The following is a 54,323-nucleotide window of genomic DNA, read 5'->3' on the forward strand; positions in this document are numbered from 1 at the left end:
GCTTCGTCCAGGTCCGAGGCGAACTGCGCGAACGCAGCCAGCTCGCGGTACTGGGCCAGCGAGATACGGATGCCGCCGGACAGCTTCTTGATGATCTTGGTCTGCGCCGAACCACCGACGCGCGACACCGAGATACCGGCGTTCACGGCCGGGCGGATGCCGGCGTTGAACAGATCGGTTTCCAGGAAGATCTGGCCGTCGGTGATCGAGATCACGTTGGTCGGAACGAACGCGGAAACGTCGCCGGCCTGGGTCTCAATGATCGGCAGCGCGGTCAGCGAACCGGTCTTGCCGGTCACCGCACCGTTGGTGAACTTCTCGACGTACTCTTCGGACACGCGGGCAGCGCGCTCGAGCAGACGGGAGTGCAGGTAGAACACGTCACCCGGGTAGGCTTCACGGCCCGGCGGGCGCTTCAGCAGCAGCGAGATCTGGCGGTAGGCCACGGCCTGCTTGGACAGATCGTCGTACACGATCAGCGCGTCTTCGCCGCGGTCCATGAAGTACTCGCCCATGGTGCAGCCCGAGTAGGCGCTGATGTACTGCATCGCGGCCGATTCGGATGCGGTGGCAGCCACCACGATGGTGTGCGCCAGGGCGCCGTTCTCTTCCAGCTTGCGCACGATGTTGGCAACGGTCGAAGCCTTCTGGCCGATCGCTACGTACACGCACTTGATGCCGGTGCCCTTCTGGTTGATCACCGCATCGATGGCCAGTGCGGTCTTGCCGGTCTGGCGGTCACCGATGACCAGCTCGCGCTGGCCACGGCCGATCGGGATCATCGAGTCGACCGACTTGTAACCGGTCTGCACCGGCTGGTCGACCGACTTGCGCCAGATCACGCCCGGAGCAACGCGCTCCACCGGAGCGGTCAGCTGGGTGGCCAGCGGGCCCTTGCCGTCGATCGGCTCGCCGAGCGCGTTGACGACGCGGCCCAGCAGTTCCGGACCGACCGGCACTTCCAGGATGCGGCCGGTGGTCTTGGCGACGTCACCTTCGCGCACGTTCTCGTAGCCACCCAGGACCACGGCGCCGACCGAGTCGCGCTCCAGGTTCAGGGCCAGGGCAAAGGTGTTGTTCGGCAGTTCGATCATTTCGCCCTGCATCACGTCGGCCAGACCGAAGATGCGCACGATGCCGTCGGACACGCTGGTCACGGTGCCTTCGTTGCGCGATTCCGCGGCCAGCTTGACCTTCTCGATGCGGTTCTTGATCAGTTCGCTGATTTCGGAGGGGTTGAGCGTGGTTGCCATCGTCAAGTCCTAGTGCCGGCAGCGGGGCCGGACGTTAAATGAATTCAGTTAGCGAGCGCGGTCTGCAGACGGGCCAGCTTGCCCTTCAGCGAACCATCGATGACCACGTCGCCGGCGTCGATCACAGCGCCGCCGATCAGCGAGGCGTCGACCGCGGTGGCCACTTCGACCTCGCGGTTGAAGCGCTTGCGCAGCGCGGCCTTGATCGCGTCCAGCTCGGCAACCGACAGCTCGGCCGCGGAGGTCACCGTGGCCTTGACCACGTGCTCGGCCTCGGCGCGCAGGGCGTCGAACATGCCGGCGATCTCCGGCAGCAGCGGCAGACGATGCGACTCGGCAAGCACAGCCAGGAAGCGCGAGTAGGTCTCGCCGCGGGACTCCGGCGCCAGCAGGGCGATGGCGTCATCGCGACCCAGCTCCGGGTTGGCGAGCAGGGCCGCCACGCGCGGGTCGGCGGCGACGTGGGCGGAGAACGCCAAAGCGTCCGACCACGGCGCGAACGCGCCTTCGTCACGCGCGGTCGCGAAGGCGGCGCGGGCGTACGGGCGGGCAAGCGTGAGGGCCTGGCTCATCCTTAAATCTCCGAGGCCAGCTCGTCGAGCAGCGCCTTGTGGGCGTTGGCGTCGATTTCGCGCTTGAGCAGCTTTTCGGCACCGGTCACGGCCAGCGCGGACACCTGCTTGCGCAGATCTTCACGGGCACGGTTGGCGGCGGCGTCGATTTCGGCCTGGGCCAGGTCCTTCTGACGGGTGGCTTCGGCAACAGCTTCGTTGCGGGCCGCGTCGACGATCTGGTTGGCACGCGCGTGGGCCTGGTCGATGATCTCGTTGGCCTTGGTGCGGGCTTCCTTCAGCGCTTCATTGACCTTGTCCTGCGCCTGGGCCAGATCTTTCTGGCTGCGGTCGGCAGCAGCGAGGCCTTCAGCGATCTTCTGCTGGCGCTCTTCGATCGCGTTCATCAGCGGCGGCCAGATCTTGGTCGCGATGAGCCAGATCAGGGCGGCAAAGGCCAGGGCCTGGGCGATGAGGGTAAAACCGATATCCATGGGGTTCGCTCAGTCGGTTGTGACGGGATGGATGCGCCGCCACACGGGCGGCGCCTCCGAACCTTCATCCGCGACCAGGCGCCTGCGGCGCCCGGTCGTTTCACTTTCGCTGGATCAGCCAGCGATTGCCGGCAGGCGCGAGACGAACTCGCCGACCAGCGGGTTGGCGAAGGCGAACAGCAGGCCCACGGCGACCGAGATGATGAAGGCGGCGTCGATCAGGCCGGCGGTGATGAACATGCGGACCTGCAGGACCGGGATCAGTTCCGGCTGGCGCGCGGCCGACTCCAGGAACTTACCGGCCATGATGGCCAGACCCAGACCGGCGCCCAGCGCGGCCAGGCCGATCATGATGCCGACGGCGAGGACGGTGGAGCTCTGAACTTGGGCGAGATTGGTCAGGACGGCGAAGTACATGGTTTTCTCCAGGAACTTGATTGCTAAGGGTTTAGAAACAAACGGATGAAGGGTGAAGCGAAACTCAGTGAGCGTCTTCCGACAGGCTCAGGTACACGATGGACAGCATCATGAAGATGAAGGCCTGCAGCGGGATCACCAGCAGGTGGAACAGCATCCAGCCGAAGCCGGCGAACGCGCCTGCAAACATGCCGGCGATACCTGCACCGCCCAGCACCCAGATCAGCAGGAACACGATTTCACCGCCGAACATGTTGCCGAACAGTCGCATCGCCAGCGAAATCGGCTTGCTCAGCCACTCGACGATGTTCAGGATCAGGTTGAACGGCATCATCCACTTGCCGAACGGTGCGGTCAGGAATTCCTTGGTGAAACCACCAATACCCTTGGCGCGCAACGCGAAGAACAGCATCAGGAAGAACACGCTGATCGACATGCCCAGGGTGGCATTGACGTCGGCGGTGGGGACCGGCTTCCAGTACGGCACGCCCATCAGTTCAAGCGGCTTGGCGATGAAGTCGGCCGGGATCATCTTGATGAGGTTCATCAGGAGGATCCAGAAGAAGATCGTGATCGCGATCGGGGTCACCAGCTTGCTGGTGCCGTGATAGGTGTCCTTGGCCTGGCGGTCAACGAACTCCAGGCAGATCTCGACGAATGCCTGCCACTTGCCCGGCACGCCGGAGGTGGCCTTGCGGGTCGCCATCCAGAAGGCGACGACCATCACCAGGCCCATCAGCAGCGAGGTTACCAGCGTGTCCACGTGGATCGCCCACGGGGTGCCATGACCTGCAGTCAGATTGTGCAGGTGATGCTGGATGTAGGAGGTGGGTGTAAGCGCCTCGCCTGCCATGTGTCCGGAACCTTAAGTTAAATGAATTCGATTAGCGCCTGGCCATGGCCAGGACCTGGAACATCAGCCCGACGGCGATACCGGCCAACAGCGCCAGTGCAGGCAGCTTGAAGACCAGGAACCCCACCATCAGGACACCAAAAACGAGCGCCCACTTGGCCACGATCGCAACGATCAGGCGTGCCATGGCCGAACCGGCCCCCAGCGCACCACCACCCAGCGCCATCCGTGCCGCCACCCAACCACCGGCCGAAACCGCCACACCGGATGCCAGGGCACCAAGGGCATACTTCGGCCCCACCAGCAGGAAGGCCAGAGCCAGGACAGCCACCGCGGCCAGCGGGTAGACCGCGGCGCGCAGCATCAGTCGCCGACCCGTTTCTACGGAGTTCAGCACAGGACGTCCCGCGTGGTTACAAGTGGATGGCTGAGGCGACTACAGCAGGGGGGCCTCATCGAGCCGCCAAATTATAGCAATGGGACAATTTGCGAGACAACCGCTGCCTGTTCATATCGGAACAGCGCAAGTTGCGGTAAGGGCTGCGGTTTTGCAGCCCACCACGGGGACAATGCCATCTGCGCGATGTTGCGGTGCAACGCATTGAACTTTGGTCGCAGGCGGCGGAACTTTCCGCCGACGGCCGTGGTCCCATCTTCCGACCTGCCTGCAGCTACCTCGTCGACGCTTCGCCTGCAGGTCCCCATGATGGCCCCGAAGCGCCGCTCCGGGGCCATCTTTTCGCAGGGCGCTGACAGCGCTGAACCGTCCACATCGCGTGGACCATACCTTCACGAATGGTGGACAGCGACGTCCGGCAAAGTGGCCTTCATTCCGATGAACCACTGCAAGGACTCTTTCGATGCGCTCCGTCCCCACCCTGCTCGCCCTCTCGCTTCTCGCCGCCGGCGCGTCGTTCGCCTCCTCCGCCCATGCCGCCGAAGGCGATGACCGCTTCGCCCTTCGCCTGGGTGCGATGAACATCGACTCGGACAACACCCTGCGCGGCAACACCAATGTCGCCGGCCAGGACATCGGCTTCTCCGAGGACTTCAAGCTGGGCGGCAAGGAATGGGAGCCGCGCATCGACGGCATGTTCCGCATCAGCAACCGCCAGCGCCTGCTGTTCAACTACTTCAAGTACGACAAGGACCGCCGCGAGACGCTTGGCCAGGACATTTCCTTCGGCAACGTCAACGTGCCGGCCGACAGCTTCGTCAAGGCGGAGCTGAAGTACCAGGTGGCCAGCCTGGTGTATGACTACTCGGTGGTGGACACCGAGAAGTTCGACCTCGGCCTGCAGCTGGGTGCCGAATACGCCAAGGTCAGCACCAAGGGCTACGCCGACCTGGGCACGGTGTATGAAGGCCAGTTCCTGGACGAGAAGACCGACGGTGTGGCGCCGGTGGTCGGTGCACGCCTGAGCTTCACCCCGTCCGAAAAGTGGATGATCACCCTGCAGGGCCAGTACCTCAACACGCGCTGGGGCAGCTTCGACGACTACAAGGGTGACCTCAGCCGCGCCAACGCGATCGTCGATTACCGCTTCACCCAGAACTTCGGCGTATTCGCCGGCTACGACTGGTTCAAGCTGGATGCGGACAAGAAGGGCAGCGACGGCACCATCGGCCTGAAGCAGGAATTCAAGGGCCCGGTGGCGGGTATCAGCGTCACCTTCTAAGCCCTGCTCCCCTTCCACAGCACTCTCTCTCCTGGCGCGGCCTCCGGAACATCGGGGGCCGCGTTTTTTTGTGGCTTCCTGGCAGAAGAGCAGAAGCGGGTTGGTCGAGCGCTGGAGGGAGAGGGGGCTGGGTGCGAATGTCCCCCGGCGCCGGCCTGCGGCCGTCACCTCCTCCTTTACTTCGCACCCAGCCCCCTCTCCCTCCGCGTGTCAGGCATCCAGGCAGCCGCTGCGGTGGGAGTGGTTGTGGCTTCCGCCTTCCGCAAGCCGAGCCGCTGCGCGGGCGGCAGGCGTTTCGACAAAGTAAAGGAGGAGGCGACCGCCGAAGGCGGGCGACGGGGGACATTTGTCGAAATGCCTGCCGCCCGCGCAGCGGCCCTACAGCTCGCAAAAATCCGGAACGGAGAAACAAAAAAACCCCGGCAATGCCGGGGCTTTTTGTTCGGGAAGGCGCGGGCGCCTTATTTCTTCTTCGGCATGTACAGATCGGTGATCGTGCCGTCGTAGATTTCCGAGGCCATCGCCACCGATTCGCTCAGTGTCGGGTGCGCATGGATGGTGTGGCCGATATCCTCGGCCTCGGCACCCATCTCGATCGCCAGGCCGATCTCGGCCAGCAGGTCACCGGCGTGCACGCCGACGATCGCACCGCCGATGATGCGGTGGCTGTCCTCGTCGAAGATCAGCTTGGTGAAGCCCTCGGTGCGACCGATGCCGATCGCGCGGCCGCTGGCGGCCCACGGGAACTTGGCCACGCCAACCTTCAGGCCCTTGGCCTTGGCTTCGGTCTCGGTGACGCCAACCCAGGCGATTTCCGGGTTGGTGTAGGCCACCGACGGAATCACCCGCGCGACCCACTCCTTCTTGTGCCCGGCAGCCACTTCGGCCGCCAGCTTGCCCTCGTGCGTGGCCTTGTGGGCCAGCATCGGGTTGCCGACGATGTCGCCGATGGCAAAGATGTGCGGCACGTTGGTGCGCATCTGCCGGTCGACCGGAATGAAGCCACGATCGGTCACCTGCACGCCGGCCTTTTCAGCATCGATCTTCTTGCCGTTCGGCGAACGACCCACGGCCACCAGCACGCGGTCGAAGGTGCCCTGCGCCAATGCCGGCGTCTGGCCTTCCTCGGCGGCTTCGAAGGTCACGGTGATGCCCTTGGCATCGGCGGTCACGCCGGAGGCCTTGGTCTTCAGGTGCACGTCAATGCCCTGCTTCTTCAGGCGGTCGGCCAGCGGCTTGACCAGGTCCTTGTCGGCGCCCGGCATCAGCTGGTCCATGAACTCGACCACGGTGACCTTGCTGCCCAGCGCGCCATACACGGTGGCCATTTCCAGGCCGATGATGCCACCACCGACGACCAGCAGCGAACCCGGCACTTCGGCCAGTTCCAGTGCGTCGGTGGAGTCCATCACGCGCTTGTCGTCCCACGGGAAGTTCGGCAGCTTCACCGCCTGCGAACCGGCGGCGATGATGCACTTCTGGAAGCGCAGCAACTGGGTGCTGCCGTCTTCAGCGGTGATCAGCAGCTCGTTGGCCGACACGAACGTACCAACGCCCTGCACATTGCGGACCTTGCGCTGCTTGGCCATGCCGGCCAGGCCCTTGGTCAGCTGGTTGACGACCTTTTCCTTGTACTGGCGCAGCTTGTCCAGGGTGATGGTCGGCTTGCCGAACTCGACGCCGAAATCACCGGCATGGGCGACTTCGTCGATCACCGCAGCGGCGTGCAGCAGTGCCTTGGACGGAATGCAGCCCACGTTGAGGCAGACGCCGCCGAGGCTGGCGTAGCGTTCGACCAGCACCGTATCCAGGCCGACGTCGGCGGCGCGGAAGGCGGCGGTGTAGCCGCCCGGGCCCGAGCCCAGCACGACCATTTCGCATTCGATGTCGGCGGCCTTGCCACTGGCCAGCGCCGGCTTCGGTGCTGCAGGCTCGGCGGGGGCGCGGTGCGACGGCGTCACCGGCGGCTTGCTGGCCGGGGCGGCGGCCGCTGGGGCCGGCGCAGCGGCCTTGGCCGGCGCTTCAGCAGCGCCTTCGGACTCCAGCAGCACGACAACGGCACCCTCGGACAGGGTGTCGCCCAGCTTGACCTTGATTTCCTTGACCACGCCGGCTGCCGAGGACGGCACTTCCAGGGTCGCCTTGTCCGACTCCAGGGTCACCAGACCCTGGTCTTTCTTCACCGTATCGCCAACGGCGACCAGCACTTCGATCACCGGCACATCGCTGTAATCGCCGATGTCGGGAACCTTGATTTCAATCGTGGCCATGGTGGGTTTTCCTCGTGCCCGACCGGCGTGGCCGGCGGGCTGTCACTGCGTTTCGACAGGCGGCCGCGCCAGGGGCAGCGGCCGCACGGTGGGGGCGAAGCGGTGCCTTACAGCAGCACGCGGCGCATGTCGGCCAGCACCTGCGAGAGGTACGTGGTGAAGCGTGCGGCCAGGGCGCCATCGATGACGCGGTGGTCGTAGCTCAGCGACAGCGGCAGCATCAGCTTCGGTGCGAACTCCTTGCCATTCCAGACCGGCTGGATGGACGACTTGGAGACGCCGAGGATGGCCACTTCCGGCGCATTGACGATCGGGGTGAACGCGGTGCCGCCGATGCCGCCCAGCGAGCTGATCGAGAAGCAACCGCCGCTCATGTCGGCCGGGCCCAGCTTGCCGTCACGCGCCTTCTTGGCCAGCTCGCCGGTTTCCTGCGCGATCTGCACCACGCCCTTCTTGTCGACATCGCGGATGACCGGAACGACCAGGCCGTTCGGGGTATCGGCAGCGAAACCGATGTTGAAGTACTTCTTCAGGGTCAGGTTCTCGCCGCTGGCATCGAGCGAGGCGTTGAACTCCGGGAACTTCTTCAGCGCCGCAGCGCTGGCCTTGATCAGGAAGGCGAGCATGGTCAGCTTGATGCCGGCCTTCTCGTTCTCCTTGTTCAGCGCCACGCGCAGGCCTTCCAGGTCGGTGATGTCGGCCTGCTCGAACTGGGTGACGTGCGGGATCATCGCCCAGTTGCGGGCCAGGTTCGCACCGGAGATCTTCTTGATGCGCGACAGCGGCTGCACTTCAACGTCGCCGAACTTGCTGAAATCAACCTTCGGCCACGGCAGCAGGTTGAGGCCACCGCCGGCAGCCACGGTGCCACCGGCAGCTGCCGGAGCGCCGCCGCTGAGCGCGGCCTTGACGAACTTCTGCACGTCGGCCTTGGTGATGCGGCCGCCCTTCTCGCTGCCACTGACCTGCAGCAGGTCGACACCGAGCTCACGGGCGAACACGCGCACCACCGGCGATGCGTAGGGCACCTTGGCCGGCAGCACGCCATCGGCGTTGAACTGTACCGGCGGGCTGGTCGGCGCGCCGGCCGAGGGGGCGCTGGCGATCTCGCGGGCGGCCAGCTTGTCCGGCTGGGCCGGCACGGCGACCGGCTCGACCTTGGTAGCGGTCTCGGCGGCGGCCGGGGCAGCAGCGGCGGCAGCCTTGCCCGGGGCCGGGGCGGCAGCGCCTTCGGCTTCGATGATGGCGACCACGTTGCCCTGCGACAGGTTGTCGCCGACCTTGACCTTGATCTCCTTGACCACGCCGGCGACCGACGACGGCACTTCCATGGTGGCCTTGTCGCTTTCCAGCGTGACCAGGCCCTGGTCCTTCTTCACCGTATCGCCCACGGCGACCAGCACTTCGATGACCGGAATGCCGCTGTAATCGCCGATATCCGGCACCAGGGCTTCCACCGCGCCGCCGCTGGCAGCGGGGGCGGCAGCAGCGGCCGGAGCGGGAGCGGCCTGGGTGGCAGCGGCCGGAGCAGCGGCCTTGGCCGGTGCGGGTGCAGCGGCGGGTGCAGCGGCAGCGGCCGGCTGGGCAGCCTCGCCGTCGGCCACTTCGATCAGTGCCACGACCTTGCCTTCGGACAGGCTGTCGCCCAGCTTGACCTTGATTTCCTTGACCACGCCGGCCACCGAGGACGGCACCTCCATGGTCGCTTTATCGCTTTCCAGCGTGACCAGGCCCTGGTCCTTCTTCACCGTATCGCCGACGGCAACAAGCACCTCGATTACCGGGATATCGCTGTAGTCACCGATATCGGGGACACGTGCTTCCTTGATTTCGGCCATGGGGAGAACTCCGGCAATCTGGTGTAGGGAAACGTCTATTGTGCGGCCAGCGGGAGCCAGCGCCAACCGTTACAGGTGTTTTCAGTACGCACGCAGCCGGGACACGCTGTTGCTCATGGCCCGCCGGCGCTTCCAGTCGGTAGCGTATTGTCCTGCCGATGTCCGCTTGATGTCGCCAGTGCGACGGCCACCGGCTGCCAGGCCTGGCGCAGGCGCGGCAAGGACCACGCTGCGTTGGCCGGACTGGTGGACGGCAGCGCCAGCACCTTGGCCGACGTGGCCAGCTGCGGCTGCACCCAGCGCTGGAAGGCCTGCATGGCCGCGCCACCGTTGCAGCCGATCAGCTGCAGGTCAGGCAGTGCGGCGATCAGTGCGGGAAGTGCATTGGCCACTTCCGTGCCACGCACGATGTCCGCATCCAGGCTTCCGCGTCGTTCGCAGCGGCCGATCACATCCCAGAGGCCGACACCATTGGCTGCCAGCGCCTGCAGTCGCTGCGCGTACGGCATTGCCGGGTCGAAGCCGCACAGATCGCCGAGCAAGGGCCAGAAACGATTGCGCGGGTGCGCGTAGTAATGCTGTGCCTGCAACGAAGCGATACCGGGCATTGAACCCAGCAGCAACACCCGGCAATCAGCGTTCACCTGCGCAGGCAGGCCGATGCACAACGTTGCAGCGCTCACATCTTCTCCAACTGCATGAATATTCCAGGAAGGCAGAAACCGCATGGAAACAGGGATTTCGCGCTGTTCGCTGAACAGTGCGAACTAATTTTTAACGCGCGTCGGATTCGATTCATGTTGGGGCGACTACGGTGTGCTCGCCCCGCAACCGGGGGCCCAAAACAAGAAACATTAGGAGATTCCCCCATGCGCTCCATCCGTATCCTGAGCCTCGCCCTGCTGACCTCCGCCGCGTTTGCACCGGCTGCCTTCGCGCAGGACAGCAGCACCACCGATACCGCCTCGGGCAAGCATTTTGCCGTGGTTGGCGGCGTCTCGCTGCTGCAGCCGAAGAATGACCCGATCGACGGCATCAAGAAGGTCGATGGCGGCCCGGCACCGACCGTCAGCTTCAGCTACTACATCAACGACAACTGGGCCGTTGAACTGTGGGGCGCTGCAGACAAGTTCGACCACAAGGTGAAGGGCCCGGGCAATGCCCGCCTCGGCAACGTCGAGCAGCAGCCGGTCGCGCTGAGCGGCCAGTACCACTTCGGCCAGGCTGACAACGTGTTCCGTCCGTTCGTGGGCGTGGGCTACTTCCAGTCGGCCTTCAGCAATGAAACCCTGGCCGACGGCAGCGACTCCGACATCCGCCTGAAGGACGCCAAGGGCGTGATCGGCACCGTCGGTGTGGACATGAACATCAACTCGACCTGGTTCGCCCGTGCCGACGCCCGCTACATGCGTTCGCGTCCGGACGTGAAGGTCGGCGGCGAGAAGATCGGCGAAGCGAAGATGGATCCGTGGACCGTCGGTTTCGGCATCGGCGCCCGCTTCTAAGCGCTTCTGCGTCTTTGTTGTACCGCGACGGGCCCTTCGGGGCCCGTCGTCGTTTCCGTCACCCGGGTTCTGTAGAGTCGACTGACAGTCGGATCTACACAGACGGGATGCGGAGGCGCGATGCACGAGGTCGACCTGCTGGTGATCGGCGGTGGCATCAACGGCGCCGGTATCGCCCGTGATGCCAGCGGCCGCGGCCTGAAGGTGCTGCTGTGCGAACAGCACGACCTGGCAGCACACACCTCCAGCGCCAGCAGCAAGCTGATCCATGGCGGCCTGCGCTATCTGGAACAGGGCGAGTTCGGCCTGGTGCGCAAGGCGCTGCGCGAGCGCGAAGTGGTGCGTCGGCAGGCGCCGTTCCTGGTGCGGCCGCTGTGCTTCGTGCTTCCGTGGCAGCCGCACCTGCGCCCGCGCTGGATGCTGCGGCTCGGGCTCTGGCTGTACGACCATCTGGGCCGGCGCAGTCCCGCCTTCCCCGCGTCGCGCGCCGTGGACCTGCACGCCGATCCACTCGGCGCGTTGCTGTCGCCACAGCTGCAGAACGCCTTCAGCTACGCCGATGCGCAGGTGGATGATGCGCGGCTGGTCATCCTCAACGCGCTCGATGCTGCGCAGCGGGGTGCATGCATCCTGACCGGCACGCGCTGCGTGGACCTGCAACGCGGGCACGGACGCTGGCACGCCGTACTGGAGAACGCCGCAGGCCATCAGCAGACCGTGCAGGCACAGGCGGTGGTCAACGCCGCAGGCCCCTGGGCCGGCGGTCTGCTGGAGCGCATGCACGCCCGCAGCGGCGGACCTGCGCTGCGCCTGGTCCAGGGCAGCCACATCGTGCTGCGCCGCGCCTGGCCGAACGACCGCGCCTGCCTGCTGCAGCAGCCCGACGGCCGTGTGGTGTTCCTGCTGCCCTTCCACGACCATCTGCTCATCGGCACCACCGACACCGACTATCGCGGCGACCCCGCACGCTGCAGTGTGCTGCCCGCGGAAGTGGACTACCTGTGCAGCGCTGCCAACGGCTACCTGCGCGATCCGGTCGCACCTGCCGAGGTGGTCTGGCAGTTTGCCGGCGTGCGCCCGTTGCTGGCCGACCCGGACCCGCGCGCGGCCAAACTGAGCCGTGACTATCGCCTGCAACTGGACGCCGACGGTGCGCCTGCGCTGCACGTGCTGGGCGGCAAGCTGACCACGTACCGGGTACTGGCCGAGGAGGCACTGGACCTGCTGCGCCCCTATCTGCCGCACGCCCGCCCCGCCTGGACGGCGGCAGGCGAGCCACTGCCCGGCAGCGACTGGGGCGATGCCGGGCAGGCACGGGAACAGCTTCGGCACCAGGCCCCCTGGCTGCCGGAGGCCACGCTGCGGCGCTGGGCCAGCGCCTATGGCAGTCGCAGCATCGATCTGCTGCACGGCGCACGCAGCCTGTTCGATCTGGGCGAATACTTTGGCGCGGACCTGCACGCACGCGAGGTGGCGTTCCTGTGCGACCACGAGTGGGCCCGCAGCGCCGAGGATGTACTGTGGCGGCGAAGCAAGCTGGGGCTGCAGATGGACGCCGCGCAGGCGGCACGGCTGCAGGCCTGGATGGATTCACGTCGCCGGTAATGCCGCGCGCGGCCCGGCGCCACCGATGCATTACGATCCCAACATCGCCACCGGAGACGCTGCATGACGCCCCGCTACGTGCTGGCCATCGACCAGGGAACCACCAGTTCGCGCGCGATCCTGTTCGATCGCGCCGGCGACATCGTCGGCAGCGCGCAGCGCGAGTTTGCCCAGTTGTTTCCACAGCCGGGGTGGGTCGAGCATGACCCGCGCGAGATCCTGACAAGCGTCTATGCCACGATCACCGAACTGCTCAGCCGCGAACAGATCGATCCCCGCCACATCGCCGCACTGGGCATCACCAACCAGCGCGAAACCACCGTGGTCTGGGACCGTGCCAGCGGCCAGCCGATCCACAACGCCATCGTCTGGCAGTCGCGGCAGAGCCAGGCGATCTGCGAGCGGCTGAAGTCCGGCGGCCACGAAGCGCTGATCCGCGAGCGCACCGGTCTGCTGATCGACGCCTATTTCTCGGCCACCAAGATCCGCTGGATCCTCGACCACGTGGAAGGCGCGCAGCAGCGGGCCGAACGTGGCGAGCTGCTGTTCGGCACCATCGACAGCTGGCTGGTGTGGAATCTCAGCGGCGGCCAGGCGCACGTGACCGACTACAGCAACGCCGCACGTACGCTGCTGTTCAACATCCATACCCTGGACTGGGACGAGGACCTGCTGGCCCTGCTGGACATCCCGCGTGCGATGCTGCCGCAGGTGCGCGATTCCAGTTCGGTATACGCGCACACGCGCCCGCAGTTCTTCTTCGACCATCCGATCCCGATTGCCGGCATCGCCGGCGACCAGCAGGCCGCGCTGTTCGGCCAGGCCTGCTTCCAGCCAGGCATGGTCAAGAACACCTATGGCACCGGCTGCTTCATGCTGATGCACACCGGCACGCAGGCCGTACGCTCGCGCAATGGCCTGCTGACCACCATTGCCTGGGGCCTGGAGGGAAAGGTGGAATACGCGCTGGAGGGGTCGATCTTCATCGCCGGCTCGGTGGTGCAGTGGCTGCGCGATGGGCTGCGCATGATCGATCGCGCTGCTGACAGCCAGGCCTTGGCTGCACAGGTGCCGGACAGCGCGGGGGTGTACCTGGTGCCGGCCTTCGTCGGCCTGGGTGCACCGTATTGGCGCAGCGACGTGCGCGGTGCGATGTTCGGCCTGACCCGTGGCACCGGCAAGGCCCACTTCGTGCGCGCAGCGCTGGAGGCGATGGCCTACCAGACCCGCGACGTTCTGGATGCGATGCAGTCCGATGCGGGCATCTCGCTCAGTGAACTACGCGCCGATGGCGGCGCGATCGGCAACGACTTACTTGCCAGCTTCCAGGCCGACATCCTCGGCGTCCCCCTGCTGCGACCGCGGGTGACCGAGACCACCGCGCTGGGTGCGGCCTACCTGGCCGGGCTGGCGGTCGGCTTCTGGGAGAGCCGCGAACAGATCGCGGCACAGTGGGGGCTGGATCGCCGCTTCGAACCGCAGATGGCGGTGGCCCGGCGCGAGAAACTCTACGCCGGGTGGCAGCAGGCCGTGGCCGCCACCCTCGCCTTCCATGTCGATTGAGGGCGGTAGCGCCGGGCCATGCCCGGCGACACCCATTCCGCCGGGCATGGCCCGGCGCTACCCCAACATCAGAACGCCGGCAGCACCGCGCCCTTGTACTTGGTCTCGATGAAGGCCTTCACCTGCGGGCCGGTCAGCGCCTTGGCCAGCTTCTGCACGCGGGCGTCGTCCTTGTTGTCCGGGCGGGCGACCAGGAAGTTCACGTACGGCGAGTCCTTGCTCTCGATCGCCAGCGCGTCCTTGGTCGGGTTGAGGCCGGCATCCAGCGCATAGTTGGTGTTGATCAGGGCCAGATCGACCTGGTCGAGCACGCGCGGCAGCATGGCCGAATCCAGCTCGCGGAACTTCAGGTTCTTCGGGTTGGAGACGATGTCGCGCTGGGTGGCCAGTGCGTTGGTCGGATCCTTCAGCTCGATCACGCCGGCCTTGTGCAGCAGGATCAGCGCGCGGCTGTTGTTGCTGGGGTCGTTGGGGATCACCACATCGGCCCCTTCACGCAGTTCGGCCAGCGACTTGATCTTGCGCGAGTAGGCACCGAACGGCTCGATGTGCACGCCCACCACCTTGGTCAGGTCGGTCTTGCGATCACGGTTGTAGGCGTCCAGGTACGGTTCGGTCTGGAAGTAGTTGGCATCCACCTGCTTCTGCACCAGCTGGTCGTTGGGCTGCACGTAGTCGTTGAACACGCGCACGTCCAGCTCCACGCCTTCCTGCTTGAGGATCGGCTTGACCACTTCCAGGATCTCGGCGTGCGGCACGGCGGTGGCGGCCACCACCAGCTTCTGCGAAGGCTCACCGGACTTGCCGCAGGCGGTCAGGGCCAGCGCAGCGGCGAACAGGGGCAGCAACAGGGTCTTCTTCATGGGCGCAATCGATCTCGGGGGAGGTGTCAGGATTTTTCGTAGTTGGTCAGGGCCAGTTCCAGCAGTGCCTTGGCCTGCTCGCGCAGCATCATCGGCTCGACGATCTCGGCATCGGACCCGTAATGCAACACGTCCATCAACAGTTCGCGCGACACGCTGTAGGGCACTTTCAATTCGTAGCGGCCATCGGCGAGGAAGCGTCCCTGCTGCTTGGAGTGCCAGTGCTCGTCGGCCACCCAGCGCGCGGCCTTGGCACTGAACAGGATGGTTGCCCAGCCCTTGGGCGCACCGGAGAAGATGCCGTAGCTGGCGCCGAGCTGCTCGTCCAGTTCGCTGTCGGCGACATCGCGGGCGGTGCTGTCGATCACCCGTGCCTTGTAGATGCGGTCCACCGCAAAGCTGCGCAGGGCCTCGCGATCATGGTCCCAGCCGTCCAGGTACCAGTTGTCGCGGTAATGGGTCAGCCGTTGCGGCGATACGGTGCGCTTGGTCGCTTCGTCGGTCGAGCGGGCGCGGTACTCAAAGCCCAGCTGCTTGCGCTCCAGCACCGCCGAGGCCACCGAACGGAAGCTGGCTTCATCGAACTTGCGGCCACGGTGCGGAATCACCCGCACCCGATCCACCGGCCAGCTGGAAACACCGGCCTGGGCGGCCAGCAGGCTCTCGATGCGCTGCTGCAGCGGCGCCAGCACCGAAGACAGCACGCCGCCGCCGGTACGGGCCAGCAGGTGCTGCGAGGCCAGCAGGGCGTGCAGCTCCTCCGAGCTCAGCCACAGGCCGGGCAGCTCGAAGCGGTCGCTCTCGTCGGCCAGGTAGCGGAAGCCGGCCTCGCCATCGCCCTCGATCGGCGCCATCAGCGCATCGCGCAGGAACGCCAGGTCGCGGTAGACGGTGGCCCGGGAGCAACCGAGCTTGTCCTGCAGGGTCGCCACCGTCACCGGATAGCGTGCGGACTTGAGCAGACGATGCAGGGCGGTGATGCGTTCGTATCGGTCCATGCCCCCGATTATGTCCGAGTCTCGGGCGTTGTGGCGGACGATTGGGCTATCGTGGGCGCCCCCTGCCCCGTGGAGCGCCCGATGCGCCGGTTGTCTGTCCTGCCCCTGCTGGCCTGCCTGCTGCTGGCCGCCTGCGACCGCGCACCGGCGCCCACCGACGCTGCGACGCCCGTCCCCGCTGCCGATCCGGCGCAGGCGGTGCTGTCTGCCAGCCAGCGCTTTGCCGCCCTGCGCAGCTTCCATGCCGAGCTGGAGGTGCTGGGCGCGCAGCAGCCGGTGCGTACCGCGATGGACTTCGTCGCCCCGGACCGGTTCCGGGTACAGACCCCTGCCGGACCACAGGTGATCATCGGCGACACCATGTTCCTGCAGGCCGACGATGCGATCCGCCAGGTGCCGACCCCGCCGGGGCTGCTGGAGCAATGGCGCAGCCCGCTGCCTGCCGATATCCCCGCACAGGCCCTGCAGGCCGAAGACCTGGGCGAGCAGACGCTGGACGGCGTCAGCACCCGCCACTACCGCCTGCGTGGCGCCACGGCCGGTGAGCGCCTGGAGTACTGGGTGGATGCGCAGGGCCTGCCGCGGCAGATCGTGCGCAGCGGCCACAACAACGGCAAGCCCTTCCAGCTGCGGCTGCGGTACTCGCGCTTCAACGATCCTGCCCTGCAGATCGACCTGCCCTGAATGGGCCTGGCCGACAACGCCTGCTGAAGCAGGCGGGACGGGCGATTCGGACGGTCATCACGCTTCCAGTATCATCACCGGCTGCCAACCGCTTCGGAGAAGCCTCGATGTCCCTGCGCGTGTCCCTGCTGGTCCCCTTGCTGCTCTGCGCCCCGCTGGCGTATGCGCAGGATGCCTCCGAACTGGCGGCGATGTCCTCGCCGTGGAGCGGCAGTGGTGGCGAACTCGGCTTCGCGTCGGCACGTGGCAACAGCAGCACCGAGAGCTTCAACGGCCGCCTGCGCCTGCGCTACACCGATGGCGACTGGGTGCACAGCATGGACCTGTTCGGCCTGCGCTCCAGCTCCAAGGTGACCGAAACCAGCGACGACGGCACCACCACGCGCCGCAACAACACCACCGCCAACCGCTACACCGGCAGTGCAGGCAGCGCGCTGCAGCTGGGCGAACATCGCCAGCTGACGGCCACGGTACGTACCGAGCGTGATGATTTCGCCACCTACGACCGGCAGAGCTCGTTCGGTCTGGGTTACGGCACCCGGCTGTGGAACACCGAGCGTTTCTCGTTCGATGCGCAGATCGGCCCCGGTGTGCGCCGCACCCACAGCACCGAGGACGACCGCACCCGCACCGGCCTGATCGGTCGCGGCCTGTTCGACCTGAAGTACTCGCTGACCGACAACACCGACCTGATCAACACGCTGCTGGTCGAATCGGGTTCGTACAACACCTTCGGCCAGAACGATTTCGGTGTCTCGGTGAGCATGAACGAGCACCTGGCGCTGAAGGCCGGCTGGCAGGCGCGTTACAACAGCGACGTCGCCGAGGACAAGCGCAAGACCGATACGCTGACCACGATGAACGTGGTCTACAAGTTCAAATAAGCGAAACGGGCGCCTGGCGCCCGTTCTGCTTCTGGTAGTACCGGCCGCCGGCCGGCAACTGCATTCCATCGGGATCATGAGGTTGCCGGCCAGCGGCCGGCACTACCTGCGGTGGCTCAGACGTTCAACAGCTCGCCAGCACCCGCATCCAGCAGCATCTTCGCCACGCGCTGGCCCAGCACTTCCGGGTCGCTGGCCGGGCCCACGGCGTCGGCGCGCACCGCGCGGCCGTCACTGGCGCTGCCGACCAGCCCCTGCAGGTGCAGGTCCTGGCCCTGCCACTGCGCGATCGCCGCCACCGGCACATGGCAGCTGCCATGCAGCGCGCGGTTCATGGCCCGCTCCGCTTCCACACAGGCGCGCGTGGCGGCGTCATCCAGGCCTGCAAACAGCGCCATCAGCGCGGCATTGCCGCCATCGCACTCCACCGCCACCGCGCCCTGCGCCGGCGCCGGCAACCACTGCGGCGGCTGCAGGCGGGCGACGATGCGATTGCCCAGGCCCAGCCGTTCCAGCCCGGCCACGGCCAGCACGATGGCGTCGTAGCCGCCGTTGTCGAGCTTGGCCAGACGGGTGTTGACGTTGCCGCGCAGGTCCAGCAGTTCCAGGTCCGGGCGCAGCGCACGCAGCTGGGCCTGGCGGCGCAGTGACGAGGTACCGACGCGCGCACCGATCGGCAGTGCATCCAGCGAGGCATACAGGTTGGAGACGAAACCATCGGCCGGATCGTGGCGGGTCAGCATTGCCGGCAGCGCGAACGGCGCATCCAGTTCCATCGGCACATCCTTCAACGAGTGCACCGCGCAGTCGGCCTCGCCACGCAGCATGGCCAGCTCCAGTTCCTTGAGGAACAGGCCCTTGCCACCGATGGCCGCCAGCGAGCGGTCAAGCACTTCATCGCCGCGGGTGCTCATCGGCACCAGTTCCACGTGCAGATCGGGATGTGCCTGGCGCAGGCGGTCGGCGACGTGTTCGCTCTGCCAGAGGGCGAGCGGGCTCTTGCGGGTAGCGATGCGGACGGTTTCCATCCCTTCATTATCGCGCCTATCGGCGGGATACGGCCAACGGCGGAGCCCCTCGTGGCTGGTGTGGTCGTGCAAGCAACAGCTGTGCTTGGCCGGGCGGGGTGGGCTGCGCGGGGGACGCCGTAAACCCATCCCTGGGGGCTTGGCCGCGGCATCCATGCCGCGGACACCCCCACGCAGCCCACCCCGTCCGGCCTCTGACAGTTTCCGTGTGCGTCAGCCACGGAAGATCAAAAGAAAAAAGAAAGAGCAGAAGCAGAAGCAACAGCCGGCGGCTTCCGGGGTCAGATCCCTTTTCCGCAGGAAAAGGGATCTGACCCCTCTTTCCCGCCCGATAACAACAAAGCCTTTGCCGTCCGTCACCTGGAAATTCGCGAGGGCGAGGCGGGATGGGCGGGCGGGACCGTTGGCGCCATGGATGGCGCCATCGAGCCCCCATGGATGGGTTTACGGCGTGTCCCGCCCGCCCATCCCGCCTCACCCAACACGCAACAACACAGAGCCGACCAACCCGCTGTTGCTGTTGCTGTTGCTGTTGATGTCGAAGCAGTCGCGGCCGCAGGCCGCGCGGAAAACCTACAGATGCCGCAATTCCTGCTTCAGCGTCGCCACGCAGCGCCGGCTCACTTCGAGCGGCTGCTTGCCATGCCGCAGCACCGCCTGCACCTGGCCTCCGCTGCCACGCCGCAGCTCCACCAGTTCGTGGCGCGCCACCAGGCAGTTGCGATGGATGCGCACGAAGCGGCTGGCGAACTCCTCCTCCAGCGACTTCAACGATTCCTCGATCAGGTCCTCGCCACGCGCGTGATGAACCACCACGTACTTTTCTTCGGCCTGCAGATAGTGGATATCGTCCAGCGGAATCAATCGCAGGCTGCCGCGCAGGCGGGCACACAGCATGCTGCGAGCCTGGCCGCCGGTGTGCTGGGGTTGCCCGTCACGGCCGGCCAGGAAGGTGCGGGCACGCGCGATCGCCGCTGCCAGCCGCTCGGCGCGCACCGGCTTCATCAGGTAATCGATGGCCGCTGCCTCGAACGCCGACAGCGCGTGCGCATCGTAGGCGGTGCAGAACACCACCGCCGGCCTGGGCTCGAAACTGGCCAGGTGGCGGGCCGCTTCCAGGCCGTCCAGGCCGGGCATGGCGATATCCAGCAGCACCAGGTCCGGCTGCAGTTCGGCGCACGCGTGCAGGGCCTGCTCGCCGTTGCCGGCCTCGGCCACTACGTCCACCCCTTCCTGCGCGGCCAACAGGCTGCGCAGGCGCTCGCGCGCCAGCGGTTCGTCATCGGCGATGACTACCCTCACGATCGTCCCCTCACTGGATCGGCACTGTCACCTGGCAGGCATAGTAGCCCTCGCTCCAGCCAGCCGTCATCCGCGCGGCGCGGCCGAAGCGCCAGCTCAGGCGATGGCCGATGCTGTGCTGGGCGTGGCCCGCTCCCTGGGCCAGGGCCAGCCCGGGCACCTGCGGATCCGGTGCAGGATTGCGTACGCGGATCTGCAGCTCGCTGCCCACACAGGCCAGATGCAGCTCGATGGTGCCGCCTTCGGGCAGGCGCGAGATGCCGTGCAGCACCGCGTTTTCCACCAGCGGCTGCAGCACCAGCCGCGGCATCGGCAGGTCCCAGGGCAGGGGTTCATCGCGCTGCCAATGCACCCGCAGGCGGTCGCCCAGGCGCAGTGATTCAATCGACAGATAGCGTTCGGCCAGTTCGCACTCATCGCGCAGGGTCGAATCGCCCTCGCCGGCACCCAGCGCGGCACGGAACAGATCGGACAGGTCGAGCACGGCACGCTCGGCCACCGCCGGGTCGCGATGCAGCAGGCTGGCGATCAGGTTCATGCTGTTGAACAGGAAGTGCGGGCGGATGCGCGCCTGCAGGGCGTCGGCCTGCGCGCGGGCATTGGCCTGTACCTGCGCCGCCCAGCGGTCGCTGACATAGAAGTAGCGCAGCGCCAACGCGGTGATCAGCGCCGTGGTGGCCGCGCTGCCCAGGGTGAAGCGCCAGAAGCCGATGCCGCGCGCGAAGTTGTCGCCCAGCACGCCATACAGGGCATGGATGATGCCCGCGCACAGGATGGCGATCAGCGCGGCCAGGCCAACGGCGGCGACGGCGCCCAGCAGTTCCGGCAGCTTCGACAGCGCCTGCCGCAGCAGGCACAGGCTGGCGGTGACCGCCAGCGCCAGCCACAGCGCGAAACCGCTGGCCGAGGCCAGTTCCCCCATCGTCCAGTGGCGGCTGCCATCGGGCGCCAGCGCCAGCACCACCACCACCAGTTCGGCCAGGCCGAGCATCGCTGCCAACCGCGGCAAACGGCACAGTTCCGGCATCCACGGGGTGGCAGCGCTCGCGGCCATGGGTCAGGCGACGCCCAGGCGTGCCTGCAGCCAGTCGCCCAGCGCGTCGATTTCCTCGGCGCAGACCTGGTGGGCCATCGGGTAGCTATGCCACTGCACGTCCAGCCCAAGCGTGCGCAACGTCTCGGCGCTGTGCGCGGCCACCGCCTGCGGGATCACCGGATCGCTGCTGCCGTGGGCCATGAACACCGGCACATCCACCGCACCATCAACGCGCGACGCGGTTTCGGCCTCCGGCAGGTAGGTCGACAGTGCGATCAGGCCGGCCAAGGGGGCAGTGCGTGCCAGCGCGGCGCTGAGGATCACCGCCCCGCCCTGCGAGAAGCCGGCCAGGAAGATGTGATCAGCAGCGACACCGCGTTCGATCTCACGGGCGATCAGCGCATCCAGCTGCACCACCGACTCCTGCACGCCGGTCATGTCGGCGCGCGAACGGAAGTCCATGCCGACGATGTCGTACCAGCCACGCATCGGCACGCCGTTGTTGATCGTGATCGGCCGCACCGGTGCGTGCGGGAACACGAAGCGCAGCGCCGGCCAGTGCGGGCGCACCAGTTCGGGCACGATCGGCGCGAAATCATGGCCGTCGGCACCGAGGCCATGCAGCCAGATCACCGACCACTGCGGCGAGGCGCCGGTTTCCTGTTCCACCGTTTGCAGCATGTTGCGGCTCCTGTACGTTCGAGCCGCATTATGCCGCTGGCACGGTGCGATCAGTACAGCGGCGGTTGCTCGGCCGCTTCCCGGCGCAGCTGTGCGGCGCGCACCAGCACCGGCGGCGGGATGTTTTCTTCGGGAATGTCGAGCAGGCCCAGGCGATGCAGGAAGGCGCCCGGCCCGCGCAGCGAGGTCAGTGCCACCACCGGCACCGCCAGCACCATGCCGATCACCACCGGCGCCATCCAGGCCGCCAGCGACGGCGACACCGCCCACGCCAGCACGCCCATGAAGGCGCCAAACACGCCCAGGCCGCCGTAGCCGCGCACCAGCGAAATCCACGAGATGCCACCGTCATCGCGCTGCTGTGCATCCCAGCCCGAGTCACGCCCGGACAGCACTTCGGCCACCCCGCGCGACTGCACGTACATCACCACCGGCGCCATCAGCGCGGCCAGCACGGTTTCCACCAGCATCGACAGGAACGCCCGGATCGCACCACCACAGCCACGGCGTTCGACCGGGTCGAGCAGCATCGCAAAGTAACCCAGCACCTTGGGCATCAGCAGCACCGCCATGGTGGCGGCGAACAGGCGCACTACCTGTTCTTCATCCTGCGCCCGCCAGTACACGCTGGGCGACAGGTGCAGCAGGGCGTTGAAATCGATGCCTTCCTGGAACAGCGGGATGGCGATGCCGATCAGCATCAGCATCGCCCACATCGGTGCGGTGAAGTAATGGCCGATGCCGATCAGCATGTGCACGCGGCTGATCCAGTGCAGGCCACGGCTGCCCACCACCTTGCCGTGCTGCAGGTTGCCCTGGCACCAGCGGCGGTCGCGCACCAGCAGGTCGGTCAGCGTTGGCGGGCCTTCCTCGTAGCTGCCGCCCAGGTAGGGCACCATGTGCGCGGCCCAGCCACCACGGCGCATCAGCGCCGCTTCCACGAAATCATGGCTGAGCACGTGGCCGCCGAACGGCTTGCGCCCCGGCAGCTCCGGCAGGCCAGCGTGGTCGGCGAAGGCACGGGTGCGGATGATCGCGTTGTGCCCCCAGTAATTGCTTTCGGCACCGTGCCACCAGGCCACGCCACGGGCGATCACCGGCCCGTACACGCGCCCGCCGAACTGCTGCATGCGCGAGAACAGGGTGCGGCCGCCGATCACCGACGGCAGGGTCTGGATCAGGCCGACGTCGGCGTTGTGCTCCATGCCGGCGACCAGGCGCACGATGCTGTCACCGGTCATCAGGCTGTCGGCATCCAGGATCAGCATCTGCGGGTAGGCACCGCCGAAACGGCGTACCCAGTCGGCGATGTTGCCGGCCTTGCGCGCGCTGTTGTCGCCACGGCGGCGATAGAACAGTCGCGCACGCCCATCGGGCACCAGCTCGCGCAGCTCGGCGAACACCTGCTCTTCGGCCCGCGCGATGTCCTCGCGACGGGTATCGCTGAGCACGAAGAAATCAAACCGCTGCAGCTGGCCGGTGGCCGCCACCGATTCGTAGATCGCGCGCAGGCCGGCCAGCAGCCGGCGCGGGTCTTCGTTGTAGGTGGGCATCAGCAGCGCGGTGCGGCTGTGCACGGTCGGCAGCGGCTTGTCCGGATCGATGCCCAGGCGGTAGCCCCGGTCGAACACGGCCGTCAGGAAGCCGGCCACCGCACTGGCAAAGGACAGCGCGATCCAGGCGAACAGGCCGACGAACAGCACCAGCAGGCAGGCCTCCAGCACGCTGATGCCGTTGCCGGACAGCACCCGCCACATCATCCGGGTGGCCACGGCGGTCATCGCCACGGTGCCGCCGAGGATGTACAGGCGACGCAGGCCGATCATGCGTGGCGAGGTGCGATGGCGCCGGACCTTCAGCGAGCCTTGCCGCAGCGTCTGTTCGGGCATCACCAGCGGTGCTTCGGCCGGCAGCAGGGCCCAGCCCGCGTCGGGACCGGCCGTGACCGGTTCCGTGTCGATGGTTTCACTCCCCATGGCCGCCTACTCCCTGCAGGCCGCAGGACCAGCCGTCCCGGCCGGGCTGCATGCACCAAGGTTCCTGGCCCGCATTCCCGGCGTCCGCACTTGTCCTGTCTGCCACGGCGTCATGCCGCGCAGTCGCTGTCTGTCACTACCAGAACCCACACGATCTCCAACGGGGCGGAATCGAAAAATGCGGCCCAGTCTATGGCCCCGAATGTAAGCCGGGTGCGAAGGTCTACGCCGGAAAATCTCCCCATTCAGCAATCAGCAGGCGAACCACGCCGTGCGCCCCGCGGGTGTCGATCCATCCCGGAAAGTACTGGATCGTAACAAACGAGAACGGTTATCATTACGTTAACCAGGCAGGTCGCCGTGCTCCGCGCACCGGACCCACCCAGCTGCGCCGGACCCTCCGCGCGCCCGACGACCCAGGGAAGGGGTTGGCTGCCTGCTGTCTGCGTGCGCCTGCTGCTTCCACCGGGTCTCTCCTCTCCCTTGGAAGCCGTCATGTCCCCTCTCCGTTCCGCGCGCCTGTCGCGCACCCGCCTGGCCAGCGCCCTGGCCGCCGCCTGCCTGCTGGCCCTGCCTGCCCTCGCCGCCGCTGAAGCCAGCGCCGATGCCTCGACCAAGGACCTGGATACCGTGGTGGTTACCGCCTCGGGCAACCAGCAGTGGATCAAGGATGCCCCGGCCAGCATCAGCGTGATCAGCCGCGAAGACATCGAACGCCAGCCGGTGCACGACCTGGCTACCCTGCTCAGCCGTATTCCGGGCGTGACCGGTGGGCTCAGCGCCGCCGGTGAGCAGTCCAAGATCAAGCTGCGCGGCATGCCGTCCAACTACACGCTGGTGCTGGTGGACGGCAAGCGCATGGGCAGCTCGGCCTCGACCAACTATCGCCCCGACCTGGGCCGCCAGGACCTGAACTGGATTTCCCCCGACCAGATCGAGCGCATCGAAGTGGTGCGCGGTCCGATGTCCTCGCTGTATGGCTCGGATGCGATGGGCGGGGTGATCAACATCATCACCAAGCGCATCGGTGACAGCTGGAACGGCAGCGCGACCCACAGCTACACCCGGCCGCAGGATGGCGACCGTGGCGACACCCAGCAGATCGGCGCGACCTTCTCCGGCCCGCTGGGCGAGCGCTTCGGCCTGCGCATCGGTGCCAACAGCATGCGCCGCGACTCGGACCGCTCCAACGGCGGCGTGTATGGCAACGCCTACGCCGGCGAGAAGGACCGCAATGTCGACGCGCTGCTGCAGTGGAAGCTGAGCGAGGCACAGGAAGTGTCACTGGAAGCTGGCCACGGTGTGCAGCAGGCCTTCATCGCCCAGGCGCTGGAAAAGCAGGACGAAGGCGCCTGGGGTGCCAGTGAGCTCAAGCGCAGTTCGCTGGCGCTGAACCACGACGGCAAGTGGGATTTCGGTACTTCCAAGCTCAGCGCGTACTGGACCGAGTACAAGAACGACATCGGCGCCACCGGTCGCTCCGAGGCAACCGATACGATCATCGAAGGCAGCCTGAGCACGCCCTTCACCCTGGGCGTGGACCACCAGTTCGCGGTGGGCGGCCAGTGGAAGCGCCAGGAGTTGACCAACACCGACACCATCGGCCAGGCGCCGGTGGACTATGCCGGCAACCCGGTGGTCGGCTCCACCCTGGAAGTGGACACCTGGGCGCTGTTCGTCGAAGACGAGCTGAAGCTGCACCGTACCCTGGCACTGACCCTGGGCGCGCGCCTGGACCACCATGAACAGTTCGGCAGCCATGTCAGTCCGCGTGCCTACCTGGTCTGGCACCCGAGCGAGCAGTGGACGATCCGTGGCGGCGTGTCCAAGGGCTTCCGCGCCCCGAGCCTGACCGAGAATTCGCCCAGCGCGGCGACCCAGTCCGGTGGCCGCGGCTGCACCTCGCTGTACCCGCTGGGCTATACCCGCGGCGGCTGCTACATGGCCGGCAACCCGGACCTGGACCCGGAAACCAGCACCAACCGCGAGATCGGCATCAGCTTCGACAACGACCTGGTCGACGCCGGCCTGACCTACTTCCATACCGACTTCAGGAACAAGATCGAGTATGAAGCGCTGGGCTTCTTCAACGGCTACTGGTGGACGCGCATGAGCAACGTGCAGCGCGCGCGCACCAGCGGCATGGAAGGCAACCTCAACTTCCGCTTCGGCGATCACTGGCGCTGGCGCACGTCGGCGACCTGGATGAAGGAAGCCAAGAACCTGACCACTGGCCGCAACCTGATCGACACCCCGGAGTTCTCAGGCTATTCGTCGCTGGACTGGACCCCGAACACCACGTTCTCCAGCAGCCTGTCGGCGCAGTACACCGGCAAGCAGACCGGCGTGGTCAATACCTTCCTGAAGGCCTATACGCTGTATGACCTGACCGCTGCATGGAACGTCAATGAGGTGCTGACCCTGCGTGGCGGCGTCAGCAACCTGGCCGACAAGAAGCTGTACGCCGACGGCTCTACCGACTACTTCGTCGCCGGCCGCAGCTACTTCCTCAGCATGACCGCGCGCTTCTGATGCGCACTGCGATCGCGCTGGCAGCAGGCCAGCGCGATCGCCGCTGGTTTCCCAGGCTCAGTCGTTTTCCAGCACGGCCGGCGCAGCGTCGCGGCTGGCCGCGATGCGTGCACGGTCCATCGCCACCGCCAGTTGCTGGCGGGCGAGCAGTTGTTGTGCCTGCACCACTTCGGGTGTCGGCAGGAGCACCGGTCCGGGTGCGTTTTCCGGTGTAGCTGGTGTGGTCATGCAACCTCCATGGACATACCGCTGCTACCCGCAAACAGCCGGGGTAGCAGCGGAACTGCGCACCCTATCCTAAAAACAAGGCGGATGGGTGACGGTGCGGCACCCGGACGCAAGCCCTTTGCCGTAGGAACGTCACATTTTTGACGCTCCAAGCTGGTTTGCTGAATGTGACTCACTTATCATGAAAACGTTTTCCTAACAGGGAAGTCCCTATACATGAACACCGTTGACCTGACCCGCTTCAGCCCGAAGTGGCAGTTCCGCTTCAACTTCTTCCAGCAGCACGGCGCTCCCAAGGAGCCCGGCTTCAAGCAGGCCTGGAAGGCGCTGTCCTTCGGCGACCGCCTGAAGATCAACCTGAACTTCTTCGCCTTCTTCTTCGGCGCGATCTATCTGTTCATCCTGGGCATGTGGCGCAAGGCGCTGGTGGTGATCGGCATCAACATCGTGCTGATCGCGGTCAGCCTGGTGCTGCCGGACATCGTGGCCCGCGCACTGTTCATTGCAATGAACTTCCTGGTCGCCTCGAGCACCAACTACAGCTACTACCTGGAACAGGTGAAGGGCAACACCAGCTGGAACCCCTTCGAAGGCATGTTCTAAGCCCAGCGCACCACGTATGCAGTGGCACATCGACGCCCGGCCTTGGCCGGGCGTCGTCGTTCATGCCCCGGCTCAGGCGGCGCGCAACGCGGCAGCCGGTCGGGTGTCGGCCTGCAGGCGGAAGCGGGACACCGCCACCGCCAGCTGCTCGGCCTGTTCTTCCATCGCTCGCGCCGCAGCGGTGGCTTCTTCCACCAGCGCAGCATTCTGCTGGGTGGTCTCGTCCATCTGCACCACCGTCTGGTTGACCTGCTCGATACCGGCCGACTGCTCGCGCGAGGCGGCCGAAATCTCGGCCATGATCTCGTTGACCCGGCCGACCTGGCCGACGATCTCCTGCATCGTGCGGCCCGCACCGTGCACCAGCTGCGCGCCGGCGCCGACATGGCCGACCGAAGCGTCGATCAGCTCCTTGATCTCCTTGGCCGCGCCCGCCGAGCGCTGTGCCAGCGCGCGCACTTCGCTGGCGACCACCGCAAAGCCACGGCCCTGTTCACCGGCGCGCGCCGCTTCCACCGCTGCGTTCAGGGCCAGGATGTTGGTCTGGAAAGCGATGCCGTCGATCACCGAGATGATCTCGGCGATGCGCTGCGAAGAGGTCTCGATCTGTTCCATGGTCTGCACCACCTGGCTGACCACCTGCCCGCCTTCGCTGGCAACGCCTGCGGCCGAGGCCGCCAGCTTGTTGGCCTGCAGGGCATGATCGGCGTTCTGGCGCACGGTGGATGTCAGTTCCTCCATCGACGCGGCGGTCTCTTCCAGGTTGGCCGCCTGCTGCTCGGTACGGCGTGACAGGTCGCTGTTGCCCGACGCGATCTCGCCTGCGGCCAGGCGGATGCTGGCCGCAGACTGCTGGATCTGGCCGACGATCTGGGTCAACTGCTGCACGGTGCTGTTGGCATCGTCGCGCATCACCGCGAACACGCCGTGGAAGTCACCCTCCATCCGTGTACTCAGGTCACCGGCGGCGATGGCGCGCAGCAGCGTCGACAGCGCAGCCAGGTTCTGGTCGCTGACCTGCATCATGGTGTTGAGCGTTTCCACCATGCGGCGGAAGTCATGCTCGAAGCGCTGGGCATCGCCACGCACGGCGAAATCACCTGCCGCCGCCGCAGCGGCCAGCTGCTGGATCTGCTCGTTGATCGCCGCCAGGTTGGTCTTGGTGGTTGCCATGGCAGCGGTGAATATCGCCTTTTCGCCCGGCAGTGCCTCCATGTCCACGCTCAGGTCACCCACCGCGTAGCGCTGCATCACCTCGACCAGGCGTTGGGTGACCGCATTGCTGTCGGCCACCAGCTGGTTGCTGTCGGCCACCATGCGGCCATATTCGCCCGGGAACACCGAGGCATCCATGCGGTAGCTGATTTCACCGGCATCATGGCGGCGCGCCATCTCCGCCTGTGCGGCCATCACTGCCTGCAGCTGGCCACGCATGCCCTGCATGGCGTCCAGCAGGCGGCCCACTTCGTCGTTGCCCAGCGCCGGCATGGCGGTATCCAGCTTGCCCGCAGCCACGTCGCCGGCGATGCGCACGGCCTGCGCCAGCGGTCGCACGGCCAGGCGCTGCAGCAGCAGGTAGACACCACCACTGAGCACCAGCGCAGCCACCACACCCACCAGCAGGATGATCCACAGCAGCTCGCGGGCCTGCGCGATGATCACCGCATGAGGCACCACCACGCCCAGCGCGAAACGCTGCGGCGCGTCACCCACCTGCAGCGGCACGTACAGGCGGACGTTGCCGGCAGCATCGGGCTCGAACGCTTCGTACGTCTTGTCGGCGGCGATCTGCGCCAGCATGCCGAGGGTGGCGGCATCGGTACGCGGCTTGCCGATCTCGGCAGCATCGGCCGAGGCCAGCACCACGCCCTTCGGCGACAGCAGTTCGACTCGGCCGGCGCCCATCGGCGTCAGCGTGGCCAGGTGCTTCTGCAGCGCGTCCAGCGAGAAGTCGACGGTGAAGACACCGAGGAAGGTGCCGTTCTCGACGATCGGCGTGCTCAGCGTGCTCATCAGCACCTGCTTGCCGCCGATGTCGTAGGCATACGGTTCGCTGACCAGCGGCAGCTTGTCGCGGCTGGGCACCATGTACCAGTTGCCCGAGCCGCTGGGCGTCTCGGTGTAGTCGGTCATCGTCGACTGCTGCGGCTTGCCGTCCTGCCAGGCCCAGTAGCTCATGTAGCGGCCGGTGGCGTCGTGCGCCTCGCTGTTGACGAACTCGGCGTCCTTGCCGTCGAAGGCATTGGCCTCCCACATGGTGCTCTTGCCCAGCCATTCCGGGTGCGCGTGCAACTGCTCGCCGATGACATTGGCCAGGCTGGCGCGATCAGGGGCATCACCGCGCGCACGCTGGGCCAGCACGGTTTCCACCATCGCATCGTTGCTGGCAAAGGCCGTGCCCAGGTCGGCAGCCACCTGCCGCGCCTCGGCACGGGCTTCGCTGGCCATGGTCTGCCGCGAGGACGACACCAGCGCCGAACTGGCCTGGTGATAGATCAGGAACGCGGTCGCGCCGAAGCACAGCAACGCGATCACCGCGGTGCCCAGCATCAGCTTGTGGGCGATGCTGCCGGGGCGACGGGCAGCGACGGAACGGGAAGAAGACATGGGAGGATCCGCAGGCAGTTCAGGTCGACCGGTGCCACCAGGGCACCGCGCAGATGCGCGATCCGTCGCGCGGGCCGCCTGCCCGCCGGATCGGAACCCGGCGCGGGAAGGCGCGCACCGGGTTAGCGGCCATGGCCGGGCGAGGTTGAGGCTCGCCGCACGCACAAAACCTGAACCCGCTCAGCTGCGGCCGTCGACGCAGGCCTGTGCTGCTCGCCTGTGCTGCTCGCCTGCGCTATTCGGCGACGCGGTCGCGGATCCACTCCGCACGGGGCAGGACCTCGATGCTGCCCGCGGCGTACTGCTGAAGCACGTCCTCCGGACCGAAACGTGGCTGCCAGCCCAGCGCTGCACGCATCCGGCTGCTGTCATAGACCCGATCGATGCTGAGCGGCAGTGGCCAGCCACGGCGCTCGAACTCGGCCAGCAGCTGCGGTGCGCGGCGCGCCAGCACCTGGCGCGGATCGGCGGCCAGCTGCAGGCAGTCCTCGCGCCGGAAGGGCGTCGGTGCACAAGCGAGGTAACGCTGGAAGGCCGCGCCTTCATCGTGCAGCAGCGCGGCATGCGCGCTGGCCACGTCGCGCGCGTCGATACCACGGTGCAGGCGGAACATCGCCATGCGGTCAGGCGGTTCGGGGAAGCAACGTGCCATCCGCAGCACGCGCACGGTGAATGTTGCACTGGCCGTCGCTTCGGCCAACGCTTCGGCCTGCAGCTTGGTGCGGTGGTAGATCGTGCGCGGCAGCGGCTCGGTGTCCTCGTCGATCCAACGGCAGCCGCCGGACACCACGGCATGGCCGTACAACGCCGTGGTACTGGTCAGCACGAAGCGCTGCACGCCGGCCTCGCGCGCCAGTTGCAGCAGGTTCGCGGTGGCCTCCACGTTGATCTGCTGGAACACCGCGTCAGGCACCAGGCCCACGTGCGGGGCGTGCAGGGCCGCGGTATGGATCACCGCGTCGACCCCCTGCACGGCACGTTCCAGCGCCCGGCGATCGGTGACATCGGCAATGACGCGCGTGGTGGCGAACGGACTGCGATCCAGCCCCACCACCTCATTGGCAGCGGCCAGCGCACCGAAGATCGCCCGCCCTATCCGCCCGGAACTTCCGGTCAACAGAATCTTCATTGAATCCATTCACTCGACAGCGCCCGGGACCTACCGGGATGACTTGATTCTAGGCATGCACGATGGCATCGGCGATAGCAGACGATGACATTCTGCATGCCATCCACATTCGGCCAACCGCTTGGACTCTCCCTTGCCAGGGCGCTACGGGTGGCTGCCGTGACGACCGGTTGCAGAGCCCGGCGCTTCCTGCACGGTAACCGGTCGTCAAACGCGTGCGCAGGCCATGTGAGCCTCGTACAGCCCACTTCGACCTGTCTTTAGCCTGCACTGTGCAACATGGGACCGTCACTGATGGCAGCGACCCATGTTCACACCGGAGACCGGTAATGACCAACTCACGCAATGGCAACAGCAATCGTGGCTTTGCCTCGATGGACGAAGACAAACAGCGCGCGATCGCGGCCAAAGGGGGACGTGCTGCCCACGCATCCGGCAATGCACACCAGTTCAGCCCGGCCGAGGCCCGGGTGGCGGGCCGGAAAGGCGGTGAAGCGATCAGCCAGGACCGCCAACACATGGCCGCGATCGGCCGTGAGGGCGGCCATGCGCGGCACGCCAGCAGCCGCCAGCAACAGCAACAGCAGGACATGGCCGACAAACCTGACAGCGGTCAACAACGTTGACGTGCTGCGGTCACTGCGCCGCGTACCGGCGGTGCGGCCGACGTCGATCAGCACTCAGCACTGCCAGCACAGTGGAAAGCGCCGCTGAGCTGGCGCGCGCCGGCTAGGTGTGGGCGAGGATGTTCAGCAGGCGCCCAAACGGGTCGCGCACGTAGAAGCGACGTACACCCCATGGCTCTTCGGCCGGGCCATATTCAAGCGCAATGTCCGCGTGTCGCAAGCGTTCGAGCACGTCGTCCAGATCATCCACCTCGATCGAAAGATCCGGCACCGGGGTACCCGATCCGCCTTCGCTGGCAACGCTGAGCTGTGCCAGCGCAGTGCCCTGCCCACCGTAGGTGACGATCCAGCCGTGGTCCATCACGATGTCCATGCCGAGGATGTCGCCGTAGAACGCGGCCGCCTGCGCAGGATCGGCACTGGCGATGTTGGCGACGACACGTTTGACGGCCATGTTGCGGCTCCAGACGATCAGGACCGCGGACTTCGTGCCTGCGACCAGGTGAAAAGGGGCCCCTGGATCGGGCCCCCCATTGCGAACGGTATGCAGGCCTCAGACGGCGCCGCACCTGTCCATGACACAGCGATCGTATTCGAACTGGCACTCCATGGCATCGCCGCCGCCGGAAACGCAGGCCTGGTAGGCCTTCCAGCACGGGAAGTCGCACGGCTGGACCGGACCGGCCACCGCCACCGAACCGGTACACGCAAGTGCAAACACTGCAGCAACGATCACTTTCCTGATGGCTCGCATCGATATCACTCCCTGATAGGCCTGGTGATTCCAGGCTGCATCACCGTAGCCGTGCGTGCGGGATAGGAAGTGAAGGCGCCGGTTCAGCCTGCCAGCAATCGCAGATCACGCAGCTGCGCGCGCAACTCCGCGATGTCATGCCACGGCAGTATCGGCGAGTTCCCGCGCTCATCGGGAGGGTTGCCCGGGAGCCCCTCCGACCAGCCACCCGCGCCCACCAGCGGCAGCAAAGGCCGCTTGTGCAGCCAGGCCAGACACACTTCGGAAATCGTGCCCGCGCGCCCGCCGATGACAATGCAGGCATCGCCGGCCAAGGCCATGATCAGGTTGCGGGCATCGCCCATGCCGCATGGCACCACCACCGTTGCCGGCCAGTCTGCTGCGGGCATGTTGCCTTCCGGAATCACGCTCAGCACCGTGCCGCCAGCTGCGACTGCATGCTCGGCTGCCACCCGCGTGGCTGGGCTGCCACAGCCGCTGACCAGGGTGATTCCATTTTCGGCGAGGAACCTGCCCGCCTGTGCAGCGAGGTCGAACGCCGGTGAGCCAGGATCGGCACTCCCCAGGATGGCGATCTGGGGCTTGCGGAAGGACTTGCGGGAGGTTGGTGTCATGAAGCGACCTGGGTGACCGAACGGAAGGACAGCATGGAGACGGAACCGATCCGGGCAGCCACTGTTCAATTGCCCGACGCGGGAACGTATCACGCCAGCAGTTTGTCTTTCTGATGCTGATTGCACAGTTCACCGCCTCAGCATCACCAGGCCACCCAGGCTCAGCGACGGCAGCAGCAGCCCAAAGGCCACCAGCGGCCAGACCGTATCGCCCGGCAGCAGCAGCGTCGCGAGCGTGCCAAGCGTTGCCACGATCAGGCTCTGCACGGCGTAGTACAGCGCCACTGCCGTGCCGGAGGCATCGGCAAAATCGCGCAGCGCACCGTTGGCCGCCACCGCAGCCACCATCACGATGCCGATGGCCACCAGCCACATCGGCAACACGACGCTGGCAAAGGATGGCGGCAGCATCGCCGTCATCGCCATGACCAGCGCGCCGCCGATCATCACCATCAGCCCACGCAGGAAGCTGCCGCCAATGCCCCATCGCCCGATGAATCGAGCAGCGAAGCGCGAGGTGACGATCATCACCAGCGCCACCGTCGCGAAGGCCAGGCTGAAGCCCATCGCCGAATAGCCGGCCCTCCCCATCAGCACCCGCGGGGCGATCGAGAAAAACACGAAGAACGTGCCCATCGCCGCACTGAATCCCGATGCATGAACCCAGAAGCCGGCATTGCCGAGGATGCGCGCGAAGGCTGGCGATGCGTGGACATGCTGCGGTGGCCGTGTCTCCTGCCAGCCGGGGCATGCGCGTGCACCCGCCAGCAGTCCCAGCACACCCAGCGCGATGAAAATGGCCCGCCAGCCCAGCGTATAGGCGATCAATGCGCCGAGGATCGGACCGAGCGCCGGCACGAACGCCAACATCGAGGCGAACTGGCCATAGAGCGTGGCGCCCTCGGCCGTATCGGCATACACGTCGCGCACCGTGGCGAAGGTGGCCACCAGTGCGGCCGACGCCCCAACCGCCTGCACGCCGCGCCACGCAAGGAATGCCGCACCACCGCTACACGCGGCCAGCGCGAACGACGCCAGCGTGAACAACAGCGCGCCCATCAGCAGCACCGGTCGTCGCCCGATCCGGTCCGACAGCGGGCCGAAGATCAGCTGGCCCAGCCCCAGCACGAGCATGTACAGGCTCAGCGTCAACTGGATGAGGGCGGGCGACGTGCCGAGTGCCTGCGGCATGGCCGATACGACCGGCAGGTAGATATCCATGGCCAGCGAGGCCAGGAGGTCGAAGGGGGCCATCAACACGATGGCGCCCGGCAGGGAATGGGCCCAGCGAAGGGCTTTTCGATCAGACATGGGGAAACATCCGCTCAGGAGGGAATCCGGCGGTGATCAACCCAGTGCGTGGAAATCGCAGGACAAGATCACCGCAACAACGTGCGTACCGTTGTTGCGGCTCAGCGGACTGTCTGCGGACCGTTCCCGTTCATCTGATGATCCGGTGGAAGATCGAGTGCGGCCAGTGTAGCAAGGCCATTGCGGGGCAGCCCGGCAACGTCGTCCGGCAGGGCCTCAGGGCAAGGGCAGCATGTCGATGCGCCGGGAGGGGGTACGCCGCACCTGCTCGATGAGCCGGCGGACCGCTGGCGATGTTTCCTGTTCACGGTACAGCGCAGCGATGGTCGAGGCGATGACCGGCCCGGCGATCGGCAGATACACCACGCCTGGCAGCAGCAGCGTCCGCTGTAGCACCGATGGCACGATCGCCACGGCGCCATCGCCCACCGAGACCTGCGCGAGTACCGCGACAAGATGCCCGGGACGGGAGCGGATGTCCGGCACGAATCCGCCACGGCGGGCGACTTCCAGCGTGCCGGCGGGCTGCTCCGGCATGATGAACGCCTCCTTCGCCAGCAGCGCCGGCTGCACCGGCACCCCCGCGTGGGCCAGCGCATGCGATGCCGGCAACGCCACGCAGAACTGATCTTCGATCAGGATGTGCGAAGCGAGCGCATCGGGCACCTCCATCGGAAGCCGGCAGAACACCACATCGATGCGACCGTCCAGCAGGAGGTCCGGCAGGTCGGCCATCGGCCATTCGCCGACCTTCAGCTCCACGTCGGGCGAGGCGCTGCGGAACCGCTGCAACTGCTCCTGCAGCGCGCCGGCATGGACCGCCGAACCTACGTAGCCGATCTCGATCCTGCCGATTTCCCCGCGACCAGCGCGGCGGCCCACGGCCTCTGCCTGCTCGAACTGGCGCAGCACGTTGCGTGCTTCGGCCAGGAAGATCGCACCGGCAGAGGTCAGCGTGACCTCGCGCCTACTGCGATCGAACAAGGAGGTGCCCAGGCGACGCTCGATCTGCTGGATCTGAACGCTCAGCGTCGGCGTGGCGATGCCCAGGCGCAGCGCGGCGCGCCCGAAATGCAGCTCCTCGGCCAGTGCGACGTAGTACTGCAGATGTCGACGGTCCATGCGCACCGGCTCGTTAGCTTTGGCTTAACGTACTTGAAGAACACCGGCAATGAAACAAACAGTCGAAGTTGCTTGAATGAACCTTCTTCCTTCCCCACCCGAGTGCCCGGTGTCCCTTTTCCCCCGCCGCAGACCGCCCAACTGGATCCTGATCATCGCCTCGCTCGGCTGCACGATGACGGTGCTGGAAACCAACGCCGTGGCCGTCGCCCTGCCGACCATCGCGCGGGATCTGCAGGCTGACTTCGCCGACATCGAATGGGTGATCAGCTGCTACATCCTGACCTTCACCTCGCTGCTTCTGCCCGCCGGTGCCATCGCCGATCGTCATGGCCGCAGGCGGGTGCTGCTGATCGGCATCGCACTGTTCGCCCTCTCATCGCTGACCTGCGCGCTGGCCCCCGCGGCCAGTGCGCTGTATGTGGCCCGAGCGTTGCAGGGCGTGGGTGCCGCTTTCCTGCTGGCCCCATCACTGTCGGTGATCGGCCACGAATTCCACGAGGGCAAGCAACGCGACGATGCCTGGGCCTTCTGGGGCACGGCAATGGGCATGATGATGGTGCTCTCGCCGCTTATCGGTGGGCTGTTGTCCTCGCTGTGGGGATGGCGCTCGGTGTTCATCGCGATCCTGCCCTTCCTCGCCTTCCTGGCCTATGGTGCGATCCGCTGGGTTCCCGACACTGCCGACACGGTGGTACGCCCGCTCGATCCGCCCGGCATCATCACCTTCAGCGTGGCGATCTTCGGCATCGTGTTCTTCCTCGTGGAAGGACTCGCGCAGGGATGGACATCAGCGGTGGCGCTGGCCGGCCTGGGCCTGGGCATCGCGATGGCCGCGCTGTTCACCTGCATCGAGCTCACGCGTCGGCATCCGATGGTCGACCTGCGGCTGCTTGCCAGCCCGCGCTTTGTCGGTGCACTGATCGCCATGGTCGGCTACGCGGTCAGCGCGCAGGTGATGGCCTCGATGCTGCCGCAGTACCTGCAGAACGGCGTCGGCCTGAGTGCGCTGGCCACGGGCGCCGGCATGCTGCCGTTCGCTGCGGCGATGCTGCTGTTCCCCAGCGTGGGCAGGCGCCTGGGCAGACGATTGTCGAGTGGGATGGTGCTGGCCATCGGCCTGTCCATCACTGCCGCCGGCAATGCGCTGGCCGGTATCGGTGCATGGCACAACCAGCCGACGGTGGCGCTGCTGGCGATGATCATCATCGGCGCAGGCGGTGGCATCCTCAACGGCGAAACATCCAAGGCGATCATCGGTTCGGCGCCCCGCGACCGCGCAGGCATGGCCTCGGGCATCAGTGCGACGACGCGCTTCGTCGGCATCCTGCTCGGTTTCACGGTCCTCTCCAGCGCCCTGACCGTCGGCATCCGCGCCGGACTCTCAGCACGCGTTCCTGCAGATGAAGTCATGCGTCTGGCCGACACCATCGCCACCGGTGCACTGACCCGAGGAGCCCAGGTTGATCTGGCGCGGGCGATCTACAGCCAGGGCTTTGCCGCGTCCCTGTGGACTGCCGCCGCAGCAGCGACGCTGGCCAGCCTGGCCGTTGCCCTGCTCAGGCCACGCGCCTGATCGCAGATGGCAGACGCAGAAACGACCAGGGCAGCACTGGGCTGCCCTGGTCGCGGCGATGTGGGGGACGATCGCCGGATGCGATCAGGCAGCCTTCATCGCATGCTTGCGGTCGCGCATGACCGAGTGGCATTCCTGCACTTCCGGCAGCCACTGGGTCACTTCCTGGCGCACCGCCGGCGGCAGGTCGTTGTCCTTCAGCACGTCCTTGAACGCGCCCAGCAGGCGATCCTCGGACTCTTCAAGTTCGGCCACGTAACCGTAGTTGGTGTCACCGAAGGCCGCACGCACCTTGCCGTAGAACTGCTGCATGGAACCGACCATGGTGCCGTGCTCGGCCGGCTTGCCGCCGGTAGCGGCCACCGAGCTGCTCAGCGAGGACACGATGCGGCCCTTCACGCCGGCGATGCGGACGAACAATGCCGACAGCTCGGCATCCTTCACCTTGGTTGCGGCTTCCTCGTAGAAGGACTTGCCATCACGTGCGATCTCGATCAGGTCGTTGAGGCGATGCTCGATGGTGGACTGGGTGCTCATGTGTAGTCTCCTCTGGGGGGAAAAAGGGCAACAGTGGAATCCGTTACCTGCGAGCCCAGACTGGCCGACCGGGTGTGGTTCGCGGGTGAGCATCGATTGATGCGGTGATCATGCTGCCCAACGGCGCCCCACCCACTCACGCGGGCGACGCGGTGTCTTCACCGCATCTGAATCCTGGCAATGACCTGCCCGATCATCCGCACCGCATGTCTAGTCCACCGCTACCCGCACCACGTGGCTGATGCCCCGATGGAACATCTTCGCGTACGGACAGACCCGCTCGGTGTTGCGCACCAGTTCGGCTGCACGTATCGGGTCCATGCCAGGCAGGCACACCACGATCTCGGCCGACAGCAGGTACAGGCCGTCCACGGGATCTCGCGCGAACGTCACCGCTACCTCGATGCTCGGCTCGACCAGTTCCATTCCCGCACGCGCAGCCACCAGCACCATCGCACCGTGGAAGCAGCCGGCGTAGCCCGCCGCCAGCAACTGCTCGGGATTGGTACCGCCACCGGGTCCACCCAGCTCAGCAGGCAACCGCAGGTCCACTGACAGCGCGCCATCATCGGACCGCACCACGCCCGATGCCCGGCCATGCTGTGCCACGCCACCACTGACCCGCACCCGTCCGGTGTACAGCGGGCGCACCTCATCACCGTGGTACTTGTCGAGCACCGTGTGCGGAGGTGGTTTCAGCCCGGTCATCGCAGGTTCCCGCTGGGAGCGCCCACCGCCGATCAGGCCGGCTGGCCCTGTGCCAGCCCGGACTGCTGCAACCAGCGCTCGAAGCCGATCGAGCCGAGCCATGCCTGGCCCACCGGCACCAGCGTGTCCTGCTGCAGCTGCGCACCGAAGTAGCGCGCCTGGGCATCGCCAACCACTTCACGCGCGTCACCGGTTGCCTGCAGGAAGCGCTGCGCCAGCCCCGCCATCGATTCGCGTTCCGGGCCGGCGATCTCCACCACGCCATTGGCTGGTGCCTGCTGCGCGATGCGTGCAACCGCATCGGCCACATCCTCGGCGGCGATCGGCTGCACTGCGGCGGTCGGCAGCTGCAGGGTCTGGCCGTCACCGGCTGCCTGGAGGATGCCCGGCAGGAACTCGAAGAACTGTGTCGAGTGGATGATCGTGTACGCCAGGCCCGAATCGCGGATCAGGCGTTCCTGGGCGATCTTGCCGCGGAAATAGCCGCTGGCCGCCAGCTTGTCGGTACCCACCACCGACAGCGCGACATGATGGCGTATGCCTGCCTGTGCCGCGGCCGCCAGGATGTTGTGGCCGGCCGTCACGAAGAACGACAGCACCGCCGCATCTTCGAATGAGGGCGAGTTGGCCAGGTCGACCACTACCTCGGTGCCTGCCATCGCAGCGGCAAGGCCCTCGCCGCTCAGCACATCGATACCGGTGGAGGGTGCAGCGACGACGACCTCATGGCCGGCCGCATGCAGGCGATCGACCACCTTGCTGCCGATGCGGCCGGTGCCACCGATGACGAGGATCTTCATGACAGGTCTCCTGGAACGTGGAAAGTTCGGATGTGGCTGCATGCTAGGAACGCATTGGCCGGCGCAGTAGATCCGCAGCGGGCCACGCACTGTTGCCGCATCGGCACCAATGCGGTCATGCCCATGCCGGGGCCGCATCGCGCTGCGCTGCCGCCTGCTGCCGCGCTTCCCAGTGCGAGAACACGTCCAGATCCAGCGCGCGTATGCGCTGGGTGCTGAAATCGATGAACGCGCGGATCCGCTTGGGCAGCTGGCGTCGGCTGAGATAGCACAGGTAATGGCCACGATCGTGCGGCGCGTAGCGGTCCAGGCAGGTCACTACAGCGCCTGTGCGCAACGCATCACTTACCTGGTAGCTGGGCAGCTGGGCGATCCCCAACCCGTCGATCACTGCCTGCAGGACAAGATCGGCATCATTGAACACCACCTCCGCCGGCGGCTGCAGATTCACATCCTGGCCGTCCACACGGAAGTCCCAGCGCTGCAGGCGCCCACCGGGAAGGCGTCGACCGATGCAGGCATGGCTGGACAACGCTTCGATGGTGTCTGCCAGGCCATGTGCCTGCACATACGCGGGCGATGCACAGACCACCAGCTGCATCGGCACCAGCTGCTTGGCGATCACCTGGCTGTCTTCCAGCACGCCATCGCGGAACGCCACATCGATGCGATCGGCGGCCAGGTCCGGTGCCTGCTCGTCCAGCAGCAGCTCCACAGAGACCTCTGGATACTCCGCGCGGAATGCAGACAGCAGCGGCGCGATCACCCGGCGTCCGAAGCCATGGGTCGCACTGATCCGCAGATGCCCGCGCGGCGGTCCCTCGCGCAGGTCGCGCATTTCGTCCAGCGCCTGCAGGATGCTGGCAACGCCCGGGCTGCAGCCCTCCAGGAACAGCTCGCCTTCGCGGGTGAGTGTTGTCGAGCGCGTGGTGCGCAGGAACAGGCGCACGCCCAGTTGTCCCTCCAGCTTCTGCACGCTGCGGCTGACGGCCGAACGACCGATGCCGAGGCGATCACCGGCGCGGGCGAAGCTGCCCTCGGCGGCTACCGCGATGAATGCCAGGACCCCGGCATAGCTGGCGGAGAAGGACGCCGTGAGGGAATCGCGGCCGTCGCTGGCCAGGCAGGACTGCGGCATGACATTCATGGTGTTCCGGGCTCCTGGAAGTCGCGTCGGGCAAGCAGGTGGGCGCGTGCACGGGCCAGTCGCTGGCGGCATGCGGGCAGCTCCAGCCCCAGCAGCGGCGCGATGTCTTCAAAGCCCGCGCCCAGCACGTCATGCAGCAACAGCACGGCCCGCATGTCCGGTGGCAGTTCGTGCAATGCGGCAAGGAAGGCCTGCCAGACCCGCTCACTGGCGGGGCAGGCTGCTGCGCGGTTCGGGGCGGATGAGGTGTCCATGCCCGGCAGACGGGCGAGCATCCGCTCCTGTGACAGTCCATTGGTGTTTTTCGTGCAACACCGTGCAGCCCTGCCCTCGCCTACCGCCCCACGCGCAGCGGGCCTAGCCTCGCTGCGTCCCTCAACTCCCATCGGAACACCGTCATGAGCCAACGCCTGGACTACGCCGCACAGTCGCCCGAACTCTTCAGGAAGCTCGGCACCTTCTCCCACGCCGTGCACAACAGCTCGATCGAAGCGGCCATCATCGACCTGGTCAACATCCGCGCCTCGCAGCTGAACGGCTGCGGGTTCTGCCTGGACATGCACGTGAAGGAAGCGACGATCCGTGGCGAGCGCGCGCTGCGCCTGCACCATGTCGCGGCGTGGCGCGAATCGAACCTGTTCAGTGCGCGCGAACGGGCCTGCCTGGCGTGGACCGACACACTTACCCACCTCCCTGCGCAGGGGGTTGCGGACGACGTGTATGAGCGCGTGCGTAGTCAGCTGTCCGAACAGGAAATCGTCAATCTGACCTACGCGGTGATGGCGATCAATGCCTGGAACCGCGCCAACGTCGCCTTCCGTACGCAACCCGGCTCGCTGGACCAGGCCTTTGGCCTGGACAAGGCCGGTCTGGCCTGAGCGTCGACTGCACACTTCCCTGCTGGAGACCTGCCATGCGTTCTCTCCGTTCCCTGGCGCTGCTGGCCCTGCTGCCGTTGACCAGCATCGCCGCCACACCGCCGGCCACCGCGCCCGCGCCCGAGCCCATCGTGCGCGAGGTCATGACCCGTCCGTTGCCGGAACAGCCGGGCAAGGAAGCACTGATCCTGAAGGTGCAGTACCCACCCGGCGGCGCCGATCCCGTGCACCGGCACGACGCCCACGGCTTCGTCTATGTGCTGCAGGGCCGCATCGTGATGGGCGTGGCCGGTGGCCGCGAGGTCACCCTCGGCCCGGGGGAGGCCTTCCATGAAGGCCCGGACGATCTGCATACCGTCGGCCGCAATGCCAGCCAGACCGAACCGGCGACATTCGTCGTGTTCCTGATCAAGGACATCGGCAAGCCGGCGGTACTGCCACCACGCTGACCGCCACCGGTCCGGGGCAGTACCCGCCACTCCCACAGGTCCGCCGGTGTCACAATCGGCGGACCTGTCCCGTCTCTGCTGGCATGGACGACCCCACCGCACTGTTCACCCGACTACGCCCGCGCCTGTTCGGCGTGGCCTACCGCATGCTCGGCTCCTCGCACGAGGCCGAGGACGTGGTGCAGGATGTCTGGCTGCGCTGGCATGGCGCCAACCAGCAGGACATCGAGAACGCCGAAGCCTGGCTGGTGGCCACCACCACCCGCCGCGCCATCGATGGCCTGCGCCTGGCCCGGCGCACGCGCGAGCACTACGTCGGCATGTGGCTGCCCGAGCCGCTGCTCACCGAAGACACCGGCACACCCGAGTACATGCTGGAAACGGCCAGTGATCTGTCGGTGGCCTTCCTCAACGTGCTGGAGCGGCTGGCCCCGGACGCGCGTGCCGCGTTCCTGCTGCACGATGTGTTCGACCAGGATTACGACGTGGTGGCACGCACGCTGGACAAGACCGAAGCCGCCTGCCGGCAGATCGTGCACCGCGCACGCCTGCAGCTGCGCCAGGAGCGACCGCGCTACAACGTGCCGCAGGACGTGCACCAGAAACTGATGCGGCGTTTCGCAGAGGCCATCGCCAATGGCGACTTCAGGGCGATGAAAACCCTGATGGCCGAATCGGCCGTGCTGATCGGCGATGGCGGCGGCATCGTCACCAGCTTCCCGAAACCGATGGTCGGCGGCGCACGCATCGCACAGCTGCTGTACGCCCCGCACCTGCGGCGCAAGGACCAGCTGCGCATGGTGCCGAGCATGATCAACGGACGACTGGGGCTGCTGCGTTACTTCGACGACGTGCTGGAATCGGCAATGGCCTTCGATACCAACGGCGAGCAGATCGTGCAGATCCTGGTGCAGCGCAACCCGCGCAAGCTGCAGGGCTTGAACCAGCCAACCTCGATCCAGTAGATCCACGCCATGCGTGGATGCGGTTGCCCTCATGCACGGCAAAGCTACGCATGGCGTGGCTCTACCGGCGGGCTATCCACCCTGCGTCAATCCAGTAGATCCACGCCATGCGTGGATGCGGTTGCCTTCATGCACGGCGAAGCCACGCATGGCGTGGCTCTACCGGTCTCCGTGCTGGCTGACGGCTGCCCTTGTGGCTACTTCTGCTGCAGGAAGGCCAGCAGGTCCTGATTGACCTTGTCCTTGTGGGTCTCGGTCAGACCATGCGGCGCACCCGGGTAGACGATCAGCCTGGCGCCCTTGATCAGCTTGGCCGACATCCGTCCCGCCACGTCGATCGGCACGATCTGATCGTCGTCGCCGTGGATCACCAGGGTCGGCACATCGAACTTCTGCAGGTCAGCGCGGAAGTCGGTCGCCGAGAACGCGGCGATCGAGTCGTAGGTGTTCTTCTGTCCACCCAGCATGCCCTGCGCCCACCATGCATCGACCATCGCCTGGTTGACCTTCGCGCCCGGCCGGTTGAATCCATAGAACGGACCAGACGGAATGTCCTTGTACAGCTGCGAGCGGTTCTCCAGCTGCGCCTTGCGGATGCCGTCGAACACTTCGATCGGAATGCCACCGGGGTTGTCTGCGGTCTTCAGCATGAACGGCGGCACCGAACTGATCAGCACGGCCTTCTTCACCCGTCCCGTGCCATGGCGGCCGATGTACCGCGCCACTTCGCCGCCGCCGGTGGAGAAGCCCACCAGTGTGACGTCCTTCAGGTCCAGCGTATTGATCACCGTGGCCAGATCATCGGCGTAGTGATCCATGTCGTTGCCATCCCAGGGCTGGCTGGAACGACCGTGGCCACGGCGGTCGTGTGCGACCACCCGGTAACCGTGGTCCGCCAGGAACATCATCTGCGATTCCCAGCTGTCCGAATCCAGCGGCCAGCCATGGCTGAAGGTCACCACCGGCCCGTTCTTCGGGCCCCAGTCCTTGTAGTACAGCTGCACACCATCGGCGGTGGTGATGGTGCTGGCGGTGCGCGTGACAGCGCTGGGTGCGGACGGGTGTGCCGGCGCGGCGGCCTGGGCGGACAGGCCCGCCTGCATCGACAGGGCCAGGGCAGTTGCAGCGAGGGTGCGGGTAACGGTGTTCATGGTGGACCTCCAGCGGATGGGTGGGTTTCGACAGGGGCTACTTTGCGCCCCTGTCCGGGACCATTGGTGACATGAAGTCCAGAAAACTTGATCAGAAATCCCAGAACACCGGCACCCAGCGGAACGCCTCGCCCTCGCGGGACACCCGGCCCACCGACGGGAACGGCAGGTGCGTGGCCACCAGCATCTCGCCGGTGCCGGCCAGCGCGTTGAGCAGTTCAATGCGCACCCGCGCCGCTTCCTCCGGGTCGTGCTCGAAGCCGTTATGCCAGTTCGGTTGATCGAAACCGACGGCGAACACGGCATCGCCAGCAAACGTCAGCGCCTGGCCCCCCGAGGCAACGCGCACCACGCAGTGGCCCGGCGTGTGGCCGCCGGTGCGGCGCGCGACTACGCCCGGTGCGATCTCATGCTCATCCTCGAAGGTGTGCACGAAACTGCCGTACTCGGCCCAAAAATGCGTGGCCGTTGCGCGAAGCGCGTCCGGGAACCCCTGTGGCATGTTGGTGCGGGTGAAGTCGGGCGACTTCCAGAACGCCACTTCCGACGCCGCGACATGGATCTTCAGATCCGGCCGCAGCTGTGCTTTCACTCCGTCCACCAGCAGGCCACCGATGTGGTCCATGTGCATGTGGGTGATCACCACATCGGTGATCTCGCGCAGGTCGATACCGGCAGCGCCGAGGCGACGGATCAGCTGCCCGGCGCGCGGCAGCTGCAGGTCCGGGTCCATGCCCAGGCCGGCGTCGATCAGGATGGTGCGCTCACCGCTGTGCACCACCATCACGTTCAACGCCCAGTCGAACGCATCCTGTGGCAGGTACATCTCGTCGAACCATTCGGCGCGCTCGGACGCCTGCACGTTGTGGCCGAGCATCTGCGTCGGCAGCGGCAGCACGCCGTCGCTGACCACCAGCACATCGATATCACCGACTTTCAGGGCGTAACGCGAGGGAACAAGCTCGTCGAGCGCGGGCGCGGCAGGGGCAATGGTGTTTTCCAGGCTGAACATGGGGCGATCTCCACGAAGGTTGGCTGGCAGGCGGTGAAGCAGGGCCGGCGGACAGTTCCGGGGTACGCCTTCGCACGGCGCAGGGCATGGCGTTGCCGGGCAGCAATGCCCTGCAGCACAGCGCCGCTGGTTCGATTGAAGACGGGATCCACGAGCTGTCGTGGCCCCGGAGCACGGCAAGGGCCGTGTGGGATCAGCGTAGGCAACGCAGGCGGTGCGCAGTAGACCCGCAGGCGGGCTCGCGGCGTTGCCTTTTGGGAAGCAGTGGGCGACGTGGTTCCCGCCCTCCGCCTGCCCCCCGGTGGGCTGCGCTCAGCCGCCCTTGCCCATCATCCAGCGGATGGCCTGTGGGAACGAGGTCTTCCAGTCGTCCGGATAGAAATGGCCACCCTCATGGGTACGCGACCGGAGCTCGTTGCCATCGCTGAAAAGGGCGCGGAAATCCGCGCTCATCTTCTGGTTCGCCGGCCCTTCCTGCTCGCCGTTGATGACGAACACCCGCTTGCCGTGCGCGCTGCTCTGCGTGGGCACCGGCTGGCGCCAGCCACCCGGCGACACCAGCAATGCGCCGGCATAGTCATCCGGATGCTGCGCCAGCAGCGCGCCGGCATGCTGCGAGCCCTGCGAGAAACCCATCAGGTACACCTGCTTGCGGTCGATGCACTGGCGCGCGGCCAGTTGCTCCAGCCCCGCCTGCACCACCTTGTGCGTGCCCTCGTACGGGCCGGTCCAGCTGAAGCTGTCGAACGACTCGCGCATCTCCGTACCGTTGATGCCCAGCAACACCACACCAGCATCGGCCAGCGGCTGCTCGCTGCTGTCCAGGTGGCCATTGATGCCGTAGCCGTGCAGCCACACCAGCACCGGCGCACAGGCCGGCATCGCAACCCCCTTCAAGGGGGCCAGCACCGAGATGGCGCCCACCTTGCCGACCGATACCTTCGCGTAGCGTGCCTGCGTGTTGGCCAGCACCTGCTTGAAGAACGGCGTTCCGCGCAGGTGCTCGAAGTCATCGTTGTCGGCCAGCGCGGGCGCGAACCACATGCCACGCTCATCGGCTTGGCGCAGATAGCGCTCGGCCAGCGCATCGTCACCGCGGCGTGCGAACAATGCCGCTGCGTGGTACGGCGCCTGCGCCAACGTGGGGTCTTCGCGGGTTGCGGCCAGATAGAGCGCCAGCGACTGCAGCAGCGTGGCGTCGTCTTCCTCGGCCCGCTCCATCAGGTCCTGCGCATCGTCGGCATTGATCAGGGCATTCAGCACCGGGCTGATCGACTTGAACGCGATGGTCGAGGCGCTGTCCTGTTCCTCGGCGTGTGCGGTTGGCGCGCAGACAGCGAGCGCCAGGAAAACAGCAAGAGCAGACAGCTTCGGCATGGGGAATCTTCCGTGATTGCGGCAACGCGCGGGGCGCGCAGTCTAGCAACCTCCGGGCCGATCAGATCACCCTGCGCTCAACCGTAGGCAGGATGGCTGCCGGTAAGCACGCCCATCGAAAACGCGTAGCCCGCTTCTTCCAGCAACAGCCGCATGCGCAGTTCCGCGCGCCGCGGAACGCACAACCCGCTCGGTGCGTACAGCGCATAGACGAAGCCGGCGCCTTCCACGTGCTCGCGGCGCACCGAACAGTTGTTGGTTTCTGCGGCATCGGACCACACGGCCCGCAGCTTCTCCGGTCCGATGGATTGACCGTTGCGCAGGCGGAACGTCAGCCAGCGCACGCCCAGCGGCGGATGGTAGGTCAGGTTAGCCATTGCGCACCTTCAATACGGCGGCGGAGATGGTTCAGGACGTCCGGTTGCAGATCAGGATGCTCGTTGCGCGCGGACGCCGGCAGATCGATGCGGACAGCGCCGTTGACCAGCGCGGGGGGATCGGTGTGCAGGTCGATCCACCATCCATCGGGAAGGCGAAGCCCGCGTCCGTCCCTGTCATAGAGGTTGATCTGAAAAGACATGACGCTCGCTCCCATTGGAGTTCGAGCATACGCCTGCGCAATGTCACTCCAGACTGCGACCCGCCGACGCGATTTCCTCGACCCGCTTGGCACACACGAAAACGAACGCCTCGTCCTGCTGCACCTTCAGGAACGAATCCAGCCAGCGTGCCGCAGCACCGCGGTTGCCGATCACGCCCCCGAGTTCTTCGGTAAGGCAACGCGCGCACTCCATGCCACCCGGACTGGGGGCCTGGCAGGCGCGGCAGCGCGCCATCGTCGTCGTTCTTGCCGGACGGCACTGGTACATGATCTTCGTCATCAGGCTTACCGCACGGGCATGGGATGGCATCAGCGCTCTTCCCGAAACTTGGACAGAGGAAAGCCGCGCAACGCGCGGCCTCTTCTTCGCTTACTGCTCAGCGACGGGTGTCACGGCCCGGCTCGCTCTTCTGTTCCTGCCCGGACTTCTGCGGGCCGACCGGCTTTGCATCCTGCTGGACCTGCTGCTCCTGCTGGCGCTGCTTGCCGTCCTGCTTCCGGTCGCCGCCCATTGCGTTGCCATCAGCCTGGCCGTGCTGGGCGGCCTGCTTGATTCCGGTCGGTGCGTTGGTGCGGTCGGTCTGGCCTTGCGGCGTATTGTTGTTCATGTCTTGCTCCACCGCAGCGATCTGCTGCAGCGCCACTGTGGGCGCGGGCCGGTTACGCAGCTGCATGAAAGCCGGAGATTAATGAACGGGCACCATGAACAGCGCTGCGCGCACACAGGCTCCTGACATGCACAGGGGTACGTTGGCGTTCCAACAGGAGAAGTCTCATGGAACGCATCACCAACAAGGACTTCGTTGACGTCGAGCGCGAGCTGCAGCATTGGCAGGCCGCGTTCCAGACGGGCGATCTGCCCGCCATCAACTTCCGCCACGAGGTCGCACCGGTCATCCGCCTGGCGTGCGACATCTATGTCCGCAACCCACATGGCACGCGCACGGCGTGGCTCACCGATCTGCAATCACGGCTTGCGCTGCGCACCAGCCTGCGTGGCCACCCGGGGTCGGCGGAAATGGCGATGGGCTGCTGGGCGCGCCTGTCCGGACCGGCATTGGCCCCGCAGGCGGGCTGACACCGGCTGCGCGCAGATCACTCCTCGCCGGCGAGCTGGTTGCCTTCCTGCATCAGCTGATCATTCAACCGGTTCACCAGCGCGATGACCGCATCGGCCAAGGCACGCGCATCGGCGATCGAACCGTGGAAGGCAATGCGGGTGCCCTCCACCCTCACTTCCGCCAATGACAACTGCGACGCCAACGTCGCGCAGTGCTGCAGGAAGCGGCCGGTCCACTGTTCATCGGGTGCCTGATCGAGCAGCGCGGTGATGGCTTCATCGGCAGTCGCATCGACCTGCTGGTGAAGCCGTGGCACGTCGAACCCAACGATGCGCGGCAGTCTGGACGTGCTCACGTACTTCCCCAAGGGTGTGCAGGTCGGCAGTATCGCTGCACCGACCCTCCCGGGCGAATCGTCCGACGTGAACCGTTCATCCGGGCCGGCGACGCCGGGCCCTCGGTCAGCGGAGGCGTGTCGATTCCCGAGCCGTCCGTGCGTCGAGAGAAGAAAGGCCGGCCAACGTGGCAGCCAACGCCGATGGACATCCCGATGACGCCGATCCTGACCGCATTCAAGCATTCCCCGGACCGTGGCCAAGGACTGGCCCGCGACATGCGCGTGCGCTGGGCGCTGGAAGAGCTGGGAGTGGCCTACGACGTCCATCTGCTCTCCTTCGAGGAGATGAAGCAACCCGCACACCTGGAGCGGCATCCGTTCGGTCAGATTCCCACCTATGAGGATGGCAACGTAGTGCTGTTTGAATCAGGCGCGATCCTGCTGCACCTGGCCGAACAGCACCCCGGGTTGCTGCCCGCCGACGCGGGTGCGCGCATGCGTGCGATCACCTGGATGTTCGCCGCGCTGAATACCGTGGAGCCGCCGATCGTCGAACGCTCCATGGCGTGGGTGCTGGAACGCGAACAGCCCTGGTACGCGCAACGGCTGGTGATGCTGGACGAGCGCGTGCGCAGGCGGCTGAGCCAGCTGTCCGCCCGGCTGGGCGATGCACCATGGCTGGACGGAGACTTCAGCGCCGGCGATCTGCTGATGGTGTCGGTGCTGCTGCGGCTGCAGAGCAGCGGCATCGTCGGCGAGTATCCAGACCTTGCTGCCTACGTTGACCGCGCGACCGCGCGGCCGGCCTACCAGCGCGCCTTCGCCGCGCAGCTGGCGGTGTTCCAGAACCTGTAGCTCCACGCCGCTCCCAGTAGCTCCACGCCATGCGTGGAGATCGCCATCCATTGGTATTGCTACGCGTCAATCGGCAGCCATCCGCGTGCCACCCGATCTCCGGAAGCAACAGCCACTGGATCAGTGGATGTCCAGCGCGACGATGCCATCCCCTTGCAGGGTGAACGCGTGTGTCAGCACCACCGGGCTGCCCGGAAACGTGCCACTGACCTCTGCAGCCACGATGTGGCGACCGTCCTGCACATGCAGCTGCAGGGGCACCACGTGATGCTGGTAGGCCGCACGCGTCTGCGCCATCCAGGCGGCAATCGCCGTGTGTCCCTGGTGCTGCTGGCGCTCATCGCGCACCGTCGCGTCTGCGGCAAAGCACTGCTCCACGTGCGTTCCGGGCTCGCCATTGGCCAGCAGGAAATAGCGGGACAACGGCGCGGGAAGATCAATCGACATCGCAGGCACTCCAGGCGGGACTGGCGCTATTCTCGAACCGCACCCTGGCCGCCACAAGAACGCACCTGAAGGTAAGTGATCCACCCCATGAGAAAGGCCTATACCCCTGAGACCGCCGCCGCGGACGTGGCCAGTGCACTCGCACTGCTGGAAGGCCGCTGGAAGCTGTTGATCCTTTTCCAACTGTTCGACGGCAAGGTGCAGCGCTATTCCGACCTGGAGCGGCTCATCCCCGGCATCTCGCAGAAGATGCTGGCGCAGCAGCTGCGTGCACTGGAAGCCGACGGCATCGTGCTGCGCACGGTGTATCCGCAGGTGCCACCGAAAGTGGAGTATCGACTCAGTGCGTGGGGACAGGCACTGTGCCCGGCACTGGACGCGCTGCTGCTGTGGCAGGAGCATAAACCAGCGGCAGGCGAGCCATCGGCATGACCATTTTCCGCGCAGCCACCATGCTGCTGCGAATGGTGAACACCCCGTAAAACGGCCATCGCGTGTGCCGCCACGCGCACTGCACCATCACCTACGCTCAGGTTCCGCCCCCCGCCCGGAACCGGATCATGCCCTTGATTGCCATCGCGCTTGCCTCAGCACTGTCCGCCCTGCCCGACATCGGCTGGGAGCGCGAGCGGGCCGAAGATGCCCACCAGCTCATGCTGTGCCAGATCCACCGCGACCAGTTGGCCGATCGTGGGGAGAAGTCACAGACCTACCAGCAGGCCAAGGCCGTCTGTGATCTGCTCGCCCGCGAGTACAAGCAGAACTGGGATTTCGACGCCCACGATGCGCTGGCGGCGGAGGCAGTGGATTTCTTTGACCTCCTGCAGCGCGGTGAGGCCACGGCAGTGCCACCGCGCAAGTCCGATCACGCTCTGGAGTGATCGCCGCCCTGTTGAAGATCAGAGGATGACGGCAGCAAACAGGCCGACAACCGCGATCGTCGTCAGCAGGAACGAGACCACTACCGAGCCGAGTGCACGCAGCGCTGATCCTCCATTCAAGGCCACGAAGGCCCGCATGCGGGCCCACAGGTACCACGCCACCGCCAGCGCGCCGATGGCTGGCGCGGTGAACGGGCCGGCCTGCGACGGGGAAGCAGCTGCCGCCTGCGCCAGCGCGAGTGCCACCACGAAGGGGCATGCGATGAACGCCTGGATGGAGAAGGGCCCGCGCAGCGTCTCGCGGTTTACGGGCAGCCGCTGGCGCCGAAGCGTGCCCAGTGCCGCGCCGAGCGCGTACACGCAGAACACCGCAGAGCGGGTGAGCAGCAGCCCCTGCTCGCTGCTGAAAAGCAGCTGCCCCACCGGTGTACTGAGCCGGGGCGAGGACATGCGCAGCGCCATCTCCAGCGCATGGGCGATGGCCACCGACAGGATCAGCATCAGCACCGGGCTGATCGCATCGGAAAACCGCTGGTCCGAATCCTTGCCGAGCTCGCGGCGGGTGTAGAGGGCGACCTCGCCGGGGTGAATCAGTACCCGCCAGAACATCCGCGGATAGAACACCAGCCAGCCGACCAGCTCGTAGAGGAATTCTTCCAGCGATCGCAGCAGTCGTATGAGGTCCATGACCGCCGTGGATAGCGTGCGGGGCGTGAAGCCGGGATCACGGGCGGGGGGAGGAGTGGCCGCGCTCTGGTCAAAGCCGATGCCGGCAGGTCCCATCTGCAGGTCCAATCCTGGACAACGTCACTCGCCGCGGTGCTCCATGTCTGTCCTGGCTCGGATGTTCTTCGCCAGCGAGTCGCAGAATGCGGCAATCGCTCGAGCTCATTCGCAGACGGAAGCCGCTGCCTCCAGCAACGGCCCCACGGCAAGTGCTGGCGCCGGGCGCTCGGCCGGGAATGCAGTCGCGATTGCCTTGGCTGCGCGGTCAGCGTGCGGCTGGGCATACCATGACGAATCGCTGGACAGTGCTTTCCCACGCACGTCCCGTTCGAACCGGTACTGGCCCCAGTAGATGGCCAACGGTTCTTCCAGTGCGTTCAGCGGATTGGGCAGGGCCAGCGCACTGGGGCACAGCTGCGCGAACGCCGCCGCCATCGCCTCCCGGTTGGCAGCAGGCTGCCCCGCCGACAGGAAGTGCGCGTACTCGTGCAGCACGATCGGCGCCCAGTCATCCTGCACGTGCTGCTCGGAGAACAGCACAATGGAGCCACCGCGCAGCTTGGCCTGGGTGCGGTTTGAATACGGCCACCACACGAATCGCACCTGGAAGATGGGTGCGGCCTCCGCGCCGTAGAAGGTGCGCAGGCGCGCGGCAAATGCGACGGCCTCCGGCGCCGCCAGTTCCCGGGTCAACGTCTCCTGCTGCTGGCTGAAGCGCGCCGTCCCGGTCAGCAGCGCGCGTGCACGGGGCGCAAAGCGTGCATAGAAACGCCTCAACAATTGCCGGTCGCCAGCCGCCTGTGCGGCGATGGCTGCCTCGGTAGCGGCAGAGAATGATGCCGCGTTCTGGAAGTAGCCCGTGTATGTGTCGCCAATGCGTGTATCGCTGCCGGCAAACAGGCTGTCTGCCAGAGGCCGCTTCCCCTCGTCATTGCGGGCCATCGGGGAAGTGCGTTGACGAAACCGTGCATAAGCCTCGAGCGCAGCACGATCCTTAGCATCCAACCCGAACCTGCGCTCCCAGTCCTGCTGGTAGATCGCGTTGGTATAGCCAGGCAGCCAATCGGGCAGGTTGTCCAGCAGATTGAACAGATCAAAAGCTTCGTCGTAGCCCACCGTAACCAACGGAGGCGCCTGCAGTGTCGAGCTTCCCGACCCGGCACGGGCCCACTGGGGCGCCAGCAGAAGAACGGCGACGCACACGAAATGCAATGCCTGGGATCTGAATGACATCCGACATGCTCCTGGACGACCGGGTGGCCCGATTCGAGCATGCCGCCGAAGGTTCCACAACGTGACCATCGGCAGGGGCTGGGAGGCCCCTCCCCTCTTAACAACCTCGGGCAGATTGCCGACGCGTATTCCATTGAATGAAGCGTGCGAACCGAAGGAGATCCAACTCTTCCATCTCGGCGAGCCCGGGCTCCGACGACACGAGCATCCAAGCAGGAGACGTGCTGATCGAACTGCGCAGTACGAATCAGGATTACGGGTTTCCAAGATGAAGATCCATCGGAAGAAGGCTGCGCTCCCTCAGCTCCGACGTGCAGCAGGGCCACGCGACGAATGGCAGCTCCCGACAGCGGCATGGGCACTGCCGCGAATGCAGGCACCAAGTAGGCACTAAACGAAAAAGGCACCGCAGAGCAGTGCCCTTTTGATGGCCTAAGCCATTGAATGCAATGGTGGCCCACCAGGATTCGAACCTGGAACCAAGGGATTATGAGTCCTCTACAGGGCTTCCACGCGCTTCCATAGGCGTCCCGACTGTAAGCTAAGTCGTTGATTTTCTCAGGCTGTGCGTCCACCTGCGCCCATCATCGTCCACCTCTTTCCACGGACAAACGGTCACCGAGCGGTCACCAATGGGCGCAATGAAAGGAATGCTTACAGCGAAGGGACTTGCCGCATTGCCGGTAGGCGAATGGGCCTCAGATCCGGCCCCGCGCGGCGCGGGCTGCCTGGACGTGCGCAAGCTGGCCGGCGGGCAGCTGCGGTACTACTACAGGTACACCAAGGCCAACGGCCAACGCGATCGACTGCTGATCGGCACGGGCCTGGCTCTGTCTGCGGCGCGCGAGGCTGCGGCGGCGTTGTCCCGCCGATACCAGGCCGGCGACCGGGATCTGCAAGATGCGATAGCAGCCGAGGCAGCTGCAGCGGAAAGCGCGAAGGCCGACGCTCTGGCCGAATCGACGCGCCGATCAGGTGCAACTCTGGGCGCGCTGATGACGGCCTATGCCCAGAGCCTGGAGGATGCTGGCAAAGTGTCTGCTGCGGCCACCCGTGCGTCCATCAAACGCCACATCGAAGAACCGTGGCCTGCCCTGTGGGCCCGCCCCGCATCCGAGCTCGAACTGGACGACCTGCTCCCGATCCTGTCGCGCATGGTTCGCGCCAAGAAACTGCGTGAGGGCGGGAATATCCGGTCGTACTTGCGTGCGGCCTACGCGGCGGCGATCGCGGCGAAGCAGGACGCTGCCGCTCCCGATGCGCTGCGCGCACTCAACGTGTCCAGGAACCCGGCGCGCGACCTGGCTACGCTCGACAGCGGTCAGCCACGCGACCGCGTGCTCTCGGTGTCCGAGCTGCGTGCCTACTGGCGTAGGATCGAGGCCATGCCTGGGCGGCACGGGGCGCTTCTGCGCTTCCACCTGCTGACAGGCGGCCAACGCATTGCGCAGCTGATGCGGCTGAAGTGGTCAGATCACGATCACGATGCGGACACAGGTACCGGGTCCGTCCGTTTGCTCGACATCAAGGGCCGCCGGCGCTTGCCCCGCGTGCACCTAGTACCACTGCTCCCCCGGATGGCTGCGGATCTCGCCACCTTGCGCGGCGATAACGATGACGATGACGATGACGATGGCGACAGCGCCAGGCCGCACCTGTTCTCGCTTACAGCCGGGAAGGCACCGGCCACCTATGACGAGTTCCGGGGGATCATGGATCCGGTGGTGGCCAACATGGTGGCCGCCGGCGAGCTGACATCACCGTTCACGCCGGGCGACCTACGACGCACGGTGGAGACTCGGCTCGCTGCGCTGGGCCTGTCGGAAGAAGTCCGTGGCCACCTGCAATCCCACGGCCTGAGTGGCGTCCAGAAGCGGCACTACAACTTTTTCGAATACGACGCGGAGAAACGTGCCGCGATCTCCACTCTGTATGATCTTCTGACCACGGCACCAGGCACCGTATCTTTTATCGGCCGTCGAGCTGTCGGCTGAGACTCATACAGACGTTGCCTCTATCGAACGATGCGTAGTTGTGGCCGGGCGCGTTCCTGACCAACATCTGCGTAAAGCTCTTCTAGACGCTCCGGCAGATACATGAGAGCAGCGCCCAGCTCCTCAGCGGTGAAACCAAGCTCTTCTCGAAAGTGCTTGATCAGCGATGGAAACAAAGAAGGTTGCTCACGCGCAATGGGCAGTGGCTCAACCTTGCGGATCCCTAGCTTGTTCATCTGGATAATCAGCCACTTCCTCTGATTCTCATCAATCTTCCCGAGCGTTAGGCTCTTCCGCACCAGCATTGCAATGGATACCTGCCAGTACTCTTTCAGAGGCATGTAAGTTGCCAATTTGGAAGCGGATTGGCGAGAGAGATTTGGTGATATTTCGTCACTCGGCACGAGAAATTCTGACGCAAAGTCATCAGCTTCGTCTTCCATCGATGGATGCGGAAGGTCATGCATGACGAGGTGGGCCAGTTCGTGAGCCAGCGTGAAGCGCCAGCGATCTCCTGGCACAGATTTGTCGATGAAAACGATGGGTGGCAAATCGGCAAATTGAATGCATGTAGCGTCCATC

General features: G+C 66.2%; 59 protein-coding genes (2 of these 59 running past the window's edge). 18 read left to right on the plus strand and 41 right to left on the minus strand.

Features of this window, described 5'->3' with window-relative positions; genetic code table 11:
- The 6 genes from atpA to CLM74_RS18560 all read right to left on the minus strand — a co-directional run.
- On the minus strand, positions 1-1,253 hold the 5' portion of the coding sequence (gene atpA / locus CLM74_RS18535) for a F0F1 ATP synthase subunit alpha (protein ID WP_025877361.1). The gene continues 295 nt to the left of window position 1, outside the view; only the first 1,253 of its 1,548 coding nucleotides appear in the window; its start codon is at positions 1,251-1,253; its stop codon lies beyond the left edge, outside the window.
- A 44-nt stretch (positions 1,254-1,297) separates the two neighbouring features.
- Complete coding sequence (locus CLM74_RS18540; RefSeq protein WP_025877363.1) at positions 1,298-1,825, minus strand: F0F1 ATP synthase subunit delta; 528 nt, start codon at positions 1,823-1,825, stop codon at positions 1,298-1,300.
- Positions 1,826-1,827: 2 nt separating this feature from the next.
- On the minus strand, positions 1,828-2,298 hold the full coding sequence (locus CLM74_RS18545) for a F0F1 ATP synthase subunit B (protein WP_025877365.1): 471 nt from the start codon (positions 2,296-2,298) through the stop codon (positions 1,828-1,830).
- A 114-nt stretch (positions 2,299-2,412) separates the two neighbouring features.
- Complete coding sequence (gene atpE / locus CLM74_RS18550; protein WP_025877367.1) at positions 2,413-2,715, minus strand: F0F1 ATP synthase subunit C; 303 nt, start codon at positions 2,713-2,715, stop codon at positions 2,413-2,415.
- A 64-nt stretch (positions 2,716-2,779) separates the two neighbouring features.
- Positions 2,780-3,568 carry a F0F1 ATP synthase subunit A gene (gene atpB, locus CLM74_RS18555; RefSeq protein ID WP_025877369.1) on the minus strand — a complete coding sequence of 263 codons (789 nt, stop codon included), beginning with the start codon at positions 3,566-3,568 and terminating at the stop codon, positions 2,780-2,782.
- Between the two features lie 31 nt (positions 3,569-3,599).
- Positions 3,600-3,932, minus strand: coding sequence for a hypothetical protein (locus CLM74_RS18560; protein ID WP_032952006.1), 333 nt, complete (start codon positions 3,930-3,932; stop codon positions 3,600-3,602).
- A gap of 496 nt (positions 3,933-4,428) precedes the next feature.
- Here CLM74_RS18560 and CLM74_RS18565 point away from each other — a divergent pair, with 496 nt between their 5' ends.
- Positions 4,429-5,247, plus strand: coding sequence for a hypothetical protein (locus CLM74_RS18565; RefSeq protein WP_025877373.1), 819 nt, complete (start codon positions 4,429-4,431; stop codon positions 5,245-5,247).
- Between the two features lie 461 nt (positions 5,248-5,708).
- On the opposite strand, the gene lpdA is transcribed toward CLM74_RS18565, so the two are convergent.
- From lpdA to CLM74_RS18580, 3 genes are all read right to left on the minus strand, one after another.
- Entirely contained in the window at positions 5,709-7,517 is a 1,809-nt protein-coding gene (lpdA, locus tag CLM74_RS18570; protein WP_105164685.1) for a dihydrolipoyl dehydrogenase, read from the minus strand.
- A gap of 107 nt (positions 7,518-7,624) precedes the next feature.
- Positions 7,625-9,355, minus strand: coding sequence for a dihydrolipoyllysine-residue acetyltransferase (aceF, locus tag CLM74_RS18575; protein ID WP_032976572.1), 1,731 nt, complete (start codon positions 9,353-9,355; stop codon positions 7,625-7,627).
- A 113-nt stretch (positions 9,356-9,468) separates the two neighbouring features.
- Entirely contained in the window at positions 9,469-10,038 is a 570-nt protein-coding gene (locus tag CLM74_RS18580; RefSeq protein ID WP_025877378.1) for a DNA-deoxyinosine glycosylase, read from the minus strand.
- 186 nt (positions 10,039-10,224) lie between these two features.
- Between CLM74_RS18580 and CLM74_RS18585 the strand changes: the two genes are divergently transcribed.
- The 3 genes from CLM74_RS18585 to glpK all read left to right on the plus strand — a co-directional run bounded on the left by CLM74_RS18585 (position 10,225) and on the right by glpK (position 14,028).
- Positions 10,225-10,860 (plus strand): OmpW family outer membrane protein, encoded by a 636-nt coding sequence (locus CLM74_RS18585; protein ID WP_025877381.1) that lies wholly within the window; start codon positions 10,225-10,227, stop codon positions 10,858-10,860.
- A gap of 120 nt (positions 10,861-10,980) precedes the next feature.
- Positions 10,981-12,465: a glycerol-3-phosphate dehydrogenase gene (gene glpD / locus CLM74_RS18590; protein ID WP_105164686.1), complete on the plus strand. Its 1,485-nt coding sequence runs from the start codon at positions 10,981-10,983 to the stop codon at positions 12,463-12,465.
- Positions 12,466-12,528: 63 nt separating this feature from the next.
- On the plus strand, positions 12,529-14,028 hold the full coding sequence (glpK, locus tag CLM74_RS18595; RefSeq protein WP_105164687.1) for a glycerol kinase GlpK: 1,500 nt from the start codon (positions 12,529-12,531) through the stop codon (positions 14,026-14,028).
- A gap of 68 nt (positions 14,029-14,096) precedes the next feature.
- Here glpK and CLM74_RS18600 read toward each other — a convergent pair whose 3' ends face one another.
- Together CLM74_RS18600 and CLM74_RS18605 are read right to left on the minus strand one after the other, a co-directional pair.
- Positions 14,097-14,891 carry a MetQ/NlpA family ABC transporter substrate-binding protein gene (locus CLM74_RS18600; RefSeq protein WP_032976575.1) on the minus strand — a complete coding sequence of 265 codons (795 nt, stop codon included), beginning with the start codon at positions 14,889-14,891 and terminating at the stop codon, positions 14,097-14,099.
- A 26-nt stretch (positions 14,892-14,917) separates the two neighbouring features.
- Complete coding sequence (locus CLM74_RS18605) at positions 14,918-15,889, minus strand: YafY family protein (RefSeq protein WP_025877388.1); 972 nt, start codon at positions 15,887-15,889, stop codon at positions 14,918-14,920.
- An 81-nt stretch (positions 15,890-15,970) separates the two neighbouring features.
- On the opposite strand from CLM74_RS18605, the gene CLM74_RS18610 reads away from it, so the two are divergent.
- Both CLM74_RS18610 and CLM74_RS18615 read left to right on the plus strand, forming a co-directional pair.
- Positions 15,971-16,573 (plus strand): hypothetical protein, encoded by a 603-nt coding sequence (locus CLM74_RS18610; protein WP_105164688.1) that lies wholly within the window; start codon positions 15,971-15,973, stop codon positions 16,571-16,573.
- Positions 16,574-16,680: 107 nt separating this feature from the next.
- A complete protein-coding gene (locus tag CLM74_RS18615; protein ID WP_025877391.1) occupies positions 16,681-17,457 on the plus strand; it encodes a DUF481 domain-containing protein in 777 nt (258 codons plus the stop codon).
- Between the two features lie 116 nt (positions 17,458-17,573).
- Here the strand turns inward: CLM74_RS18615 and hemC are convergent, their stop codons facing one another.
- From hemC to mdoH, 5 genes are all read right to left on the minus strand, one after another.
- Positions 17,574-18,485, minus strand: a complete 912-nt coding sequence (gene hemC, locus CLM74_RS18620; protein ID WP_025877394.1) for a hydroxymethylbilane synthase — start codon at positions 18,483-18,485, stop codon at positions 17,574-17,576.
- A 573-nt stretch (positions 18,486-19,058) separates the two neighbouring features.
- Entirely contained in the window at positions 19,059-19,787 is a 729-nt protein-coding gene (locus CLM74_RS18625) for a LytTR family DNA-binding domain-containing protein (protein WP_025879008.1), read from the minus strand.
- A 10-nt stretch (positions 19,788-19,797) separates the two neighbouring features.
- Entirely contained in the window at positions 19,798-20,841 is a 1,044-nt protein-coding gene (locus CLM74_RS18630) for a sensor histidine kinase (RefSeq protein ID WP_032976712.1), read from the minus strand.
- A 3-nt stretch (positions 20,842-20,844) separates the two neighbouring features.
- Positions 20,845-21,504, minus strand: coding sequence for an alpha/beta hydrolase (locus tag CLM74_RS18635; protein WP_033832281.1), 660 nt, complete (start codon positions 21,502-21,504; stop codon positions 20,845-20,847).
- 50 nt (positions 21,505-21,554) lie between these two features.
- Positions 21,555-23,480, minus strand: a complete 1,926-nt coding sequence (gene mdoH, locus CLM74_RS18640; protein ID WP_051501661.1) for a glucans biosynthesis glucosyltransferase MdoH — start codon at positions 23,478-23,480, stop codon at positions 21,555-21,557.
- Between the two features lie 495 nt (positions 23,481-23,975).
- On the opposite strand from mdoH, the gene CLM74_RS18645 reads away from it, so the two are divergent.
- Positions 23,976-26,012, plus strand: coding sequence for a TonB-dependent receptor (locus CLM74_RS18645; RefSeq protein WP_099785496.1), 2,037 nt, complete (start codon positions 23,976-23,978; stop codon positions 26,010-26,012).
- A gap of 57 nt (positions 26,013-26,069) precedes the next feature.
- Here CLM74_RS18645 and CLM74_RS21690 read toward each other — a convergent pair whose 3' ends face one another.
- Positions 26,070-26,240 carry a hypothetical protein gene (locus CLM74_RS21690; protein ID WP_162887695.1) on the minus strand — a complete coding sequence of 57 codons (171 nt, stop codon included), beginning with the start codon at positions 26,238-26,240 and terminating at the stop codon, positions 26,070-26,072.
- Positions 26,241-26,456: 216 nt separating this feature from the next.
- On the opposite strand from CLM74_RS21690, the gene CLM74_RS18650 reads away from it, so the two are divergent.
- A complete protein-coding gene (locus tag CLM74_RS18650; RefSeq protein WP_025879013.1) occupies positions 26,457-26,843 on the plus strand; it encodes a DUF2628 domain-containing protein in 387 nt (128 codons plus the stop codon).
- Between the two features lie 72 nt (positions 26,844-26,915).
- Here the strand turns inward: CLM74_RS18650 and CLM74_RS21820 are convergent, their stop codons facing one another.
- Positions 26,916-29,450 (minus strand): methyl-accepting chemotaxis protein, encoded by a 2,535-nt coding sequence (locus tag CLM74_RS21820; RefSeq protein WP_033832282.1) that lies wholly within the window; start codon positions 29,448-29,450, stop codon positions 26,916-26,918.
- 235 nt (positions 29,451-29,685) lie between these two features.
- Entirely contained in the window at positions 29,686-30,579 is an 894-nt protein-coding gene (locus tag CLM74_RS18660; RefSeq protein ID WP_059065216.1) for an NAD(P)-dependent oxidoreductase, read from the minus strand.
- 329 nt (positions 30,580-30,908) lie between these two features.
- Between CLM74_RS18660 and CLM74_RS18665 the strand changes: the two genes are divergently transcribed.
- A complete protein-coding gene (locus CLM74_RS18665) occupies positions 30,909-31,205 on the plus strand; it encodes a KGG domain-containing protein (protein WP_025879016.1) in 297 nt (98 codons plus the stop codon).
- Between the two features lie 103 nt (positions 31,206-31,308).
- Here the strand turns inward: CLM74_RS18665 and CLM74_RS18670 are convergent, their stop codons facing one another.
- From CLM74_RS18670 to CLM74_RS18690, 5 genes are all read right to left on the minus strand, one after another.
- Entirely contained in the window at positions 31,309-31,659 is a 351-nt protein-coding gene (locus CLM74_RS18670) for a VOC family protein (RefSeq protein ID WP_032976705.1), read from the minus strand.
- A 99-nt stretch (positions 31,660-31,758) separates the two neighbouring features.
- Positions 31,759-31,959, minus strand: coding sequence for a hypothetical protein (locus tag CLM74_RS21825; protein WP_033832284.1), 201 nt, complete (start codon positions 31,957-31,959; stop codon positions 31,759-31,761).
- 83 nt (positions 31,960-32,042) lie between these two features.
- Entirely contained in the window at positions 32,043-32,666 is a 624-nt protein-coding gene (locus CLM74_RS18680; RefSeq protein ID WP_234003384.1) for a Rossmann fold nucleotide-binding protein, read from the minus strand.
- Positions 32,667-32,702: 36 nt separating this feature from the next.
- The gene (cml, locus tag CLM74_RS18685) at positions 32,703-33,884 is read right to left on the minus strand and encodes a CmlA/FloR family chloramphenicol efflux MFS transporter (protein ID WP_105164690.1); all 1,182 of its coding nucleotides are present in this window, start codon (positions 33,882-33,884) and stop codon (positions 32,703-32,705) included.
- Positions 33,885-34,100: 216 nt separating this feature from the next.
- Positions 34,101-35,006: a LysR substrate-binding domain-containing protein gene (locus CLM74_RS18690; RefSeq protein WP_105164691.1), complete on the minus strand. Its 906-nt coding sequence runs from the start codon at positions 35,004-35,006 to the stop codon at positions 34,101-34,103.
- A 109-nt stretch (positions 35,007-35,115) separates the two neighbouring features.
- Between CLM74_RS18690 and CLM74_RS18695 the strand changes: the two genes are divergently transcribed.
- A complete protein-coding gene (locus CLM74_RS18695) occupies positions 35,116-36,582 on the plus strand; it encodes an MFS transporter (protein ID WP_234003385.1) in 1,467 nt (488 codons plus the stop codon).
- Positions 36,583-36,666: 84 nt separating this feature from the next.
- Here the strand turns inward: CLM74_RS18695 and CLM74_RS18700 are convergent, their stop codons facing one another.
- The 5 genes from CLM74_RS18700 to CLM74_RS18720 form a co-directional block, all read right to left on the minus strand.
- On the minus strand, positions 36,667-37,119 hold the full coding sequence (locus tag CLM74_RS18700) for a PA2169 family four-helix-bundle protein (RefSeq protein WP_032952113.1): 453 nt from the start codon (positions 37,117-37,119) through the stop codon (positions 36,667-36,669).
- A gap of 210 nt (positions 37,120-37,329) precedes the next feature.
- Positions 37,330-37,827, minus strand: coding sequence for an Ohr family peroxiredoxin (locus tag CLM74_RS18705; RefSeq protein ID WP_025879021.1), 498 nt, complete (start codon positions 37,825-37,827; stop codon positions 37,330-37,332).
- Between the two features lie 32 nt (positions 37,828-37,859).
- Positions 37,860-38,627: an SDR family oxidoreductase gene (locus CLM74_RS18710; RefSeq protein WP_105164693.1), complete on the minus strand. Its 768-nt coding sequence runs from the start codon at positions 38,625-38,627 to the stop codon at positions 37,860-37,862.
- 115 nt (positions 38,628-38,742) lie between these two features.
- A complete protein-coding gene (locus tag CLM74_RS18715) occupies positions 38,743-39,774 on the minus strand; it encodes a LysR family transcriptional regulator (RefSeq protein ID WP_234003386.1) in 1,032 nt (343 codons plus the stop codon).
- A complete protein-coding gene (locus tag CLM74_RS18720) occupies positions 39,771-40,049 on the minus strand; it encodes a sigma factor-like helix-turn-helix DNA-binding protein (protein WP_234003387.1) in 279 nt (92 codons plus the stop codon). The genes CLM74_RS18715 and CLM74_RS18720 overlap by 4 nt, the downstream gene beginning before the upstream one ends.
- 123 nt (positions 40,050-40,172) lie before the next feature.
- Between CLM74_RS18720 and CLM74_RS18725 the strand changes: the two genes are divergently transcribed.
- From CLM74_RS18725 to CLM74_RS18735, 3 genes are all read left to right on the plus strand, one after another.
- Positions 40,173-40,652: a carboxymuconolactone decarboxylase family protein gene (locus tag CLM74_RS18725; RefSeq protein ID WP_105164695.1), complete on the plus strand. Its 480-nt coding sequence runs from the start codon at positions 40,173-40,175 to the stop codon at positions 40,650-40,652.
- Positions 40,653-40,687: 35 nt separating this feature from the next.
- Positions 40,688-41,101, plus strand: a complete 414-nt coding sequence (locus CLM74_RS18730; protein WP_105164696.1) for a cupin domain-containing protein — start codon at positions 40,688-40,690, stop codon at positions 41,099-41,101.
- Between the two features lie 83 nt (positions 41,102-41,184).
- A complete protein-coding gene (locus CLM74_RS18735) occupies positions 41,185-42,066 on the plus strand; it encodes an RNA polymerase sigma-70 factor (RefSeq protein ID WP_105164697.1) in 882 nt (293 codons plus the stop codon).
- A gap of 197 nt (positions 42,067-42,263) precedes the next feature.
- Here the strand turns inward: CLM74_RS18735 and CLM74_RS18740 are convergent, their stop codons facing one another.
- The 7 genes from CLM74_RS18740 to CLM74_RS18770 all read right to left on the minus strand — a co-directional run bounded on the left by CLM74_RS18740 (position 42,264) and on the right by CLM74_RS18770 (position 46,815).
- Positions 42,264-43,217 carry an alpha/beta hydrolase gene (locus CLM74_RS18740; RefSeq protein WP_105164698.1) on the minus strand — a complete coding sequence of 318 codons (954 nt, stop codon included), beginning with the start codon at positions 43,215-43,217 and terminating at the stop codon, positions 42,264-42,266.
- A 91-nt stretch (positions 43,218-43,308) separates the two neighbouring features.
- Entirely contained in the window at positions 43,309-44,229 is a 921-nt protein-coding gene (locus tag CLM74_RS18745; protein WP_105164699.1) for an MBL fold metallo-hydrolase, read from the minus strand.
- Positions 44,230-44,541: 312 nt separating this feature from the next.
- On the minus strand, positions 44,542-45,606 hold the full coding sequence (locus CLM74_RS18750) for a prolyl oligopeptidase family serine peptidase (protein ID WP_105164700.1): 1,065 nt from the start codon (positions 45,604-45,606) through the stop codon (positions 44,542-44,544).
- A 77-nt stretch (positions 45,607-45,683) separates the two neighbouring features.
- Complete coding sequence (locus CLM74_RS18755) at positions 45,684-45,983, minus strand: hypothetical protein (RefSeq protein ID WP_025879032.1); 300 nt, start codon at positions 45,981-45,983, stop codon at positions 45,684-45,686.
- A complete protein-coding gene (locus CLM74_RS18760; protein ID WP_025879033.1) occupies positions 45,971-46,186 on the minus strand; it encodes a hypothetical protein in 216 nt (71 codons plus the stop codon). The genes CLM74_RS18755 and CLM74_RS18760 overlap by 13 nt, the downstream gene beginning before the upstream one ends.
- A 43-nt stretch (positions 46,187-46,229) precedes the next feature.
- A complete protein-coding gene (locus tag CLM74_RS18765) occupies positions 46,230-46,487 on the minus strand; it encodes a hypothetical protein (RefSeq protein WP_223483464.1) in 258 nt (85 codons plus the stop codon).
- Between the two features lie 97 nt (positions 46,488-46,584).
- The gene (locus CLM74_RS18770) at positions 46,585-46,815 is read right to left on the minus strand and encodes a hypothetical protein (RefSeq protein ID WP_133119357.1); all 231 of its coding nucleotides are present in this window, start codon (positions 46,813-46,815) and stop codon (positions 46,585-46,587) included.
- Between the two features lie 167 nt (positions 46,816-46,982).
- Between CLM74_RS18770 and CLM74_RS18775 the strand changes: the two genes are divergently transcribed.
- On the plus strand, positions 46,983-47,285 hold the full coding sequence (locus CLM74_RS18775; RefSeq protein WP_025879036.1) for a hypothetical protein: 303 nt from the start codon (positions 46,983-46,985) through the stop codon (positions 47,283-47,285).
- 17 nt (positions 47,286-47,302) lie between these two features.
- Here CLM74_RS18775 and CLM74_RS18780 read toward each other — a convergent pair whose 3' ends face one another.
- A complete protein-coding gene (locus tag CLM74_RS18780) occupies positions 47,303-47,623 on the minus strand; it encodes a hypothetical protein (RefSeq protein WP_080149919.1) in 321 nt (106 codons plus the stop codon).
- Between the two features lie 195 nt (positions 47,624-47,818).
- On the opposite strand from CLM74_RS18780, the gene CLM74_RS18785 reads away from it, so the two are divergent.
- Positions 47,819-48,460, plus strand: coding sequence for a glutathione S-transferase family protein (locus CLM74_RS18785; RefSeq protein ID WP_105164702.1), 642 nt, complete (start codon positions 47,819-47,821; stop codon positions 48,458-48,460).
- 120 nt (positions 48,461-48,580) lie between these two features.
- On the opposite strand, the gene CLM74_RS18790 is transcribed toward CLM74_RS18785, so the two are convergent.
- Positions 48,581-48,907: a nuclear transport factor 2 family protein gene (locus CLM74_RS18790; RefSeq protein ID WP_105164703.1), complete on the minus strand. Its 327-nt coding sequence runs from the start codon at positions 48,905-48,907 to the stop codon at positions 48,581-48,583.
- Positions 48,908-48,994: 87 nt separating this feature from the next.
- Here CLM74_RS18790 and CLM74_RS18795 point away from each other — a divergent pair, with 87 nt between their 5' ends.
- Positions 48,995-49,339 (plus strand): winged helix-turn-helix transcriptional regulator, encoded by a 345-nt coding sequence (locus CLM74_RS18795; RefSeq protein ID WP_105164704.1) that lies wholly within the window; start codon positions 48,995-48,997, stop codon positions 49,337-49,339.
- A gap of 128 nt (positions 49,340-49,467) precedes the next feature.
- A complete protein-coding gene (locus CLM74_RS18800) occupies positions 49,468-49,788 on the plus strand; it encodes a hypothetical protein (RefSeq protein WP_025879041.1) in 321 nt (106 codons plus the stop codon).
- Positions 49,789-49,806: 18 nt separating this feature from the next.
- Here CLM74_RS18800 and CLM74_RS18805 read toward each other — a convergent pair whose 3' ends face one another.
- Together CLM74_RS18805 and CLM74_RS18810 are read right to left on the minus strand one after the other, a co-directional pair.
- The gene (locus CLM74_RS18805; protein WP_158684163.1) at positions 49,807-50,583 is read right to left on the minus strand and encodes a hypothetical protein; all 777 of its coding nucleotides are present in this window, start codon (positions 50,581-50,583) and stop codon (positions 49,807-49,809) included.
- 93 nt (positions 50,584-50,676) lie between these two features.
- Complete coding sequence (locus CLM74_RS18810) at positions 50,677-51,816, minus strand: hypothetical protein (RefSeq protein WP_134833135.1); 1,140 nt, start codon at positions 51,814-51,816, stop codon at positions 50,677-50,679.
- Between the two features lie 572 nt (positions 51,817-52,388).
- Between CLM74_RS18810 and CLM74_RS18815 the strand changes: the two genes are divergently transcribed.
- Positions 52,389-53,741 carry a hypothetical protein gene (locus CLM74_RS18815; protein ID WP_158684164.1) on the plus strand — a complete coding sequence of 451 codons (1,353 nt, stop codon included), beginning with the start codon at positions 52,389-52,391 and terminating at the stop codon, positions 53,739-53,741.
- A 20-nt stretch (positions 53,742-53,761) separates the two neighbouring features.
- Here CLM74_RS18815 and CLM74_RS18820 read toward each other — a convergent pair whose 3' ends face one another.
- Positions 53,762-54,323: the 3' portion of an XRE family transcriptional regulator gene (locus CLM74_RS18820; RefSeq protein ID WP_158684165.1), read on the minus strand. 509 nt of this gene lie beyond the right edge of the window; the window shows 562 of its 1,071 coding nt (coding positions 510-1,071); the start codon falls outside the window, past its right edge — the gene reads right to left on this strand; it ends in the stop codon at positions 53,762-53,764.

Origin of the sequence: Stenotrophomonas sp. MYb57, assembly GCF_002966815.1 — a bacterium.
Taxonomy (GTDB): Bacteria; Pseudomonadota; Gammaproteobacteria; order Xanthomonadales; family Xanthomonadaceae; genus Stenotrophomonas; species Stenotrophomonas indicatrix.

What these genes read in the sequence shown, in the direction of transcription:
- CLM74_RS18735 (WP_105164697.1), top strand. Translation starts at nt 41,185, where the DNA reads ATGGACGACCCCACCGCACTGTTCACCCGACTACGCCCGCGCCTGTTC.
- CLM74_RS18815 (WP_158684164.1), top strand. Translation starts at nt 52,389, where the DNA reads ATGAAAGGAATGCTTACAGCGAAGGGACTTGCCGCATTGCCGGTAGGC.
- cml (WP_105164690.1), bottom strand. Translation starts at nt 33,884, where the DNA reads ATGTCTGATCGAAAAGCCCTTCGCTGGGCCCATTCCCTGCCGGGCGCC.
- CLM74_RS21820 (WP_033832282.1), bottom strand. Translation starts at nt 29,450, where the DNA reads ATGTCTTCTTCCCGTTCCGTCGCTGCCCGTCGCCCCGGCAGCATCGCC.
- CLM74_RS18745 (WP_105164699.1), bottom strand. Translation starts at nt 44,229, where the DNA reads ATGTTCAGCCTGGAAAACACCATTGCCCCTGCCGCGCCCGCGCTCGAC.
- CLM74_RS18600 (WP_032976575.1), bottom strand. Translation starts at nt 14,891, where the DNA reads ATGAAGAAGACCCTGTTGCTGCCCCTGTTCGCCGCTGCGCTGGCCCTG.
- CLM74_RS18660 (WP_059065216.1), bottom strand. Translation starts at nt 30,579, where the DNA reads ATGAAGATTCTGTTGACCGGAAGTTCCGGGCGGATAGGGCGGGCGATC.
- CLM74_RS21825 (WP_033832284.1), bottom strand. Translation starts at nt 31,959, where the DNA reads ATGCGAGCCATCAGGAAAGTGATCGTTGCTGCAGTGTTTGCACTTGCG.
- CLM74_RS18720 (WP_234003387.1), bottom strand. Translation starts at nt 40,049, where the DNA reads ATGCTCGCCCGTCTGCCGGGCATGGACACCTCATCCGCCCCGAACCGC.
- CLM74_RS18740 (WP_105164698.1), bottom strand. Translation starts at nt 43,217, where the DNA reads ATGAACACCGTTACCCGCACCCTCGCTGCAACTGCCCTGGCCCTGTCG.
- CLM74_RS18645 (WP_099785496.1), top strand. Translation starts at nt 23,976, where the DNA reads ATGTCCCCTCTCCGTTCCGCGCGCCTGTCGCGCACCCGCCTGGCCAGC.
- CLM74_RS18775 (WP_025879036.1), top strand. Translation starts at nt 46,983, where the DNA reads ATGGAACGCATCACCAACAAGGACTTCGTTGACGTCGAGCGCGAGCTG.
- CLM74_RS18790 (WP_105164703.1), bottom strand. Translation starts at nt 48,907, where the DNA reads ATGTCGATTGATCTTCCCGCGCCGTTGTCCCGCTATTTCCTGCTGGCC.
- CLM74_RS18615 (WP_025877391.1), top strand. Translation starts at nt 16,681, where the DNA reads ATGTCCCTGCGCGTGTCCCTGCTGGTCCCCTTGCTGCTCTGCGCCCCG.
- glpK (WP_105164687.1), top strand. Translation starts at nt 12,529, where the DNA reads ATGACGCCCCGCTACGTGCTGGCCATCGACCAGGGAACCACCAGTTCG.
- CLM74_RS18710 (WP_105164693.1), bottom strand. Translation starts at nt 38,627, where the DNA reads ATGAAGATCCTCGTCATCGGTGGCACCGGCCGCATCGGCAGCAAGGTG.
- glpD (WP_105164686.1), top strand. Translation starts at nt 10,981, where the DNA reads ATGCACGAGGTCGACCTGCTGGTGATCGGCGGTGGCATCAACGGCGCC.
- CLM74_RS18665 (WP_025879016.1), top strand. Translation starts at nt 30,909, where the DNA reads ATGACCAACTCACGCAATGGCAACAGCAATCGTGGCTTTGCCTCGATG.
- CLM74_RS18755 (WP_025879032.1), bottom strand. Translation starts at nt 45,983, where the DNA reads ATGGCTAACCTGACCTACCATCCGCCGCTGGGCGTGCGCTGGCTGACG.
- CLM74_RS18635 (WP_033832281.1), bottom strand. Translation starts at nt 21,504, where the DNA reads ATGCTGCAAACGGTGGAACAGGAAACCGGCGCCTCGCCGCAGTGGTCG.
- CLM74_RS18700 (WP_032952113.1), bottom strand. Translation starts at nt 37,119, where the DNA reads ATGAGCACCCAGTCCACCATCGAGCATCGCCTCAACGACCTGATCGAG.
- CLM74_RS18795 (WP_105164704.1), top strand. Translation starts at nt 48,995, where the DNA reads ATGAGAAAGGCCTATACCCCTGAGACCGCCGCCGCGGACGTGGCCAGT.
- atpE (WP_025877367.1), bottom strand. Translation starts at nt 2,715, where the DNA reads ATGTACTTCGCCGTCCTGACCAATCTCGCCCAAGTTCAGAGCTCCACC.
- CLM74_RS18650 (WP_025879013.1), top strand. Translation starts at nt 26,457, where the DNA reads ATGAACACCGTTGACCTGACCCGCTTCAGCCCGAAGTGGCAGTTCCGC.
- atpB (WP_025877369.1), bottom strand. Translation starts at nt 3,568, where the DNA reads ATGGCAGGCGAGGCGCTTACACCCACCTCCTACATCCAGCATCACCTG.
- lpdA (WP_105164685.1), bottom strand. Translation starts at nt 7,517, where the DNA reads ATGGCCACGATTGAAATCAAGGTTCCCGACATCGGCGATTACAGCGAT.
- CLM74_RS18540 (WP_025877363.1), bottom strand. Translation starts at nt 1,825, where the DNA reads ATGAGCCAGGCCCTCACGCTTGCCCGCCCGTACGCCCGCGCCGCCTTC.
- CLM74_RS18785 (WP_105164702.1), top strand. Translation starts at nt 47,819, where the DNA reads ATGACGCCGATCCTGACCGCATTCAAGCATTCCCCGGACCGTGGCCAA.
- CLM74_RS21690 (WP_162887695.1), bottom strand. Translation starts at nt 26,240, where the DNA reads ATGACCACACCAGCTACACCGGAAAACGCACCCGGACCGGTGCTCCTG.
- CLM74_RS18565 (WP_025877373.1), top strand. Translation starts at nt 4,429, where the DNA reads ATGCGCTCCGTCCCCACCCTGCTCGCCCTCTCGCTTCTCGCCGCCGGC.
- CLM74_RS18715 (WP_234003386.1), bottom strand. Translation starts at nt 39,774, where the DNA reads ATGAATGTCATGCCGCAGTCCTGCCTGGCCAGCGACGGCCGCGATTCC.
- CLM74_RS18705 (WP_025879021.1), bottom strand. Translation starts at nt 37,827, where the DNA reads ATGACCGGGCTGAAACCACCTCCGCACACGGTGCTCGACAAGTACCAC.
- CLM74_RS18545 (WP_025877365.1), bottom strand. Translation starts at nt 2,298, where the DNA reads ATGGATATCGGTTTTACCCTCATCGCCCAGGCCCTGGCCTTTGCCGCC.
- CLM74_RS18610 (WP_105164688.1), top strand. Translation starts at nt 15,971, where the DNA reads ATGCGCCGGTTGTCTGTCCTGCCCCTGCTGGCCTGCCTGCTGCTGGCC.
- CLM74_RS18605 (WP_025877388.1), bottom strand. Translation starts at nt 15,889, where the DNA reads ATGGACCGATACGAACGCATCACCGCCCTGCATCGTCTGCTCAAGTCC.
- CLM74_RS18730 (WP_105164696.1), top strand. Translation starts at nt 40,688, where the DNA reads ATGCGTTCTCTCCGTTCCCTGGCGCTGCTGGCCCTGCTGCCGTTGACC.
- CLM74_RS18760 (WP_025879033.1), bottom strand. Translation starts at nt 46,186, where the DNA reads ATGTCTTTTCAGATCAACCTCTATGACAGGGACGGACGCGGGCTTCGC.
- CLM74_RS18670 (WP_032976705.1), bottom strand. Translation starts at nt 31,659, where the DNA reads ATGGCCGTCAAACGTGTCGTCGCCAACATCGCCAGTGCCGATCCTGCG.
- aceF (WP_032976572.1), bottom strand. Translation starts at nt 9,355, where the DNA reads ATGGCCGAAATCAAGGAAGCACGTGTCCCCGATATCGGTGACTACAGC.
- CLM74_RS18630 (WP_032976712.1), bottom strand. Translation starts at nt 20,841, where the DNA reads ATGGCCGCGAGCGCTGCCACCCCGTGGATGCCGGAACTGTGCCGTTTG.
- CLM74_RS18810 (WP_134833135.1), bottom strand. Translation starts at nt 51,816, where the DNA reads ATGGTCACGTTGTGGAACCTTCGGCGGCATGCTCGAATCGGGCCACCC.
- CLM74_RS18750 (WP_105164700.1), bottom strand. Translation starts at nt 45,606, where the DNA reads ATGCCGAAGCTGTCTGCTCTTGCTGTTTTCCTGGCGCTCGCTGTCTGC.
- CLM74_RS18765 (WP_223483464.1), bottom strand. Translation starts at nt 46,487, where the DNA reads ATGACGAAGATCATGTACCAGTGCCGTCCGGCAAGAACGACGACGATG.
- hemC (WP_025877394.1), bottom strand. Translation starts at nt 18,485, where the DNA reads ATGGAAACCGTCCGCATCGCTACCCGCAAGAGCCCGCTCGCCCTCTGG.
- mdoH (WP_051501661.1), bottom strand. Translation starts at nt 23,480, where the DNA reads ATGGGGAGTGAAACCATCGACACGGAACCGGTCACGGCCGGTCCCGAC.
- CLM74_RS18690 (WP_105164691.1), bottom strand. Translation starts at nt 35,006, where the DNA reads ATGGACCGTCGACATCTGCAGTACTACGTCGCACTGGCCGAGGAGCTG.
- CLM74_RS18725 (WP_105164695.1), top strand. Translation starts at nt 40,173, where the DNA reads ATGAGCCAACGCCTGGACTACGCCGCACAGTCGCCCGAACTCTTCAGG.
- CLM74_RS18770 (WP_133119357.1), bottom strand. Translation starts at nt 46,815, where the DNA reads ATGAACAACAATACGCCGCAAGGCCAGACCGACCGCACCAACGCACCG.
- CLM74_RS18585 (WP_025877381.1), top strand. Translation starts at nt 10,225, where the DNA reads ATGCGCTCCATCCGTATCCTGAGCCTCGCCCTGCTGACCTCCGCCGCG.
- CLM74_RS18800 (WP_025879041.1), top strand. Translation starts at nt 49,468, where the DNA reads ATGCCCTTGATTGCCATCGCGCTTGCCTCAGCACTGTCCGCCCTGCCC.
- CLM74_RS18560 (WP_032952006.1), bottom strand. Translation starts at nt 3,932, where the DNA reads ATGCTGCGCGCCGCGGTCTACCCGCTGGCCGCGGTGGCTGTCCTGGCT.